General features: G+C 70.9%; 38 protein-coding genes (1 of these 38 only partly in view). 18 read left to right on the forward strand and 20 right to left on the reverse strand.

Annotation, left to right across the window (positions count from 1 at the left end; genetic code table 11):
* Both EMA17_RS38140 and EMA17_RS38145 read left to right on the forward strand, forming a co-directional pair.
* Positions 1-340, forward strand: the 3' end of a protein-coding gene (locus tag EMA17_RS38140; protein ID WP_126641787.1) for a PDDEXK-like endonuclease domain-containing protein. 2,870 nt of this gene lie to the left of the window's left edge; only the last 340 of its 3,210 coding nucleotides appear in the window; its start codon lies off the left edge, out of view; its stop codon occupies positions 338-340.
* A 92-nt stretch (positions 341-432) separates the two neighbouring features.
* The gene (locus EMA17_RS38145) at positions 433-2,070 is read left to right on the forward strand and encodes a BCCT family transporter (protein WP_126641788.1); all 1,638 of its coding nucleotides are present in this window, start codon (positions 433-435) and stop codon (positions 2,068-2,070) included.
* A 257-nt stretch (positions 2,071-2,327) separates the two neighbouring features.
* Here the strand turns inward: EMA17_RS38145 and EMA17_RS38150 are convergent, their stop codons facing one another.
* Positions 2,328-2,828 carry an AMIN-like domain-containing (lipo)protein gene (locus EMA17_RS38150; RefSeq protein ID WP_126641789.1) on the reverse strand — a complete coding sequence of 167 codons (501 nt, stop codon included), beginning with the start codon at positions 2,826-2,828 and terminating at the stop codon, positions 2,328-2,330.
* 194 nt (positions 2,829-3,022) lie between these two features.
* On the opposite strand from EMA17_RS38150, the gene EMA17_RS38155 reads away from it, so the two are divergent.
* A complete protein-coding gene (locus tag EMA17_RS38155; protein WP_126641790.1) occupies positions 3,023-3,409 on the forward strand; it encodes a peptidase inhibitor family I36 protein in 387 nt (128 codons plus the stop codon).
* A 19-nt stretch (positions 3,410-3,428) separates the two neighbouring features.
* On the opposite strand, the gene EMA17_RS54685 is transcribed toward EMA17_RS38155, so the two are convergent.
* Together EMA17_RS54685 and EMA17_RS38165 are read right to left on the reverse strand one after the other, a co-directional pair.
* Complete coding sequence (locus EMA17_RS54685) at positions 3,429-5,312, reverse strand: serine/threonine-protein kinase (RefSeq protein ID WP_246127166.1); 1,884 nt, start codon at positions 5,310-5,312, stop codon at positions 3,429-3,431.
* Positions 5,313-5,390: 78 nt separating this feature from the next.
* Positions 5,391-5,912: a hypothetical protein gene (locus EMA17_RS38165; protein WP_126641791.1), complete on the reverse strand. Its 522-nt coding sequence runs from the start codon at positions 5,910-5,912 to the stop codon at positions 5,391-5,393.
* 69 nt (positions 5,913-5,981) lie between these two features.
* On the opposite strand from EMA17_RS38165, the gene EMA17_RS38170 reads away from it, so the two are divergent.
* Positions 5,982-6,521, forward strand: coding sequence for a hypothetical protein (locus EMA17_RS38170; RefSeq protein ID WP_126641792.1), 540 nt, complete (start codon positions 5,982-5,984; stop codon positions 6,519-6,521).
* Here EMA17_RS38170 and EMA17_RS38175 read toward each other — a convergent pair.
* Positions 6,483-8,045 carry an MDR family MFS transporter gene (locus tag EMA17_RS38175; protein ID WP_126641793.1) on the reverse strand — a complete coding sequence of 521 codons (1,563 nt, stop codon included), beginning with the start codon at positions 8,043-8,045 and terminating at the stop codon, positions 6,483-6,485. The genes EMA17_RS38170 and EMA17_RS38175 overlap by 39 nt on opposite strands.
* Positions 8,046-8,128: 83 nt before the next feature.
* Positions 8,129-8,623 (reverse strand): hypothetical protein, encoded by a 495-nt coding sequence (locus EMA17_RS38180; RefSeq protein ID WP_126641794.1) that lies wholly within the window; start codon positions 8,621-8,623, stop codon positions 8,129-8,131.
* A gap of 242 nt (positions 8,624-8,865) precedes the next feature.
* Here EMA17_RS38180 and EMA17_RS38185 point away from each other — a divergent pair, with 242 nt between their 5' ends.
* From EMA17_RS38185 to EMA17_RS38195, 3 genes are all read left to right on the forward strand, one after another.
* Entirely contained in the window at positions 8,866-9,288 is a 423-nt protein-coding gene (locus EMA17_RS38185; protein WP_078974902.1) for an ATP-binding protein, read from the forward strand.
* A 764-nt stretch (positions 9,289-10,052) separates the two neighbouring features.
* Positions 10,053-11,966 (forward strand): IucA/IucC family protein, encoded by a 1,914-nt coding sequence (locus tag EMA17_RS38190; protein WP_246127167.1) that lies wholly within the window; start codon positions 10,053-10,055, stop codon positions 11,964-11,966.
* Between the two features lie 34 nt (positions 11,967-12,000).
* Positions 12,001-12,942 (forward strand): hypothetical protein, encoded by a 942-nt coding sequence (locus EMA17_RS38195; protein ID WP_126641796.1) that lies wholly within the window; start codon positions 12,001-12,003, stop codon positions 12,940-12,942.
* Positions 12,943-13,081: 139 nt separating this feature from the next.
* On the opposite strand, the gene EMA17_RS38200 is transcribed toward EMA17_RS38195, so the two are convergent.
* Positions 13,082-14,287, reverse strand: coding sequence for a DUF4073 domain-containing protein (locus tag EMA17_RS38200; protein ID WP_246127168.1), 1,206 nt, complete (start codon positions 14,285-14,287; stop codon positions 13,082-13,084).
* Between the two features lie 340 nt (positions 14,288-14,627).
* Here EMA17_RS38200 and EMA17_RS38205 point away from each other — a divergent pair, with 340 nt between their 5' ends.
* Entirely contained in the window at positions 14,628-15,413 is a 786-nt protein-coding gene (locus EMA17_RS38205; protein WP_126641797.1) for a type IV toxin-antitoxin system AbiEi family antitoxin, read from the forward strand.
* A gap of 38 nt (positions 15,414-15,451) precedes the next feature.
* On the opposite strand, the gene EMA17_RS38210 is transcribed toward EMA17_RS38205, so the two are convergent.
* The 5 genes from EMA17_RS38210 to EMA17_RS38230 form a co-directional block, all read right to left on the reverse strand.
* Positions 15,452-16,006 (reverse strand): methylated-DNA--[protein]-cysteine S-methyltransferase, encoded by a 555-nt coding sequence (locus EMA17_RS38210; RefSeq protein ID WP_126641798.1) that lies wholly within the window; start codon positions 16,004-16,006, stop codon positions 15,452-15,454.
* Entirely contained in the window at positions 16,003-17,463 is a 1,461-nt protein-coding gene (locus EMA17_RS38215) for an AlkA N-terminal domain-containing protein (protein WP_126641826.1), read from the reverse strand. Before EMA17_RS38215 ends, EMA17_RS38210 begins: the two co-directional genes overlap by 4 nt.
* An 87-nt stretch (positions 17,464-17,550) precedes the next feature.
* Entirely contained in the window at positions 17,551-18,921 is a 1,371-nt protein-coding gene (locus tag EMA17_RS38220; RefSeq protein WP_246127169.1) for a DUF2252 domain-containing protein, read from the reverse strand.
* A 179-nt stretch (positions 18,922-19,100) separates the two neighbouring features.
* A complete protein-coding gene (locus tag EMA17_RS38225; RefSeq protein ID WP_126641799.1) occupies positions 19,101-20,195 on the reverse strand; it encodes a hypothetical protein in 1,095 nt (364 codons plus the stop codon).
* Between the two features lie 89 nt (positions 20,196-20,284).
* A complete protein-coding gene (locus EMA17_RS38230) occupies positions 20,285-20,794 on the reverse strand; it encodes a SigE family RNA polymerase sigma factor (RefSeq protein ID WP_126641800.1) in 510 nt (169 codons plus the stop codon).
* Between the two features lie 238 nt (positions 20,795-21,032).
* Here EMA17_RS38230 and cds1 point away from each other — a divergent pair, with 238 nt between their 5' ends.
* Both cds1 and EMA17_RS38240 read left to right on the forward strand, forming a co-directional pair.
* Positions 21,033-22,133 (forward strand): L-cysteine desulfhydrase Cds1, encoded by a 1,101-nt coding sequence (cds1, locus tag EMA17_RS38235; RefSeq protein ID WP_126641801.1) that lies wholly within the window; start codon positions 21,033-21,035, stop codon positions 22,131-22,133.
* Positions 22,134-22,182: 49 nt separating this feature from the next.
* Complete coding sequence (locus tag EMA17_RS38240; protein WP_126641802.1) at positions 22,183-22,557, forward strand: PH domain-containing protein; 375 nt, start codon at positions 22,183-22,185, stop codon at positions 22,555-22,557.
* A 9-nt stretch (positions 22,558-22,566) separates the two neighbouring features.
* Here the strand turns inward: EMA17_RS38240 and EMA17_RS38245 are convergent, their stop codons facing one another.
* Positions 22,567-23,592, reverse strand: coding sequence for a Gfo/Idh/MocA family protein (locus EMA17_RS38245; RefSeq protein ID WP_126641803.1), 1,026 nt, complete (start codon positions 23,590-23,592; stop codon positions 22,567-22,569).
* A gap of 353 nt (positions 23,593-23,945) precedes the next feature.
* Between EMA17_RS38245 and acnA the strand changes: the two genes are divergently transcribed.
* On the forward strand, positions 23,946-26,663 hold the full coding sequence (acnA, locus tag EMA17_RS38250; RefSeq protein WP_126641804.1) for an aconitate hydratase AcnA: 2,718 nt from the start codon (positions 23,946-23,948) through the stop codon (positions 26,661-26,663).
* Positions 26,664-27,065: 402 nt separating this feature from the next.
* On the opposite strand, the gene EMA17_RS38255 is transcribed toward acnA, so the two are convergent.
* Positions 27,066-28,064 (reverse strand): asparaginase, encoded by a 999-nt coding sequence (locus tag EMA17_RS38255; RefSeq protein ID WP_126641805.1) that lies wholly within the window; start codon positions 28,062-28,064, stop codon positions 27,066-27,068.
* Between the two features lie 131 nt (positions 28,065-28,195).
* Between EMA17_RS38255 and EMA17_RS38260 the strand changes: the two genes are divergently transcribed.
* The 4 genes from EMA17_RS38260 (at position 28,196) to EMA17_RS38275 (ending at position 33,926) form a co-directional block, all read left to right on the forward strand.
* Positions 28,196-28,663: a hypothetical protein gene (locus tag EMA17_RS38260; protein WP_218043208.1), complete on the forward strand. Its 468-nt coding sequence runs from the start codon at positions 28,196-28,198 to the stop codon at positions 28,661-28,663.
* A gap of 356 nt (positions 28,664-29,019) precedes the next feature.
* On the forward strand, positions 29,020-30,150 hold the full coding sequence (locus tag EMA17_RS38265; protein WP_246127174.1) for an ROK family transcriptional regulator: 1,131 nt from the start codon (positions 29,020-29,022) through the stop codon (positions 30,148-30,150).
* Positions 30,151-30,271: 121 nt separating this feature from the next.
* A complete protein-coding gene (gene dxs, locus EMA17_RS38270) occupies positions 30,272-32,221 on the forward strand; it encodes a 1-deoxy-D-xylulose-5-phosphate synthase (protein ID WP_126641806.1) in 1,950 nt (649 codons plus the stop codon).
* A 235-nt stretch (positions 32,222-32,456) separates the two neighbouring features.
* The gene (locus tag EMA17_RS38275; protein ID WP_126641807.1) at positions 32,457-33,926 is read left to right on the forward strand and encodes an amino acid permease; all 1,470 of its coding nucleotides are present in this window, start codon (positions 32,457-32,459) and stop codon (positions 33,924-33,926) included.
* Between the two features lie 87 nt (positions 33,927-34,013).
* Here EMA17_RS38275 and EMA17_RS38280 read toward each other — a convergent pair whose 3' ends face one another.
* From EMA17_RS38280 to EMA17_RS38290, 3 genes are all read right to left on the reverse strand, one after another.
* Positions 34,014-34,808 carry a hypothetical protein gene (locus EMA17_RS38280; protein WP_126641808.1) on the reverse strand — a complete coding sequence of 265 codons (795 nt, stop codon included), beginning with the start codon at positions 34,806-34,808 and terminating at the stop codon, positions 34,014-34,016.
* A 114-nt stretch (positions 34,809-34,922) separates the two neighbouring features.
* A complete protein-coding gene (locus EMA17_RS38285; RefSeq protein ID WP_126641809.1) occupies positions 34,923-36,041 on the reverse strand; it encodes an LLM class flavin-dependent oxidoreductase in 1,119 nt (372 codons plus the stop codon).
* Between the two features lie 144 nt (positions 36,042-36,185).
* Positions 36,186-36,995, reverse strand: a complete 810-nt coding sequence (locus EMA17_RS38290) for an SDR family NAD(P)-dependent oxidoreductase (RefSeq protein WP_126641810.1) — start codon at positions 36,993-36,995, stop codon at positions 36,186-36,188.
* Positions 36,996-38,271: 1,276 nt separating this feature from the next.
* Here EMA17_RS38290 and EMA17_RS38295 point away from each other — a divergent pair.
* Positions 38,272-41,106, forward strand: a complete 2,835-nt coding sequence (locus tag EMA17_RS38295) for a hypothetical protein (RefSeq protein ID WP_126641811.1) — start codon at positions 38,272-38,274, stop codon at positions 41,104-41,106.
* A 4-nt stretch (positions 41,107-41,110) separates the two neighbouring features.
* On the opposite strand, the gene EMA17_RS38300 is transcribed toward EMA17_RS38295, so the two are convergent.
* The 4 genes from EMA17_RS38300 to EMA17_RS38315 all read right to left on the reverse strand — a co-directional run bounded on the left by EMA17_RS38300 (position 41,111) and on the right by EMA17_RS38315 (position 46,381).
* A complete protein-coding gene (locus EMA17_RS38300; RefSeq protein WP_126641812.1) occupies positions 41,111-42,229 on the reverse strand; it encodes an LCP family protein in 1,119 nt (372 codons plus the stop codon).
* A gap of 49 nt (positions 42,230-42,278) precedes the next feature.
* Positions 42,279-42,782: a GNAT family N-acetyltransferase gene (locus tag EMA17_RS38305; RefSeq protein ID WP_126641813.1), complete on the reverse strand. Its 504-nt coding sequence runs from the start codon at positions 42,780-42,782 to the stop codon at positions 42,279-42,281.
* Positions 42,783-43,019: 237 nt separating this feature from the next.
* The gene (locus EMA17_RS38310) at positions 43,020-45,137 is read right to left on the reverse strand and encodes a 3-hydroxyacyl-CoA dehydrogenase NAD-binding domain-containing protein (protein WP_126641814.1); all 2,118 of its coding nucleotides are present in this window, start codon (positions 45,135-45,137) and stop codon (positions 43,020-43,022) included.
* Entirely contained in the window at positions 45,134-46,381 is a 1,248-nt protein-coding gene (locus EMA17_RS38315) for a thiolase family protein (RefSeq protein WP_126641815.1), read from the reverse strand. Before EMA17_RS38315 ends, EMA17_RS38310 begins: the two co-directional genes overlap by 4 nt.
* Before the next feature lie 619 nt (positions 46,382-47,000).
* Here EMA17_RS38315 and efeO point away from each other — a divergent pair.
* The gene (gene efeO, locus EMA17_RS38320) at positions 47,001-48,140 is read left to right on the forward strand and encodes an iron uptake system protein EfeO (RefSeq protein WP_174861495.1); all 1,140 of its coding nucleotides are present in this window, start codon (positions 47,001-47,003) and stop codon (positions 48,138-48,140) included.
* 116 nt (positions 48,141-48,256) lie between these two features.
* The coding region (gene efeB, locus EMA17_RS38325) for an iron uptake transporter deferrochelatase/peroxidase subunit (RefSeq protein WP_126641816.1) at positions 48,257-49,502 on the forward strand (1,246 nt) is incomplete at its 3' end.

The raw sequence follows: 49,502 nt of genomic DNA on the forward strand, positions 1-49,502 counted from the left end.
CAGCGCACCCATGTCCGCAGGCGCAGGCGCAGGCGCAGGCGCAGGCGCAGGCGCAGGCGCGGACTCGGCGACATCCACGAACGCGACAGCAGGGTGCGGACGGTGCTCGCGACGGATGCTCGTGGCGATCGAGACGGATCGCAGCGCGCCCTACCTCGCGACGCCCTCCGCGCGCGAGCGCGAGTGGCTGCGGGCGGCCCGCCTGGAGCGGCGCGGTTGGGCTGTTTACCGCCTCTGGAGCGGGGACTGGATTCGCGACCCGGACAAGCAGATTCGCCGGATCGTGGCGCTTCACCGGTCGACGGCGGAGGCCGTACACATGGCTGGGACAAAGGAGTGACACCGGCGTCCGACCCGGCGCGCCCCTCTCCTCCCGATCCGCGAGCCCGCACGATGTGATGCGAGGCATACGCGGACGAAAAGGACGACTCAGTGAGCGGATCGAGCCGGGACGCCGCAGCCGCGCCTCGCGTGGACCCGGTCGTCGCGGGCATCGGCTTCGCCGCCGTTCTCGCCGTCGTCCTGTGGGGCGTCTTGGCGAAGGGCTCGCTCGATACGGCCGCATCGACCGGCCTCGACTGGACGATCCGCAACTTCGGCTGGTTGTTCGTCGTCGCCGCCGACCTCTTTCTGGTGCTCGCGGTGTTCATCGCCGTGTCGAAGTACGGCCGGATCCGCCTGGGCCGAGACGACGACGAACCGGAGTTCGGCACGGGCGCCTGGGTCGCGATGATGTTCAGCGCGGGCATGGGCATCGGGCTGATGTTCTACGCCGTGGCCGAGCCCATTCAGCACTTCACCACACCGCCACCGGCCTCCGGAGCGGTCCCGGAGACCCCGGGCGCGGCCGGCGCGGCGCTCGAATGGACGTTGTTCCACTGGACGTTGCACCCGTGGGCCATCTACGCGATCGCCGGCCTCGCCCTCGCGTACGCGACCTTCCGGCGCGGTCGGGGAAATCGGGTCAGCGCGGCCTTCGTACCGCTCCTGGGTCGACACGCTGACGGTGCGGCGGGCCGGGCGATCGACCTGCTCGCCATCTTCGCGACCGTGTTCGGCTCGGCCACGAGCCTCGGCCTCGGTGCCCTCCAGGTGGCCAAGGGTCTCGACCTCACCACTGACATCGAGGACACCTCCACACTGCACGTGGTGATCATCGTGGCCCTGACGGCCGCGTTCGTGGTGTCCGCGTTCAGCGGGATCCATCGCGGTGTCAAGTGGCTCAGTACCGCGAACGTGCTGCTCGCGCTGGTGCTCATGCTCTTCGTCTTCGTGGTCGGCCCGACGGTGTACGTCCTCGGCGTGTTGCCGGCCTCGGTCGGCAGCTACCTCAACAACCTGCTGACCACGGCGACCCGCACCGGAACCTTCGGCGGCGACGCGTGGATGGCCTCCTGGACGATCTTCTACTGGGCATGGTGGCTTTCCTGGGCCCCCTTCGTGGGGACGTTCATCGCACGCATCTCGCGCGGCCGGACGGTCCGTCAGTTCGTGATCGGCGTACTGCTCGTCCCCAGCGGCGCGAGCACCGTGTGGTTCGCGGTGATGGGCGGGACCGCGCTGCGGATGCAGCAGACCGGCACGGCCGACCTGGTGGCCAAGGTCGCCGAGGGGCCGGAGTCGGGGCTGTTCGCGATGCTGGACGCACTGCCCCTGTACGGCGTCACCGCGACCGTGACGATGGTCCTGGTCGCGCTGTACTTCGTCACCGGGGCCGACTCGGCGTCGCTGGTGCTCGGTTCGCTGACCAGCCGGGGCTCGCTCAGGCCGGGTCGCCTGCTGGTGGTCGTATGGGGCACCCTGATCGGCGCGGTCGCCGCAGTACTCCTGGTCGCGGGCGGGCTCAAGTCCCTCCAGCAGGCGACCATCCTGGTCGCGTTGCCGTTCGTGTTGGTGATGATGGCGTTGTGTGTCGCGCTGTTGAAGGACCTGAACAGCGATTCGATGGTCGCCGCGGGGCCGCGGCGGATGCGGGCACGCGGTCTGTCGGACGCGGTACGCACGGCGGTGGGCGTCGAAGACGACGGTGTCGAGGCCGAGGCCTTCCATCGACACCACGGCGGGATCTGAGCGCGCCGATCCGACTCGCGGGCGTCGTCGTGGCGGGCACGCGGGCACCGTTCGCCGAGACGTCCATGCGTCTGGTGCCGGACGCGAAACGCCGAGGCGGATGCACGAGGTCTACATGCGCTCGCTCGCGGTGGATTCGCCGACGGTGTCGACCGCCGCCGAAACCGGCGGCGGTCGAACGGCGGACGACCACGTGATCGAGAGCCGGTCGCGGCGACCGAGCGGTCGACTCCAGATCGGCTCCGGACATCGATCGATCAGCGCTGGACGTCGATCACGATGCGGCTCGGGTTGGTCAGAACGGACGTGACCACCTGGTGCACATTGCTCTTGTAACCGATGCCGACCTTGAGCTTGCCCTCGAAGTCGCAGGTGATCGCGTATCCGGTGAGCGAGGGCAGGTTGGTCGTCACCTGGCGCGGGCCCGTGTAGGTGGGGTTGCCGTTGTCGTCGTGGGCGGCGCTCGCGATGTCCAGTTCGAGGTACTCGGCGCTGTTGGGGAAGCTGATCGGCTTCCCGCTCGCGCACTGGTAGAGCTCGTTGCTCGTGGTGCTCCCGTAGGCGGGAACGCCGGCGGAGAAGTCGAGGACCACGCGGTCGTAGGTGGCGTGTTCCCCGGTGCGGATGTTGGTGAGGTAGGTGGCGCCGGCGGCCTGCGCCGTTCCGGACAACACGGTCGTCGCGGCGATGCCGACGACGGCGGCGACACCGAGCGCGGAGCGGACGAGATGGCGACGAGGGACGGACACAACAGCCATGACAGCCTCCGAGTAAAGCCGATATCTACACCGACGAAACGTTTCGCACCTCGGTTCCCGGATGCTGGATATTGATCTTCAGTGCACTCTTTAGAGCTAATTCACCGCCATTCGCATGCGTTTCCCCCCCTCCACGAGCGACCGTGGAAGCACGTCGGAACCGGGGCACGGATTCGACGAACGGGGAACATCCCATGAACCGCACGCGACGTCGTCTTGTCTGCGCGCTGGCCCTGACCACAAGCCTGTTGACCGCGGTGGGAGCGCCCGGCGCATCCGCCGACACCACCGCGGCATCGGCGTGCGCGCCCGGGCAGGTGTGCTTCTGGCCCTCTCCGGGCTTTGCGGGCGTACCGACGGTGACCTTCGAATTGGCCAATTCCAACGTGGAGCAGTGCGTGTCCCTTCCCGAGGGGGTCGACGCCCTTTCCTTCGCGAACCGCATGGATCGCTACGTGACGATGTATCAGAGCCGGGAGTGCGCCACGGAAGGCGACTTCAGTACCTATCCGGGCGAGGGCGTCTTCGTCCCCGATGTGCCGTTCACGGTACGGGCGTTCGAGGTCTGGGAGAAGCCGTGACCGCAGCTCGCACCGCCGGTCACCCTTGGGTGCCCGAGTAGCCCGAGAAGTCGAAGGACGCGGCGATCCGATCGACCGTCGCGTCCAGCCTCGGCGGCATCGCGAAGGTCTCGATCGAGAGCTTCGTGACCGGCAACCACCACACCCGTGGGTGATAGGAGGAGCCGTTGTCACAACCGGCCGTCCAGCGCCGGTAGTCGGCGGACTTGTTCCCGACCGGGCGCAGGCCTCGTTCCACGATCGTCGAGGACGTGGTCAGCGCGCTGCCGCGAGGGATGGTGCCGCGGCACCACGCGTCGCCCTGCCAGACCCACCCGGAGCCGGATTCGAGGTCCAGCGCCCGCCCCCATTCGTCACCGGGCGGGTCCGGCAGGCGGATCTCCACACCGTCCACCGCGCACCCGTCGTTGGGGCGACCCAGGAGCGCGGTGGGCGGCAACACGCACACCACGTTCGGGCCGTCCGTGCCCTGCTCGACGGTCCAGCCCGCAGGCACGGCGAACGTGATGCCCCGGAGGCTGTGCCGCGTCTCACCGCCGGAGTTCGGCGGTACCGCCGGGGCGCGGGTCCCGGCGGTCGTGGGTACGGCCGCGGTGGTGGGCGCGGTACCGCCGGCGGTATCGCCGCCCGATGACGCGCGTCCTGCGGCGGAGGGAGGGGTCGAGGGGGTGCCCGTGGTCGGTGGGTCGGTCCGATGGGCGGCGGGGGAGGTGTCGTCGACAAGCCTGGGCACGGCCACCGCCGTACCCAGGGCCAGCAGGCAGGCCAGGACGGCGGCCGCGATCGGGCCCGCGCGACCGCGCCCGCGGGGTTCGGCGGAGGGCGCCGCCCAGGGTGAGGACGCGTAGGTCGGTATGTGGCTCGGCGGCGGTGCGGGGGCGGCCGTGTCATGGGGCGGATGCGTGGGCAGCGGGTGGGTGGCCGACGGGCGCGAGTCGCCTGCTGGGGCAGCGGGGTGGGGCGGGGCGGCAGGCGGGGGAGCCGGTGTGGGCGGGCCGGACGCCGCGGGAGCGGGTAAGGAGCCGGCGTCCGCCCGGTGGGCGGGAAGCATCGTGGTGACGGCTTCGGGGAGCCATGTGTCCGGGGCCGAGTGCGCGTCCACGCCGAGTGCTTGGAGGTAGGTCAGTACCTGTGCGGCGGGTGGGCGGTCCTCGGGATCTTTGGCCAGACAGGACCGGATCAGGCCTCGGAGTTCGCGCGGAACACCGTCCAGATCCGGCTCGCCGTGCACGACGCGGTACACCACGGCCTCCACACGGCCGCCTCCGAAGGGTGGCCGGCCGGTCGAGGCGTAGGCCAGGACGCCACCGAGCGCGAACACATCCCCCGCGGGCCCCACTTCGATGTCGAGCGCCTGCTCGGGGGCGAGATAGCCGGGGGAGCCGATGGTGCTGCCGGTGCGCGTCAGCGCGGTCTGCTCGCCGATCCGCGAGATGCCGAAGTCGATCACGCGCGGGCCGTCCTCGGCCAACAGCACGTTGGACGGCTTCAGGTCCCGATGCACCACCCCCGCGGTGTGCAGCGCGGCCAAGGCCTCGGCGAGGCCGCCGGCCAACACCCGTACAGCCTCGAGGGGCAGCGGTCCCTGCTCGGCCACCGCCGCGTGCAACGACGGCCCGGGTATGTAGGCGGTGGACAACCACGGCTCGTCGGCATCGGCGTCGGCGTCCAGCACGGGTGCGGTGAAGAAGCCCTGCACCCGACGAGCGACGTCGATCTCGCGCCGGAACCTGGCCCGGAAGTCGGGGTCCTGGGCCAGATCGGCGTGAATCACCTTCACCGCGACGGGCCGTCCACCGGGCGATCGGCCCAGATAGACCCGTCCCATACCGCCGGCGCCGAGTCGGCCATGGATCGTATAGGGCCCGATCCTCGTCGGATCGCCGGCTTGGAGCTCGCGCATCGATTCCCCCTGAGTCGATGGGTGTCCCTGCCCCCGCGACGCCGACCCCCCGGTCGACCACTTGCCCGGCGACCGCCGTCAGCGCGGCGCGTGCGTCACGAGGTCGAGCAGATCCTGCCGGCGCATGACCGCCCGCGGGTCCCGAATCCGCAACGTGACGGCGGCGCGGGTGAGATGGTCCCGGGCCCGGCCGGGTGCGGACACGGGATGGTCGGCATGCCCGGATCCGGCATCGGCCCCCGACTCCCGCTCTCCGGCGGCGGGTTCGGCGGTGTCCCACGCGGCGCGGAACACGGTCGCGATGGTGTCGGGCTCCAACCAAGAGTCGTCCCGCGACGATTCGCCGACCCGCTGAAACGCGGCGAGGAACGCGGCGGCCGAAGGCTCCGGATCCGCCGACAGCGCCTCGATCAGGTCCGCGGCGTCGGCCGGCGTCGGACAGGTCGGGACGGGTGGCCCGGCCACCCAGTACATCTGCTTGTGCGGCAACCCGGATTCGATCACCAACCGCCCGGCGATCGCGCCGACCCGGTCGGCGTAACCCCGGATTCGGAAACGTGCGCCATTGTCGTCCTGGCGCCACGGCTCCCACTCGTTCATGCGACACAATGTCCCTCGTTCGAGTGATCACCGGGCGCGGCAACGCGACACTCCGCTCCAATACATCGCATGACGACGATGACAGTGACGGTCGCCGAGCAGGCTCGGGACATCGACCGAGTGCCCCCGCCGCATCCCGAGTTGGAGGCCGCGGTCGACGCGGCGCTCGAACGGTGGATGCGCGCCGGATCCGCGCGCTCCATGTCCCCGTCGCCGCGCCGCACCGCCTTCGAGGCCCGTGCGACCACCGAGCCCGAGGCGTGGGCGTGTTGGTGGCGACGGTTCGAACCGGCGCGGGAGCGGTACGACCTACCGGCCATACGCGGCATGATTCTGGGCCTGATGGCCGGCTACGGCCTGTCCCGGCTGATCGAGGGTGTGCCCGAACGCAGTCTCACCCGACGCGTGTGCGACGTGGTGGGGGTGCTGCACCGACTGAACGGGCGGGGCGAACACGAACTGGTGTCGGATCTGGCCGGACTCGCGTTGCGCCGACTGGAGACCGACGGGGCGCTCGCCGCCAACCCCCACCACTGGGCCTGGGACGCGGCGGAGGACCTGCGCGATCTGTCAGCCGGCCTCGGAGAGCTTGCGCTCGGTGTCCGCTGACGCGGCCGTCAGACGCTTCGGTCCCCGGCGCAGCGGGATCTCCCGCAGCAGCAGCGCCAGTACGAAGCCGAGCACCGCGATCGGGATCGCGGCCAGGAACACCGCGTCCAGAGCGTTCGCGAATCCGGCCAGAGTCGCCTCCCGTTGCTCCGCCGGCAACGCGTCGATCGCCTGCCGCGTCACGCCCATGCCGCTCTCGCCGGCCCCACCCGCGACCGCGCCGTCGGCGAGCCCGTGCGCGAACACCGCCCCGAGCACGGCCGCGCCCAGCGCCGAACCGATCGAACGCGCGAACGAGTTGAGGCCGGTGGCCACGCCGATGTCGGCTTGGTCGACCGAGTTCTGCACCGCGAGTGTGGTGACCGGTCCGATCGTGCCGAGGCCGAATCCCAGCACCATCAGCCCGATCAGCAGATGCCAGTACGGGCTGTCGGTGCCGAGCAGTGACAAGACCGCGAGCCCGGCCGCGGCGAGCAGGGTGCCGATCAGGGGAAAACGCTTGTACTTGCCGATGCGCGAGATCAACCGACCCGTCAGTGTCGAACAGACCATCATCGAGAGCATCATCGGCGCGAGCAGCAGCCCCGACTCGGTCGGCCCGTGACCGCGCACGATCTGCTGGTAGATCGGCAGGAAGGTGCTCATCCCCAGGGTCAGGCACCCGGTGACCATGGTCAGTGGACACGCCACGCGCACGATCGTATTGCGCGAGAGAAGTCGCAGAGGGATCAGCGGATCGGCCGCGCGCCGCTCGACCAGCACGAATGCCGCGAGCATGGCGACCGCCGTGCCGGCCAGGGCCAGGCTCGGCGCGGAAATCCAGGCGTACTGCGTTCCGCCCCAACTGGTGAACAGGATCAGGGCGCTGGTTCCGCAGGTGAGCAGCGCGAGCCCGTAATGATCGAACGGGCGTTTGGCATACGCCTTGCGTGGCAGCCTGAGCACCACCGACGTGACCATCAGAGCCACCGCGCCCAGTGGGATGTTCACATAGAACACCCACCGCCACGACAGCGCCTCGGTGAAGAAGCCGCCGATCAGGGGCCCACACACGGTCGAGAAGGCGACCGTGGACGCGATGAACCCCTGGTAGCGACCGCGCTCCGCAGGTGGCACCAGATCGCCGATGATGGCCTGCGCATTGCTCATGAGCCCGCCGGCGCCGAGCCCCTGGATCACCCGGAAGGCGATCAGGGTCCCCATCGACTGGGCGATTCCGCACAACATCGAGCCCGCGAGGAAGACCACGATGGCGAACTGGAAGAGTCGTTTGCGGCCGTGTACGTCACCGAGCTTTCCGTACAGCGGGATCGAGACGGCGGTGGCGAGGGTGTACGCGGTGGTCACCCACGCCAGATGTTCGAGCCCGCCGAGGTCGGCGACTATCGTCGGCATCGCCGTCGAAACGATGGTCGCGTCGAGCGATGCCAACATGACGCCGAGCATCAACCCGCAAAAGACCAGCAAGATCTGGCGATGCGTCAGAGTGGGTGGGGCGGCGGTACCCGCCCCCGAATCCTTCACATCGCTAAAAGCTAGGCTGGGTAATGAACCATGTCAATGATCATCCACGGCCCGGGCCCGCGATGTGCCTCGATGCGGCCCGCCTACGCGGCACCGCTGCGCAGCAGCGCCACCACCCCGTCCACGCCCTCACTGCGCAGCCGCTCCACCACGCGTACGCCCTCGAGGCGGGTCTTCATGTCCTGCGGGGTCAGGCCTCGCTCCAGGCACGCGGCCGCGAGCTTGAACTCGGTGGGCAGGATGCCGGCGGTCAGCCAGGCCAACACCTGGGCCGCCGTCAGGTCCAGCTGGGTCCAACTCGTCGCCATCGCGTGGCGCTGCTCGGGAGTGGTCCGGGGGTCGATCTGCTTGATCACCCGACCGATGTCGAGTACGCGCGTAGCGTCCCGATTGGGAGCCGCCGTGGGCGCCGGCGCCGGGATTACCGCGCGCGGCACCGACTGCGCCTGACGGCGCTGCTGCGGCGGCTGGTGTTGTCGATTGGACCGGGTCGGCGTTTCCGAACTGCGCCGACGAGGCCGCCGACCGTCGAGGAGATTGGCCAGCATGGCCTGTTCGACGGCATCGAGATCTTCCACCACAGGTAGTCACCCTTCTGGAATCCGCACCGTGCACAATCCGGTCATTCGCGAAGGAATGCCGTTGTTCGGCGCTCACAATCACACGCCGGGAGGGACGTGGACTGCGATGGTCTTGCCCATGTCGACCTTCGCTCACACACGCGACCGATCATCGAATCGTAGCGATGTGACGAATCGTCAACCGTGCGCCCGCAAGCGCGCCGGTCAGTACGCTGAGGCGCGGTGCCGAAAGGGGTGACATGGGAACGGGATACGAGCGATCCTGCTGGTTCACCCTGCCCGCCCAACCCGCCTCCGTCGCCCAGGCCCGGCGCGCCCTCGCAGACCATTTGACCTATTGGGGACTGCCCTACGGGCACGACCTGGGCTACGCCCTCAAGTTGGTCGCCTCCGAACTGATCACCAACTCCGTCGAACACGCGGCCGTACTGTCGCCGGAGGTCTCGGTGACGTGCACCGTGCACGACGGCTGGCTGTGGCTGGGTGTTCGCGACCGCCATCCCTACCGTCCGGTCGCCCTGTTGGAAACGGTCGACGACACGTCGGGCCGCGGTCTGCTGATCGTCCGCAACATCGTCACCGAACTCGCCGGTCAGATTCACATCGAGGCCCACCCGGACGGCAAGACGTTGTGGGTGATCCTGCCGTGGCCGGTCGCCTGATCCCTCTCCGCGGCGGTGCGGGCGTACCACGCCCGCGGTGACGCCGTGCGGCCGAACTCGTCGTAGAGACGCGTGAGATCGGCCGAGTCGGACGGGTGATGGAGCGCCCTGCGGGTGCGGGCTCCCGTGCGGACGCGCGGAATGGACGGGTGTTCCCTTGCGCGTGCGACCCTCGGCGCCTGCGGGACAGGGGCGTTCGTATCGTAACCGCATGACGGCGATGCGTGATGGCGATCGACGGATCACGCGATCGTCGCGGGGATATCCTCCACAAGTGCCCCGAGGCGTCCCGAAGTGGTGCAAGCTCCTTGTGGAAGTGAGGGGTGCGCCGCTTGGCTTCCCCTCGTCCGTCCCGATCGCCACGCCGGCGGAGGGGCGGATCCGCCCAGGCCCACGGGCATGTTCGCGGGCCGGCGAGGGCGGACGGAAAACCGGCTCGGAGCCGCCTGTTCCGGCCGTAGACGTCGCTCCTACCGGGAGGTTCGTATCGTGCGGAGGATTCCTCCGGACCGCTCGGTGGCGACGTTTCGGGCGGCGGTTCGCACCCGCGATCGGTGCCGTGCCCGCCGGCGTCGCGGATCATGACGAGGGGTCGCCATCGCGCAAAGCCCGCACACGCGGGCCCGTCGCGGGACATGATTCTGATAACCGACGGATTGCCGTACGGTGAACGTCCCTCGGAGCGGTGGCGAATGGACCGCGTCCACGACCCGAACCGTAGTCCGTCCCACGGCCGTGCAGACCAGGGGAGGTACGTACCGCACATGTCGACATCCGCGGAGGCGCTTCCGGAGCCGGCGCGACCGGGCAGCCCTCGAAAGCCCACCCCGGGGCCCGCCGGCGACGAACCCTCGCCGGCGCGCGACCATCCGGCCCACGTCGAACCCGAACACCCGCGCACCGGCGCGGTACTCGGCGCCGCGCGGCACTCCGGCCCCGGCGACCGGGTCTCGACCGATCCGCTGCTCGATCCCGTGCCGGCGCGCGCCGCCGATCACGCGGCCATCGAAAATCTGCTGCGCTGCCGCATCCGCGAGAGCGGAACGGTGGTACCGGCGGACGGCCCGTTACGGCTTCCGTTGCCCGCGACCGCCAGCACCGTCGTCGCGCCGATCCTGTATCGATCCGAGACGGGCATGCACCGATTCGGACCGGTCCGACTGAGCAGCGGCGTCGCACTGGACGCCACCACGCTGGCGGTCCTGCTCGCGATCGAGGCCGCGCACGGTCGCGTCGGCTCGATCACCGCGATCGCCGACATGACGGATCGGGTCATCGACTCGACCCGGCGGATCGCACACCACCTCTCGGAGCGTCGCAAGTCGCCCGAGAACATCGCCGGAACCACGCCATTCCTGAGCACCGAGCAGTCGATCGTTCTCGGTCACCCGATGCACCCCTCGCCGGCATCCCGGCAGGGCATGTACGGACCCTCCTCGCCGCGCTACTCGCCGGAACTCCGCGGCTCGTTCCCGTTGCACTGGTTCGCCGTCGACCCCTCGGTCGCGGTTCACGACGGCGACCTGGGGCGGCCCGTGCCGGTAGTCCTCGCCGGCCTCGCCGAGGGCGACGTGAACCTGCCTCCGGGCATGGTCGCGTTGCCGGCACACCCGTGGCAGGCCCGGGACGTGCTCGCCCGCCCGGGCGTCGCCGCCCTCCTGGATCGCGGCCTGCTGCGCGACCTGGGACCCGGCGGTCCCGCGTGGTCGGCGACATCGTCGCTGCGCACGGTGTACCGCTCCGGCGCGCCCGTGATGCTCAAGACCTCGCTCGGCGTCGAGATCACCAACTCCCGGCGCGAGAACCACCGCGGTGAACTGCGCCGCGGCCTCGCGGTGCACCGGATGCTCGACGCCGGCCTCAAGCGGGTCATGCATTCCGCCCATCCCGGCTTCGACGTGCTGCGCGACCTGGGCTGGATCGCCGTCGACATCCCGGGTGGGCGCGGCGAGTCGGGGCTCGAACTCGTGGTGCGGGACAACCCGTTCGGCGCACGCGATCGGGTGCACTGCATCGCGGGCCTGGCCGCTCCGCGCCCGGATCTGGGGCGGGGCAGGTCGATGCTCGCCGATGTGCTGTACACGCTCGCCGCGCGCACCGCGACACCGCTTCGAGAGACCGCGGAGTCGTGGTTCCGGCGCTATCTGGACGTGCTGGTCGCGCCGATCCTGTGGCTGCACGGTGAATACGGCCTGGGCCTGGAGGCGCATCAGCAGAACACGATGGTCGTGCTCGACACCGACGGCCGCCCCATCGGCGGTCGCTATCGGGGCAACCAGGGTTACTACTTCTCCGCCGAGCGGGGCGCCCGCCTGGCGCGCTGGCTCCCGGGCGCGGGTCGGGATCTGGGCACGTGGTGCCCCGACCGGGTGATCGACGAACGGCTCGGCTACTACCTGGCGATCAACAACGTGCTCGGCCTCGTGGGCGCGATGGGCGCGCAAGGGCTGGCGGACGAACGGGCGTTGATCGCGATCTTCCGCGACCGACTGGTGCGCACCCGCACCGATCACCCGGCCGGACGCCCGCTGGTGGACCGCCTCCTCGACGGTGCCACACTGCGGTGCAAAGCCAACCTGCTCACCCGCGTCGCGGGTCTCGACGAACTCGAAGTCCCGTTGGAGACCCAGTCCGTCTACGTCGACATCCCCAACCCGATCGCGGACGTACGCGGCTGAGAGGTTCTCGTACCACCACAGAGGAGACGGCACGGTGCGCGCGAACGTCACGGTCCTGGCGCTGCACCGGCACGAAGGCGAACCACTCGAGTACGAGGACGCGGTCTGGATCGGTGACGGCGCCGGCCGGGGGTTCTTGCCCCCGGCCGGGCCCGCCTGCAGAAGAGCCCGGGTGGACCGACCCGGCGCACTGCGCGTCGCGCTCGCGGACGGCGCCGCGGAGAGCCTGCTCGCACGTCGTTGGGCCGAACTCCTGGTCCGCGCCTGCGGGGCGGCGCCCACACCGCTGCTGTGCGGAGGCACGGGCTTCGCGGACGTGTTGGCGCGGGCGGCGGACCGATGGCCCGACCTGACCAGGCGCTACCTGGCCGAACGGGACCGGCGCGGGATGCCGGTACAGCCCTACGAACTACGCAAGTTGACCCGCGGGGCGCACGCGTCCGCGGTCCTCGCCGCGCACCTCGCGCCGCACCCGTGGCTGTCGGGGCGGGGCCAGTGGGCCGCGGCGGTGCTCGGTGACGCGTACCTCTTCCAGGTCCGTGGCGACCGACTCTGGCGCGTGTTCCCGACCTCTCGGCGGATCGATGTCGCGACCAGCAACGGCGCGGATCCCGCGGCGGTCGCCCGACGGGTGCGGTGCGCGCGGGGCACCTGGACCGACCGCGACCTGCTGTACATCGCCAACGACACGGCGGGCGCGTGGTTCCTGCGCACGGCGCTGGCGGGCGGGCGGCCGTGGGAGGAACTGCGGGAACCGGCGGCAAGCGGCCCTTCGGAACTCGCCCGATGGGTGGCCGCGCGCCGCCGGGCGGGTGTGCTCGCCGAAGGCGACCTCACCCTCGTGCGGGTCGATCCCACGATCGGGCCGCCGCGGCTGACCTCGACCTCGACCTCGGACGCGGAGCCGGCTCTCGCGGTGGAAGCCCCGCCCGCGCCCGGACCGACAACGGCCGGACCTCGGGCCTGGGCCCGGTAGCGCCCGCGTGCGCTCGACCCGACCCGCGCGGCACGTGGCCCGCGGCGTCGCCGCGCCGCCGGCCGCGGACTCGGCTGCACGGATGGGGGTGGGACCGCCCACGGCACCGTCCCACCCCCATCGGCTCGGTCGCCGCTGATCAGCAGGCGCCCTGGTCCTCCCACACGCCCCACGAGCCGGTCGTGCCCGGCGTCTCGCCGCGCGTCCACCACTTGGCGCGCCAGGTGCGGTTGTTCCACACCACGGTGTCGCCGTTGTTGTACGTCATCGACTCCGTCCACGGCTTGGCCGCCGCGCACTTGGTGTGGAGCGGGACGTTCAGCTCCTTGATCCACTGGTTGCGCCGGAAATCGCGCGCCTTGATCGTCACCCGGTCGTTCGCGACCTCGACCTGAAGCCCGCTGTTCTCCAACCCGTCCAGCGCGCTCTCGCCGCCGGTGCCGTTGTCGGTCCACTGGGTCTGCACGGCGCCGGTGTTGACGACCGTGAAGCCCTCGAGGTTGCCGGTCCCCGGCACGACCTTGCGCACGGCCCAGTCGGACAGGTTCAGATCCCAGTGTGTGTGGGACGTGAACAGCACGGCGTCCTTGTGGGCGCCCAGGATGTTCATGAGCCGGTCGGCCTGGAGGTAGTCCGACTTGTAGAGCTTGTTGCGCGTGCCGGAGACCGTGTCCGGAAGGACGTGGTGCGAGAACACGAACGTGGGCTTGCCCTGCGCCTCCCAGTACTTCATCCGCTGCTCGAGCCAGGTCAGCTGCTCCTCGCTGAACCAGACCTCGTCCCACTTGGTCGGGTCGCTGTACTTCATGTACTTCTCGGTGCCGAGGAACAACATCGGCACGCCGTCGACGACGCGTTCGTAGTAGACCTTGTCGAGCCCGGTGAAGTCGTAGAAGTTCTGGAACAGCGACTGCTCGGTCGTGCCGTTCGGCCAGGTCTCCTGGCACAACTTGTCCGGGTTGCAGTACTTGGGCACGTAGAACTCGTGGTTGCCGATCGTGAAGTACGTGTTCGCCGGGTGCGGACGCGAGTTCAGGACCTGCTTCACCTGGTCGTACTCGGCCTTGTAGCCGCGCGGCGTGATGTCGCCGTTGACCACGAGCGCGCGGCTGTCGGGGTTGACGACCTTCAACTGATCGAGCGCCCGGCCGAAGTCCGCCAGGTCGCCCTGTACGTCGCTGACGACGTTGAAGGACACCTTCGCGGGTGCGGCGGAGGCCGCGCCTGCGGGGGCGGCCGCGCGGGGAGCGGGGCGGTTCTCGGCGTACGCGGCGCCCGCGCCCGCGGTGAGGGCGAGCGCGGCGCACACGGCGGCGATGCGCCGGTGCTTGCGGATGTCGGGCATGGCGATCCTCGGGACGGGAGGCGGTGGGGACGTGCCCATCACACCGGTTGGGGCCGGCCGTCCGGCGACCCTTGACGATCATGAAGGTGTCGAACAACTGAAGATCATCCGCGAATCCGGCAAAGCACGCCTCAAGTTGTCCACAAGTGCCCGGTTGTCCACAGCTCCCCGTCGCCGGCACCACCCGGTCGGCCGCGCGGACCAGGATCCGGGAATGGAAGAGGCCCTACGAGTCCTGCGGGAGCTGGCATGGCAGTACGACGGAGTGGTGACACGGGAACGAGCGACATCCGCCGGAGTGTCCGGACGGGCGTGGCGAAGGCTCGTGAACGCTGGGAAGGTGCGCGAGATCGCACGCGGCGTGGGGCTCGTCGATGCCGATCGATGTGCGCTCTCCTCGCGCGGGTTGTTGCGCGCCGGGCTCGCGGCCTATGGAGAGCGGGCCGTCGCCGTATTGCACAGTGCGGCCCGTACGCACGGGATGCGTGGTGTGCCACACGAGGAATGTGTGCACGTGGCGACGCCCGACACCGCCTCGCGTCGCGGTGGGCCGGGGATCGTGGCGCATCGCCGCCAGCTGCGAGCCGACGAGATCGTGACGGTGGACGGCCTGCCGGTGACGACGCCGGTACGCACACTCGCCGACCTCGTCCCGAGGCTGTCGCCCGAGGAAGGTCTCGCGGTGCTCGACTCGGCGCTGCACCTGGGGCTGGTGAAGGAGGCGGACCTCGTGGGGATCGAGCGGGCGTCGGCGGGCCGTCCCGGCGCGGGCCGGGTACGACCACTGCTCGCGATCGCGGACGGGCGGGCCGAGAGCCCGTTGGAGTCGCGGGTACGGCTCGACTGCGTGCGCGGCGGGGTCGCACCGGACGAGTTGCAGCACGAGGTCGCCCTGCCCGGCGGCGGTCGGGCCCGGGTGGACCTCGCGTGGCTCACCGGCTTGCGGCCCGTCTTCGCGGAGGCGGACGGCGTGGACGTGCACTCGCGGCCCGACGCGCTGTTTCGCGATCGGGCCAGGGCCAACGAACTCGCCCTCGTGGGCGCCCTGGTGCTGCGTTTCACCTGGCACGACACGCTCCGCCGGGGGCGGGTGGCCGGGCTCGTGCGGCGAGCGTTCCAGTCGTGAGTCCGGTGGCCGCGGTGGTGTCGTCGAAGGCGGCCGCGCTATCCCGTGACGCGGACGTTCTCCAGGGCCAACAGGCGTTGCTTGCGTGGCAGTCCGCCGGCGTATCCGGTCAACGTGCCGTTCGCGCCGATCACCCGGTGGCACGGGATGATGATGCTGATCGGGTTGCGACCGTTGGCGAGCCCGACCGCTCGGGAGGCGGTCGGTTGGCCGAGGAACCTCGTCGCCAGGCCGCCGTAGGACATGGTGTGCCCGAACGGGATGGTGGTCAGGGCCGACCAGACCTTGAGCTGGAAGGCCGTGCCGACCGGCGCCAACGGCAGGTCGAACTCGCGCAGTTCGCCGGCGAAGTAAGCGCTCAACTGCGCCTTCGTCTCACCGAACGCACCGGGATCGTGTACCCAGTCCGCTTCCGGCGTCGCGGCCATGAACAGGGCGGTGAGCGAGCGGCCGTCGCCGATCATGAGCAGCTCGCCGACGGGGGAGTCCATCGTCGCGTACCGACGGGGGCCGTCGAGGGGGGTGTTGAACACGGCGGGAGGCACGTTGGGGTCGGGCGCTTCGACGGCCTCGAACAGGGCGTCCTGGTTCATGCGACTTCCTTCACCGAGACGGCGGACGTTGCGGACAGGCTCGCCCACAGGTGGTGCAGTGCGTACGAGCGCCACGGGGACCACGACTGCGCCGCCGAGATCGAGAGGTTCAAGCCCGCGAGCGCGTGCTTGACGCCCAGATCCGTCGGCAGGAACACGTCCGGATCGCCGAGTGCCCGCAGTCGAATGTACGACGCCGTCCAGGGGCCGATGCCCGGAAGGGCCAACAAAGCCGCCTCCGCGGCTCGACGATCGACCCCCGGGTCCAGGCGAACGACGCCGGACGCGAGCGCGCCGGTGAGCGCGAAGAGTGCCTTCTTGCGCGCGTTGGGCATCGGCAGATCGGCCGGATCCGCGTCCGCCAGCGCGGCGGCCGTCGGGAAGGCGTGGGTGAGCGTGCCCTGAGGTGCGGGGAGCGGCTTGCCGTACAGGGAGGTCAACCGACCCGCGATCGTGCGCGCGCCCGCGACCGAGACCTGCTGGCCGAGCACCGCCCGCACGGCGAGTTCGTCCGGGTCCACATGGCCCGGCGAGCGCAGCCCGGGCGTGACCCGCACCAGGGCGGCCAGGGTGCCGTCGGCGAGTTCGGCGTTGCCCAGTGCCTCGTCCACCGCGAGCGGGTCCGCGTCCAGGTCGAGCAGGCGGCGGCAGCGCTGCACGGCGGCGCCCAGGTCGCGCAGATCGGCCAGGACCAGACGGCACCACACCCAGGACGGACCGGGGGAGAGTTCGACCACTCCGGTGCCGTGCGGGAGCGACAGCACCCTGCGGTACACGCCGTCCGCGTACTCCTCGACGCCGGGCACCGCCCGCAGACCCAGGAAGTCCAGCGCGTGTCCGAGCGCGATCGGCTCCCGGTAGGGCAGGCGCAGCCGGATCTCGCCGGGCTCGACGCTTCGCGCGCCGGCGCGTCCGCGCACCTCCGTCGGAGTGCGCCCGAACACCTCGCGCACCGTGTCGTTGAACTGGCGCACGCTCGCGAACCCTGCCGCGAACGCGACCTGTGCGATCTGGAGATCGGAGGTCTCCAGCAGCACCCGGGCGGTCTGCGCCCGCCGGGCCCTGGCCAGCGCGAGGGGTCCCGCGCCGACCTCGGCCATCAGCAGGCGGTTCAGTTGGCGGTCGCTGTAGCCGAGGCGGCCCGCCAGACCGCCCACGCCCTCGCGGTCCACGACGCCGTCCGCGATCAGGCGCATCGCCCGACCGACCACGTCGGCGCGCACGTCCCACTCCGGCGATCCCGGCGAGGTGTCCGGACGGCAGCGCTTGCACGCCCGGAAACCCGCCGCCTGCGCGGCCGCCGCGGAGGGGTAGAACCGCGCGTTCTCCCGCTTCGGCTTGACCGCGGGGCAACTCGGCCGGCAGTAGATGTCGGTGCTGGTGACCGCCATGTAGAACCAGCCGTCGAACCTACTGTCCCGGCTGCTGCACGCTCGGTAGCACTGCTCGTCGTCCATCACGCCGACCAGTGTCGCCCGTTCCCGACCTGGGGGCCGGCGGGAATCGGACGCCGGCGTGGCGCCCCTTCGGGCCTCGAGCCGGGGCTACAGACCCCGGATCAGTCCGTTGCGGAAGAGGTCCACGAAGATCGCGTGGTCGGCCCGGGCGCGTGCGCCGTAGGCGTGTGCGAAGTCCACCAGCGACGTGATGAAGCCCTCCTCGTCGCGCTCGATCGCTGTGCGGATGGCGTCCTCGGTCGAGAAGGGTACGAGCGTGTGGCCGCTCTCCTCGTCCGCGACGGCGTGCATCGTCGCGGTGGCGCGGCCCAGGTACTCCACGACCTCCGTGATCGTGTCCACCTCGTTGAGGTCGGACCAGTCCAGGTCGTTCGCGTAGGGCGAGACCTCGGCGACCAGTTGCCCGATTCCGTCGATGTCGGTGTAGCCGAGCCACGGGTCCGCGTGCGCCTGCAGGGCGCGTTGGGAGATGACCGTGCGGTGTCCCTCGTGCTCGAAGTAGGAGCGCACCTCGGGGTCGGTGACGTGATGGCTGACCGAAGGCGTCTGGCCCTGCTTCATGTACAGGATCACGTCGTTCTCCAGCGCCTCCGTGTTCCCCTCGATCAGCAGGTTGTACGAGGGCAGACCGGCGCTGCCGATGCCGACTCCGCGCCGACCCACGACGTCCTTGACGTCGTAGGTGTCCGGCCGCTGCCGGGTCGCGGGGGGCAGTGTGTCGAGGTAGCGGCCGAACGCCTCCAGGACCGTCGCCTTGACGTCGTCCGGCAGCTCGAACGCGCCGCCGGACATCGCGAACCGCCGTTCGTGGTCGGCCACGACCGTCTCCGAGCGCAACAAGCCGATGCGGGTCTGCAGGCGGGCCCGGCGCAGGACCTCCAGCAGCGGACCCTCGGTGGTCGCCAGGGTCAGCGCGGCGTCCTGGGGCGTGGTCTTGTCGGTGAGCAGGCGAAGCTGGTCGAGGTAGGCAGCGCCGTAGGCGGCGACGAGGGACGCGATGGCGTCGTCGCTCAGCGCCTTGCCGTGCCCGATCAGCGCGAGACTCGCGGCGAACCGCTTGACGTCCCAGGTCCAGGGGCCGACGTACGCCTCGTCGAAGTCGTTGACGTTGAACACGAGTTTGCCGTCCGCGTTCATGTATGTGCCGAAGTTCTCCGCGTGCAGGTCGCCGTGGATCCACACCCGCGAGGTGCGCTCGTCGAGGAAGGGATCCTCCCGGCCGTCCAGGTCGGCGTAGAACAGGCAGGCCGTGCCCCGGTAGAACGCGAACGCCGAGGCGGCCATCTTGCGGAACTTCACCCGGAACGCCGCCGGGTCGCCGTCGATCAGCGCGCCGAAGGCGCGGTCGAAGACCTGCAGGATGTGCCGGGCACGCTCCTCGGCGTCCGTCGGGCCGTACTGCGCGTAGCCACCCTCGAACCCCACGCCGCCCAGACCGATACCTATGCCCCCGGTCATCGCGACCGCCTCTCTCGAGTATCCGCGGGATCGGCAGGACCCCGCGTCAGGATCCCAGACGCCCGACCGCGGGCGGCATCGAGCCCCCGAAGCGTGAGGGGGAGTCAGAGGCGCTCGGGGGCTCGACGTTCGGCGCCTGCCCGGACGACGCCGGGTCATGCCCGACAGGCGTCGGAGATTCAGTCACGCCTTCCGGAAGTGGGGGTCGACGTGCTGGGGGTCGCGGATCCCGGCACGGTGCCGCGGGTGTATTCCGACCATGTTCCCGCGAACGGTTCCGTGGGCGGCCCGGCTGTCGTACCGCCGCCCGTCGGGCCGGACGGCGTGTTCGCCGGCGGCTGCGGCTCGTACTTCGCGCCCGAGGAGGACGTGCGGACGAATACCGGCAGGGAGCTGTCGGCGATCTTGTTGACCTCGGGTGGGATCCATACCTTCCAGACCGGATCGAGTGCGAACCCGCGCAACGTGTCCATCTGGAAGATCGGCGTCTCCCGGCTGATGGGACCCTTCTCCTCGCGGGAGGTGATCTCCCTGATCTCGATCACGACGCCGTCGGGGCGCTCGACGCGCACGGACCATTCCTTCGGTCCCTTTCCCGACGGGCCGGCCTTGCCGTCGGCACGGTTTTCCGGGGTGTCGGGCGACGCGGGGTAGACCCAGTCCTGGCGTTCGACCACCTGGGTGCCGTTCCCCGTCCTGCGGTCCGTGCACGTGGCCTTGGTGCTGCCGTCCTGTGGCGGGCAATGGACCTCGTCGGATTTCTCGGCGTCCTGCCGTACCGACACCGAGAACAAGGTGGGGCCGGACGAGTCGTCGAGGACCAACGACACCGACGCGCCCGCGCTGTGTACGCCCGCGGAGGTTTTGTCCGTTACATCCGACCCGGTGACCCCGGAGCGCACGAGGCCCTGCGGCACACGCTGCAGGAGGTTTTGCAGCAGTACCGGCGGCAGTACCGGCACCAGTCCGGTCGGTGCGGACAGGGTCGGTCGGGCTTTGGGCGCCGCTGCGGTCGGCGGGGCGGGGATCTCCGTCGTGATACCGGCCGGGCCCGTGACATGCCGGTCGCCGCCGTCGTCCCCGCCGGAGACGGCGAGGACGGTCGTGCCCGCCACGGCGAGCACCGCCGCGGCGGACGCGCCCACCTGGAGACGGCGGACCAGCTTCATCCGTCGGCCTCGGGCGATACCGCCCGCGACCAATCCCGTCGGGGGCACCAGCCCCGACGCCGACGTCCGCATCGCGGCCGCCAGTTCCTTTTCCTCGGACCCCATAGACGTACCGTCTCCTCGCCATCCGGATGAACCCGGGTCGTCTCGCTCACCAGCCGTACGGCCGTGCCGGCGGTGTACTCGTCGACCCCTCATGCGGCGGAAAGCCAGCCGGACTCGTTCCCGAGCAGGCTCCGCAACTTCTCCAGCGCCCGCATGGACCTGCTGCGCACGGCTCCCTCGGACACGCCCATCTGCCGTGCCGTCTGCTCCACGCTCAGGTCCTCCCAGTAGCGCAGGACCAACACCGCCCGGTCCTTGGGCGGCAACTCGGCCAGGCTCTTCAGGAGGGTCAGCCGCAACGCCTGGTCCTCCTCGGGACCGGCGCCCTCCGGCAGGTCCGCGTACGGCTGCTCGGTGCTGCTCAGCCTGCGTCGATGGGACAGATACGTGCGTGTGAGCACGGTGCGCGCGTACGCCTCCGGGCTGTCGGCCCGGCTGACCCGCTTCCAGGCCCGGTACAACTTGCCCAGCGTCGTCTGCACGAGGTCCTCGGCGAGATGCCAATCGCCACACAGGAGCCACGCCGTTCGGAACAGCCGACCGCTGCACGCGTTGGCGAACTCCAGGAAATCGGCCGGCTCAGCGTCGAAGCCCGCCATAGGCCCTCCTCGTCCCTACGCGCCCTCGCGCGTACCCACCCCATAGACGCGGCGGACCCCCCGACACGTCACACGTTCCGGCCGAGAATACGTATGTGCAGCTCATAGGCCTTTCGAGGGGTTGGTCCCGGGGATGGCGGGTCGGCCCGTAGCCTGGGTGGGATCGATCACCATCGATCCCACAGCCCTCGTCATCCACACCCGGCACGGGGGACAGGAACCAGCCAGGGGAGCCGACGTGACGCCGGTGGGCAACGATGTGGACCGTTTCAGCGCGAAGACCCGGGACTGGGTGGACGAGGCGATCCGCAAGGTGAGCGCCGACGCGAACCGCTCCGCCGACACCCACCTGCTCGCCTATCCGCTGCCGACCGAGTGGGGCATCGACCTCTACCTCAAAGACGAGTCCACCCACCCCACGGGCTCGCTCAAGCACCGCCTCGCGCGGTCGTTGTTCCTCTACGCCCTGTGCAACGGGTGGATCGAGGAGGGCACCACCGTAATCGAGGCGTCCTCGGGCTCCACCGCCGTCTCGGAGGCGTACTTCGCCAACCAGATCGGCCTGCCCTTCGTCGCGGTCATGCCCGCCACGACCAGCCCCGAGAAGATCGAACTGATCGAGTTCCACGGCGGGCGATGTCACCTCGTCGACGACGCCGCCACGGTCTACGACGTCTCGCGCTCGCTCGCGGCGGAGACCGGCGGCCACTTCATGGACCAGTTCACCTACGCCGAGCGCGCCACCGACTGGCGGGGCAACAACAACATCGCCGAGTCCGTGTTCGAGCAGATGTCGGAGGAGCGCCACCCCATCCCCGAGTGGATCGTGGTCGGCGCCGGTACCGGCGGCACCAGCGCGACGATGGGCCGCTACGTGCGCTATCGCCGGCACCACTCCAAGATCTGCGTCGTGGACCCCGAGAACTCGGCGTTCTTCGAGGGGTGGCGCACGCACGACCCGGCGTACGCCGAGGCCTGCTCGTCGCGGATCGAGGGCATCGGCAGGCCTCGGGTCGAGGCCAGCTTCATGCCGAACATCGTCGACCGGATGATCAAGATCCCCGACGCCGCGTCGGTGGCGGCGATGCGCGAACTGCACCGCCGCACCGGCCACAAGGCCGGCGGCTCGACCGGCACCAACCTCTGGGGCGCGCTGCGCCTGGTCGCCGAGATGCGCGCCGCGGGGCGTACCGGCTCGATCGTGACGCTGCTGTGCGACGGCGGCGAGCGCTACGCGCACTCGTACTACTCGGACGAGTGGTTGGCCCGCCGGAGGTTGGATCTCACCGCATACGAGGCAACCTTGACCCACTTCCACACCACGGGCGAATGGCGCTGATCGGGCGGCCTTAGGCTGGGTGTCGCGGGTCGACCGGGAGGAGCACGGGTTGAGCGGGGCGGGAAACGTCGTCTTCGACAAGCGCGAGCAGTTGGAGAAGATCCAGAGCGGTCTGCTCCCGGGCGAGCAGATCATCGCGGTCTACGACGCGAAGGGCGTCGGCACCGGGTTCATCGGTCTGACCGATCGGCGCGCGATCATCCAGGACAACAGCTTCGTGGGCAAGAAGGTCGCGATCACCTCGCTGCCCTACTCGAAGATCAGCAGCGTCAGCATGGTCTCCAACAAGAGCTTCACCGGTTCCTACCTGAGCTCCAGCGAGATCGCGATCCACGTCGGCACGCAGACCTACAGCGTGGAGTTCCGCAGTGACGACAAGGGCCGACACGTGCACGACGTCATCCTGCACTACATCATGCGTTGAGCCGCTCGCTCAGCGTGTGGCCGTGGCCTCCCCGCGCAGGGGCAGGCCGGCCGCGCGGTAGATCGCGTCCATGACGCGCAGGGTGGGTACCGCGTCGGCCGCGGGCGTCAGGGGCGGCCGGCCGAGTCGGATCGCGTCCGCGAACGCCTGGAGTTGCAGGCGGTAGGTCGGCGTCCTCGCGGCCTCGCCCAGGTGTTCGTGCCGCCGGCGCTTGCCCACGCTCACGGTGAACCGGTGCGGCAGGTGCGGCATCAGGTAGTTGAATACGCGCATCTCGCCCCGCGTGCCCACCACGTGCGCACGCATGTCGAGCAGGCGCCGCGACCACATCGACGCGTGTACCGTGCCCAGGACACCGCCCGGCAGCCGCAACCGGGCCGACATCGCGCGGTCCACCCGGCGGTCGCGGGGTACGGTGAGCGCCCGCGCGCCCAGGACCTCGATCGGGTCGCCGTCGTCGTCGCCCGCCAGCACCCGCATGAGGTGTACGGCGTAGCATCCGGCGTCCATCAGCGACCCGCCCGCGAGGTCGTAGCGGTAGCGGATGTCGCCCGGCAGCGGCAGCGGGAAGCACATCGAGGTGTCGATCCGGCGGATCTCGCCCAATTCGCCGTCGTCGACGATCTCCCGCATCCGCCCCGCGAGCGGGTGGTAGCGGTAGTGGAAGGCCTCCATCGCGACCAGGCCCGCGCGCTCCGCCGCGTCGGCGATCTCGCGCGCCTCGGCCTCGTTGGCGGCCATCGGCTTCTCGCACAGTACGTGCTTGCCGGCCGCCAGCGCCCGGATCGTCCAGTGCGCGTGCAGTCCGTTGGGCAGCGGGATGTAGACGGCGTCCAGTTCGGGATCCGCGATCAGTTCGGCGTAGGTCGCGTGCACCCGCGGGACGCCCTGGCGTCGGGCGAACGCGTCGGCGCGGGCCGGCTCGCGCGCGGCGATCGCGGCCACCCGTACCTCCGGGATCAGCCGCGCGGGCCTGACCAGCGCGGCCGGCGCGATGCGAGCCGCGCCGAGTATCCCGATCCGGATCCGCTTCATGGCGTCATTCCCCTCGTCGCCATCCCACCCGATGCGCCCATGCCCCGGGAGTGTTCCCGAGGCCACGCTCCGGACCCACCCGGTGGGCCGTACCGGACTCGCTGTCCCGCATGTTAGGGGCGCACGCGCGTGCGTGGGAGAGATCGTCGGGACGAATCCCGACCGACCTTTCGGCGCGCCCAAGACGGGTACCCGCACGGGGGAGTCGGCGCCTGGGCTAGACTTGTCTTGACATCAAGATATCTGCGGGGCGCAGACCCCGGCATCCCCTACTTAGGGTCACCTTGCTTGGCGAAGGTCGAGTGGGTGTCGGCAGGATGCGGGAGAAACGCACAAGATCAAGGGAGACCGTCGTGTCCGCGAACAGCTTCGACGCTCGCTCCACCCTGAACGTGGGTGACGAGTCGTACGAAATCTTCCGGCTGGACAAGGTGGAGGGCAGCAAGCGCCTCCCCTACAGCCTGAAGGTCCTGCTGGAGAACCTGCTCCGCACGGAGGACGGCGCGAACATCACCGCCGATCACATCCGCGCCCTGGGCGGCTGGGACGCGAAGGCCGAGCCGAGCGAGGAGATCCAGTTCACGCCGGCGCGCGTGATCATGCAGGACTTCACCGGCGTGCCGTGCGTGGTGGACCTCGCCACGATGCGCGAGGCCGTGAAGGCCCTCGGCGGCGACGCCTCCCGGATCAACCCGCTCGCGCCCGCCGAGATGGTCATCGACCACTCGGTCATCGCCGACGTGTTCAACCGTCCGGACGCGTTCGAGATCAACACCGACATCGAGTACGGCCGCAACAAGGAGCGCTACCAGTTCCTGCGCTGGGGCCAGACCGCGTTCGACGAGTTCAAGGTCGTACCCCCCGGCACCGGCATCGTGCACCAGGTCAACATCGAGCACCTGGCCCGCACGATCATGGTCCGCAACGGGCAGGCCTACCCCGACACCTGTGTCGGCACCGACTCGCACACCACCATGGTCAACGGCTTGGGCGTGCTCGGCTGGGGCGTCGGCGGCATCGAGGCCGAGGCCGCCATGCTCGGTCAGCCGGTCAGCATGCTGATCCCGCGCGTGGTCGGCTTCAAGCTCTCCGGCAAGGCGCAGCCGGGCGTGACCGCCACCGACGTGGTGCTGACCATCACCGACATGCTGCGCAAGCACGGTGTGGTGGGCAAGTTCGTCGAGTTCTACGGCGAGGGCGTCGGCGCGGTGCCGCTGGCCAACCGCGCCACCATCGGCAACATGTCGCCGGAGTTCGGCTCGACCTGCGCGATCTTCCCGATCGACGCCGAGACGATCACCTACCTGCGCCTGACCGGCCGGGACGACAAGCAGCTCGCGCTGGTCGAGGCGTACGCCAAGGCCCAGGGGCTGTGGCACGACCCGAGCCACGAGCCGGAGTACTCGGAGTACATCGAGCTCGACGTCTCCACCGTGGTGCCCTCCATCTCCGGCCCCAAGCGCCCGCAGGACCGGGTCGTGCTGGCCGAGGCCAAGACCCGCTTCCGCGGCGCGCTGCCGGACTACGTCACCAACGGCGACGAGTCGGGCAAGGAGTCCTTCCCGGCCTCGGACGCCCCCACCGGTTCGAACGGTCGTGTGCACAACCCGACCAAGGTGGTCGGCGAGGACGGCGTCGAGTACGAGATCGACCACGGCGCGGTCGTGATCGCCTCGATCACCTCCTGCACCAACACCTCGAACCCGTCGGTGATGCTCGGCGCCGCGCTGCTCGCCAAGAAGGCCGTCGAGAAGGGCCTCACCCGCAAGCCGTGGGTCAAGACCACGCTCGCGCCCGGGTCCAAGGTCGTCATGGACTACTACGAGAAGGCGGGCCTGATCCCGTACCTGGAGAAGGTCGGCTTCTCGCTGGTCGGCTACGGGTGCGTGACCTGCATCGGCAACTCCGGCCCGCTGCCGGAGGAGGTCTCCAAGGCGGTCAACGAGGCCGACCTCGCGGTCGTCTCGGTGCTCTCGGGCAACCGCAACTTCGAGGGTCGGATCAACCCCGACGTCAAGATGAACTACCTGGCCTCGCCGCCGCTGGTGATCGCGTACGCGCTCGCGGGTTCGATGGACATCGACATCACCACCGAGCCGCTGGGCGTGGACCCCGAGGGCAAGCCGGTCTACCTCGCGGACATCTGGCCGAGCGACGAGGAGATCGCCGAGGTCGTGGCCTCCTCGATCGACCAGGACATGTTCATCGGCCGCTACGCCGACGTCTTCGCCGGCGACTCGCGCTGGCAGTCGCTGGAGATCCCGACGGGCGCCACCTTCGAGTGGGACCCGCAGTCCACCTACGTGCGCAAGCCCCCGTACTTCGAGGGCATGCAGATGCGGCCGGAGCCGGTGGTCGACATCGCGGGCGCGCGCGTGCTGGCCAAGCTCGGCGACTCGGTCACCACCGACCACATCTCGCCCGCGGGCTCGATCAAGGGCGACAGCCCGGCGGGCAAGTACCTGGCCGAGAACGGTGTCGAGCGCAAGGACTTCAACTCGTACGGCTCGCGCCGGGGCAACCACGAGGTGATGATCCGCGGCACGTTCGCGAACATCCGCCTGCGCAACCAGATCGCGCCGGGCACCGAGGGCGGCTTCACGCGTGACTTCACGCAGGCCGACGCCCCGGTCTCGACGATCTACGACGCGTCGGTGAACTACCAGGCCGCCGGCATCCCGCTGGTCGTGCTGGCGGGCAAGGAGTACGGCTCGGGCTCGTCCCGCGACTGGGCCGCCAAGGGCACCTCGCTGCTGGGTGTGCGTGCGGTGATCGCCGAGTCGTACGAGCGCATCCACCGTTCGAACCTGATCGGCATGGGCGTCATCCCGCTGCAGTTCCCGGCGGGCCGGAGCGCCGCGTCGCTGGGGCTCACCGGCGAGGAGACCTTCGCGTTCGAGGGCATCACCGAGTTGAACGAGGGCCGTACGCCCAAGACGGTCAAGGTCACCACCGACACCGGTGTCGCGTTCGACGCGGTCGTGCGCATCGACACTCCCGGTGAGGCGGACTACTACCGCAACGGCGGCATCATGCAGTACGTGCTGCGTTCGCTGGTGAACAAGGGCTGATCGCACACCGATCGGGGGCCGGGTACCGCTTCGCGGTCGCGGCCTCGCGGTGGTCACGCACCGGGCCGGGCTCCCTCGGGAGCCCGGCCCGGTGTTCGTGTTCCGCCGCGGCTATCGCCGGCGCTGTTCGGCGCGTCATCGGGATCGCCCCGCATGCGCCGTCGGCCCTCGCACCCGACCGCTCTCGTCGCCGGCGGGCGGTATCGGCGCGGGCGTCCTGGCGGGTGCGCCCGCGTGAGCCTGCGCCGGCGGGCGCATCGGCTCCGCGAGTGCGGGCGCAGGCGCACGAGCACGAGCGTCAAGCGCGCGGGCGCAGGCGCGGGCGCAGGCGATGGTGCGGCCGGTCGGTTTCCCGACCGGCCGCACGGTCAGTGTTGCGGTTGGCCCATGTGGGCGACAGGGCTACCGCGCCGGTTCACTCAAAAGGGGGAAGGCGCGGATCGCGCCGACGACCTCGCCGGCGCCGTACACCGGCGACTGCGCGAACGTGGCGAGGGTTTGCTCGTCCGCGCCCATGCGCCACAGCAGGGCCGCGATCGCGACGATGTGCGCCCGCGTCGCACCGTCCGCGATCTTGACCGCGGCACCGCGGCCGTCCGGTAGGCCCACCGCGTACACCGCCTCCGCGCCGTCCTTGGCGAGCAGTCCCGGGATCGCCCGCATCAGGTCCGTCACATCGCGACCGGTGCCCGCGACCCACTGCGGGTGCGCCCGCATCGCGTCCGCGATCCGCCGTTCGGGCGCGCCCTCGGCCGCCCCCGCGAAGCGCCCGAACGAGCGGGCCAGGCCGGCGAGCGAGATGGCGAACAGCGGCGCCCCGCATCCGTCCACGCCGACCGCCGCGACGGGCTCGCCGGCGACGTCCTCCACCGCTTGGCGGACGGCCTTTTGCAGCGGGTGCTCCGGCGCCAGGTAGTCCTCGGTCGACCAGCCATTGCGCACGCACGTGAGCAACATCGCCGCGTGCTTGCCCGAGCAGTTCATCGCGATCCGCTCGGGGCCGCGACCGTCCGCCAGCCACGCGTCGCGCTGCGCCGCGCCCAGGGGCAGGTCCGGTACACACCGCAGCGCGCTCTCCGGCAGCCCCGCCCGGGCCAGGATGCGCCGGGTCCCCTCCAGGTGGAACGCCTCGCCGGAATGGCTCGCGCACGCGAGGGCGAGCAGCTCGCCCTCCAGGTCCAGTCCGTTGCGCAGCATCGCGAGGCCCTGGAAGGGCTTGTTGGCCGAGCGCGGGAACATCGGCGCGTCGACCGCGCCGTGGCCCTCGACCACCGACCCGTCGGTGCCGGTCAGTACGGCCGTGCCGTGGTGTACCGATTCCAGGAAGCCGTTGCGCCACACGCCGACCAGCGGTATGTGGGCGAAGGCGGCCTCATCGCCGGAGCGGGCGGCCTGAATCACGGGTCCTCCGTAGGTTGGCGGCGGCCCGAAGGGGCCGGGGTGCGGCGGTGTCGGTCGAACGTGGGTGCGGGGTGTACCCCTCAATGATCCACATGTGCATTCTCGGCCGACCACCGCGCATAATCGAACATATGTACGGCAATGGCGATCGAGACACCCCGGCCTGGGAGCGGCCGGGTCGTTTCGCGCATGCGGCGACGGGGGACGAGGCGCAGGCCAGGCCGCGCGGGAAGGACGGAATCGCGCCGGCGGGTTGGCCGCGGGGTGTTCGACCGCCCGGGGCGCCGGGGTGGGAGGACACCGCCGTCGCATGGTTGTACGACCTGTGTCCGCCCGGTTATCGAAGCCATGAGGTACTGCGCAAATACCCGGTGATCCTGGCCCGGATGGCCCGCCAGCACGTGGCGGCGGCGCTGGCCGCGGCGCGGCACGGCTACGGCACGGCGCGCGTCGACCTCAAGGAGGCGGTGCCCGTGCACGCGCTGGAGGCGACGTTGCGGATGTACGAGTACGAGGGTTCGCGCGCGGCGGCCACCGAGCGCGCGGTCCGCCTCGTCGAGGAGGCGCTGGGCGGCGAGCGGTGGGAACCGCGACTGTGACGCCGGCGACCATCCGGGGCGGCTGTCCGGTTGGTCGGGCGGGGCGGAACGGCCGCCGGGGGCGAAAGGGGTGTTCGCCGCCTTCCCCGCGCCGTGTGCGCGCGGAGTGGCGAATAGAGGCCCGATCGTGACGCCCGCGTTCAGGTTTGACGCTTCTGTGTGAGCAGAGGGCACATTAGAGTTCAGGACTTGCACACGGCACGTGCTTCAGATGCACCGGGGCGAGGGGAACGCAGATGTCCGACGGCATGACGGGGGCCCGCTTTCCGGAGGCCCAGCCGCCGGGGTCGCCCTCGTCGGGGTCCCAGTCCTCGCTGCATCGGGGCAATCTCGACCGGGTCCTGCACGCGGTGCGGATGGCGGGAGCGCTCACCCAGGCCGAGATCGCCAGGGGCACCGGCCTGTCCGCGGCGACGGTGTCGAACATCGTACGGGAGTTGAAGGCCCTCGACATGGTCGAGGTCACCCCCACCTCCTCCGGCGGACGGCGTGCCCGCGCCGTCTCGCTCAGCCGGGCGTCGGGCGTGGTCGTCGGCATCGACTTCGGACACCGCCACCTGCGGGTCGCGATCGGCGACTTCGCGCACCGCGTGCTCGCCGAGGAGCATGTCCCGATCGACGTCGACTCCTCCGCCGACGAGGGCTTCGCCCTCGCCGACCGGCTGCTCGGGGTGCTTCTCGACCGGGCCGGCGTGGTCCGCTCCGAGGTCACCGGGGTCGGCCTCGGCGTGCCCGGCCCGATCGACATCGACACCGGCGCGCTCGGCTCGACCACGATCCTGCCGGGCTGGGTGGGCTGCCACCCGCGCGAGGCGATGGGCGAGCGCCTGGGTCTGCCGGTCCTGGTCGACAACGACGCCAACCTCGGCGCGCTCGGCGAGTTGGTGTGGGGCGCGGGCGTGGGATGTACCGAGATGGCCTACCTCAAGGTGTCCGGCGGCGTGGGCGCGGGTCTGGTGATCGGCGGCCGGCTCTATCGCGGCCCCGGCGGCACGGCGGGCGAGATAGGTCACATAACGCTGGACGAGTCCGGCCCGGTGTGCCGCTGCGGCAACCGGGGCTGCCTGGAGACCTTCACCAACGCCTCCTACCTCCTGGACCTGCTGCGCGGCAGCCACGGCACCGACCTGACCATCCAGCGCATGATCGAACTCGCCGGGGCCGGCGACGCGGGGTGTCGCCGGGTGGTCGCGGACGCCGGCCGGCACGTCGGGGTGGGCGTGGCCAGCCTGACGAACCTGCTCAATCCGCAACGGATCATCCTCGGTGGCGACCTCGCGGGCGCCGGCGACCTGCTGATCGCGCCGATCGTCGAGTCGGTCGGCCGCTACGCCATCCCCAGCGCTTCGCGCCGATTGTCCGTGGTCACCGGCTCGCTCGGCGAGCGCGCCGAGGTGCTGGGCGCGATGGCGATGGTGATGAGCGAGATGGCCCCCTTCGCGATCGAACGCACGCCCGAGCCGCAGATCGCGGGCGCCGCGATGTGAGCCGTGCCGCACGGATGGCGCGGCGTGGTGGGTCGATGCGAACCATCCGTCGGCATCGCCGCGTCTAGACTCGATGGACGCCTCTCCCGCACGCACACCCGTGGGGGCGGTGACGGATCCGATGAAGGAGGAACGGGTGGCCCTGCTGGACGGCATTCGAGGACCCCGTGATCTCAAAGCCCTCTCGCCCGAGCAGCTCGCACGGCTCGCGGACGAGATCCGCACCTTCCTGGTGGAGTCCGTCGCCAAGACCGGCGGACACCTGGGTCCCAACCTCGGTGTGGTCGAGTTGACCATCGCGATGCACCGGGTGTTCGAGTCCCCGCGCGACAAGATCCTCTTCGACACCGGACACCAGAGCTACGTGCACAAGATCGTGACCGGTCGCAAGGACGGGTTCGACCGGCTCCGTCAGGCCGACGGCCTGTCGGGCTACCCCAGCCGCGCCGAGTCCGAGCACGACGTGATCGAGAACTCGCACGCCTCCACGGTGTTGTCCTGGGCCGACGGCCTGGCCAAGGCCTACCAGGTGCGCGGCCAGACCGACCGGCACGTGGTCGCGGTGATCGGCGACGGCGCGCTCACCGGCGGCATGGCCTGGGAGGCGCTGAACAACATCGCCGCGGCCAAGGACCGGCCGGTGATCATCGTCGTCAACGACAACGAGCGCTCCTACGGTCCCACCCAGGGCGGCCTCGCCGACCACCTGGCGACGCTGCGCACCACGCGCGGCTACGAGCGGTTCCTCGAGTGGGGCAAGGGCGTCCTGGGCCGCACCCCGGTCGTCGGCGGCCCGGTCTACGACATGCTGCACGGCGCCAAGAAGGGCCTGAAGGACGCGGTCGCGCCGCAGGGCCTGTTCGAGGACCTGGGCCTGAAGTACGTCGGCCCGATCGACGGGCACGACGTCGAGGCCGTGGAGAACGCGCTGCGCCGGGCCCGCGGCTTCGGCGGGCCGGTGATCGTGCACGCGATCACCCAGAAGGGCAAGGGCTACGCGCACGCGGTCAACGACGCGGCGGACCAGTTCCACGCGGTGGGTGTGATCAACCCCGAGACCGGCCTGCCGGTGAAGAAGTCGGGCGCGTCGTGGACGTCGGTGTTCGCCGACGAGATCGTCGCCGTCGCCGACGAGCGGGAGGACGTCGTGGGCATCACCGCCGCGATGCTGATCCCGGTCGGGCTGCACAAGTTCGCCGCGAAGTATCCCGAGCGGGTGTTCGACGTCGGGATCGCCGAGCAGCACGCGGTCACCTCGGCGGCGGGCCTGGCCACCGGCGGGCTGCACCCGGTGGTCGCGGTGTACGCGACCTTCCTCAACCGCGCCTTCGACCAGGTCCTGATGGACGTCGCGCTGCACAGGTGCGGGGTGACGTTCGTGCTCGACCGGGCCGGGGTGACCGGGCCGGACGGGGCCAGCCACAACGGCATGTGGGACATGTCGATCCTCCAGGTCGTGCCGGGGCTGCGCCTGGCCGCGCCGCGTGATGCCGCGCAGGTGCGTGCGCAGGTGCGCGAGGCGATGGACGTCGACGACGCGCCGACCGTGGTGCGTTTCGGCAAGGGCGCGGTGGGCCCCGACATCGAGGCGGTCGGCCGGATCGACGGCATGGACGTACTGCGCCGCACCGGCCCCGAGCGCAACGGCGGCGGCGAGGGCGGCGACGTGCTGATCGTGACCGTCGGGCAGATGGCCGAGACCGGGATCGAGGTCGCCGACCGGCTCGCCGACCAGGGCATCGCGGCGACCGTGGTCGACCCGCGCTGGGTCAAGCCCGTACCGGCCGGCCTCGCGCCGCTCGCGGCCCGGCACCGGCTCGTGGTCACCATCGAGGACAACGGCCGCGCCGGCGGTGTCGGCGCGGCGATCGCCCAGTCGATGCGCGACGCCCGGGTGGACGTACCGCTGCGCGACTTCGGCATCCCGCAGGAGTTCCTCGACCACGCCGAGCGGAACGAGGTGCTGGCGCGGATCGGGTTGAACGCCCAGGACATCTCGCGCCAGGTGGTCGAGGAGATCGCGTCCAAGACCGCCGAAGCCGACGCCGAGCAGCACGAGACGACGGCCTGACCGAGGGCTCGCGCCACGACGGCCCCGAGGCGCGGGACGGGAGGGGTACACCTTCCCGTTCCGCGCCCCGGGGCCGTTTCGCGTGTCCGGGCGCGGGTGCGGGCGGCGCCTTCGAGGAGCGGGCGCGACGGCGACGAGTATCGGGATCACCCTGACGCGCCGGGGATCGATCCCCCGTAAACAGGAGTGAAAGCCCCGATCATGGCAACGGTCTCCGCCACCAGGAGGTGTTGCCATGGCCAACGTTTTGTTTCGGACCAAGAACATCGAACAGTCCATCCAGGACACCGACGAACCCGAAGGGCACGGCCTGCGCCGGGAGTTGTCCGCCTTGGACCTGATGGTCTTCGGGGTCGGCGTCGTGGTCGGCACGGGCATCTTCGTGCTCACCGGCACGGCGGCGAAGGACTACGCCGGCCCCGCGGTCGCGCTGTCCTTCGTGCTGGCGGGGTTCGTCTGCGGGCTCGCCGCGCTGTGCTACGCCGAGTTCGCGTCGACGGTCCCGGTGGCGGGTTCCGCGTACACGTTCTCCTACACCACGCTCGGCGAATTACCCGCGTGGATCATCGGATGGGACCTGATCCTCGAACTCGCGCTCGGCGTCGGGGTGGTCTCGATCGGCTGGTCGGGGTATCTGAACTCGCTGCTCTCACAGGCGGGTCTCGAACTGCCGGAGGCGATCACGGCCGCGCCGGGCGACGGGGGCAAGGTCAACCTGCCGGCGCTGCTGCTGGTGCTCGGGGTCGCGGTGATCCTGGTTTTCGGGGTCAAGTTGTCGGCGCGGTTCAATCTGGTGATGGTCACCATCAAGATCGCGATCGTGCTGCTCGTGATCTTCGCCGGGCTGTTCTTCGTCAAGTCCGGCAACTACAACCCGTTCGTGCCCGATTCACGGCCGCCGGCGTCCGGTCACGGCGGGCTCAAGGCGCCGCTGGTACAGACCCTGTTCGGGTTCGAGCCGCAGATCTACGGCGCGATGGGGATCTTCTCCGGCGCGGCGCTGGTGTTCTTCGCGTACATCGGCTTCGACGTGGTCGCCACCGCCGCCGAGGAGACCCGCAAACCCCAGCGCGACATGCCGATCGGGATCCTCGGCTCGCTGGTGATCTGCACGATCCTGTACGTCTCGGTGTCGCTGGTCGTGGTCGGGATGCAGCGCTACGACATGTTGTCCTCCGCCGCCCCGCTGGCGGAGGCGTTCCGGTCGGTCGACAAGGGCTGGATCGCGACGATCATCAGCATCGGCGCGGTGGCCGGGCTGACCACCGTGTGCATGATCCTGATGATGGGGCAGAGCCGGGTCTTCTTCGCGATGAGCCGGGACGGGCTGCTGCCGCCGCTGTTCGCCAGGGTGCATCCCAAGTTCGGCACGCCGCACGTCAGTACGATGCTGATCGCGGTGGTGGTCGCGGCGATCGCCGGGTTCACCCCGATCCACGAGATCGACGTGATGGTCAACATCGGGACGCTGTTCGCGTTCCTGGTGGTCGCGGCGAGCGTGTTGATCCTGCGCCGGACCAGGCCGGAGTTGCCGCGGGCGTTCCGGGTGCCGTTCGTGCCGTGGTTGCCGATCCTGTCGATGCTGGCCACGTTGTGGTTGATGATCAACCTCAGTGGCGAGACGTGGCTGCGGTTCCTGGTGTGGATGGTGGCCGGGTTCGCCGTCTACTTCTTCTACGGGACCAGGCACAGCCGACTGCGTTGACGCGTGGGCCGGTTGCCGTGCCGTCGACGGGTCGGGTCCGGGTTCGTTCGGATCCGAGCCCGCCGACGGCGCGGTGGCGGGGGCGGGTCAGTCCCAGAGTCGGTCGGTGTACGTGTCGGTGCCGACCACGGTGGGGATCCACGGGGCGCAGTAGGTGACCCGGCCGATGCCGGAGGCGTCGATGCGCGCGGCCCACTCGCGGAAGGCGTCCCAGCTCTCGCGCGGGTCGCCCTCGAGGAAGTAGAGCTGCATGCTGCGTGTGGCGGCGTTCGGGTCGCGCGGGACGAAGGCGGGCGCGTCGTCCTTGAGCGGGACCGCGGTCCAGGCGGCGACCGAGGCGATCGGGGACTCGCGGAGGAAGTCCGGCAGGTGGGTGGAGAACCACTTCTCCAGGTCCTCCTGCGAGACGCCCTCCTCGCGCTGTACGGCGAGCGAGACCAGGCCCTGGTAGTTGCGGTCGAGCGCGAGTTCCAGCGGGACCGGGTCCTCGTCGCGATACCAGCGGCTGTCGTGCAGGTACATGGCGGTGTGCGCGTGCACCCGGTGCCGGAAGCCGCGGTCGTTGCCGTAGAGCCAGTTGACCTGGTCGACGGCCCACGCGTTCCACTCGTCGAACTGGCCGTCGTTGATCCAGTAGATCGCGACGTAGGAGCCGGCCCCGATGGCGGGTACGACGTCGCTGTCGGCCGGGAAGCGCAGCGCCTTGAGGTCGGCGGTGGCCACCCAGCGGCTGCCGGCGAGCAGGCCGGGGCCGATCATGCAGCCGGCGTAATAGTGGTCGCGCTCGTACCAGCGGTTGTAGCTCACCTCGTGGCCGCGCTCGGGGTCCACGGCGGTGAACAGCATGCTGCCCACCCGGATCGGGTATTCGGCGAAGCTCATGACGTGACTGCCTTTCGGGTCGTGCGGTGACTCGTGTCGGGACGGGGCCGGTCGGGGGACCGGGGCCGGATGGTGGGGCCGGTGGTCGGGGCGGGTGGCCCGGGCCGCCGGCGGTCAGGCTTGCCGGCGGAAGCGGGTGGTGCGGTGTTCGGGGTCGGTGTCGAGCTTGGGGATGACGTGCCGGCCGAACAGTTCGATGGTCTCGAGCGTGTTCTCGCGGTCGTCGCAGCCGAGGCCGAGGACGAGCTGGTCGACGCCGACCGATTCGTAGGCGCGCACCGCGTCCAGGACGCCGTCCGGGTCGCCGCAGATCAGCGCGCCGGCGTCGGCGGCGAACTCGACCAGTTCGGGGGTCAGGTCGGGCATCGTCTCGGGCCAGTAGGGGATGCCCTCGGGGTGCGGGAAGGTGTCGTGGTAGCGGAAGACGTTGCTGGTGAGGTACATCGGCCGGGCGGCGACGGCGTTGGCGATGGCGCGTTCCTTCGTTTCCGCGACGAAGCCGGTGCTGACCGCGAGTACGTTGTCGTTGACGAAGTCGGCGATCGGTTCGGCGTTGACGATCTCGCGCTTGTAGCCGGCGACCAGTTGCTCGGCGCTCGCCGGGTCGCCGATCGAGAAGCCGAGGACGCCCAGGCCCATGCGCGCGGCCATCAGGTAGGAGGGCGGGCTGCCGGCGGCGTACCACATGGCGGGGTGCGACTTGCCGTACGGCTTGGGCAGGATCCGGCGCGGTGGGAGTTGCCAGTAGGTGCCCTGGTAGCCCTCGTAGACGTCCTGGAGGAACATCTTCGGGAACTCGCGGATCACGTCCTCCCAGATCGCCTTCGTCTCGGACATGTCCTCGATGCCGGGGAGGAAGCCGAGGATCTCGTGGCTGCCGGCGCCGCGTCCGGTGCCGAACTCGAAGCGGCCGCGGGTGAGGTGGTCGAGCATCGCGACGCGTTCGGCGACCTTGGCCGGGTGGTTGACCTGGGGGAGCGGGTTGAAGATGCCGGAGCCGATGTGTATGCGCTCGGTCGCGTGTGCGAGGTAGCCGCACATGACGTCGTTGGCGGACAGGTGCGAGTACTCGTCGAGGAAGTGGTGCTCGCTCAGCCACGCGTACTTGAATCCGGCCCGGTCGGCGGCGATCGCGAAGTCCATGTCGTTCATCAGGGCTTCGTGTTCGGCGTTCGGGTTCCCCTCGCGTCGGAACGCCGGGTTGTAGCCCTGAAGAAAGATGCCGAATTCCATTGCACTCTCCCAGTTCCGCGGTCGGGGCGGGTGGTCGGTCGGTGTGCTCGGGTGGTTCGGGGCGGAGCGGGGCGGGGCGGTCGCGAGGGGTCGCCGGCGGGCTCTGGCGGGCGCCGGCGGGTGCGGGCGGCGGGGGCGGCGGGGTCAGGGGGTGAAGGTGCCGTCCGGGCGACGGACCCAGCCGGAGGCGGCCATGGTGCCGCCGTCGACGTGCAGGGTGGTGCCCGTGACGAAGCGGGCGAGGTCGCCGGCGAGGAAGACGATCGGGGCGGCGCAGTCGTCGGCCTCGCCGAGGCCCAGGGGCACCTTGGCGCCGTAGTCGTACGCGCCCTCGGCCGTTTCGAACGTCTCCGCGAGACCGGCGTCGCCGGGGGTGGGGATGGCGTCGGGGGCGACGCAGTTGACCCGGATGCGGCGGTGCGAGAGTTCGAGCGCGAGCGACTTGGTGAGTTGTTCGACGGCGGCCTTCATCGCGGCGTACACCGCGAAGCCGGGCGCGGCGCGGAACGCCTCGATGCTGGTGACGTTGACGATCGAGCCGCCGTCGCGCATGAGCGGGGCGCCGTGTCGGATCACGTGCGTGACCGAGGTGAAGTTCTCGTCGACCAGTGCGCTCTGGCCCTTGGGACGGACATCCAGGAACGGCGACCAGAAGCCGCCGCCGGCGTTGTTGACGAGGACGTCGAGCGGGCCGAGGGCGGTGTGGGCGTCGTGGAGGAAACGTGCGACGCCGTCGCCGTCGCGGACGTCGAGTTCCATCGCGAAGGCCCGCCGGCCGGTGGCCTCGATCGCCTTGGCGGTCTCCCGGAGACCGGTGGGCTCGCGGTCGCAGACGGCGACGTCGGCGCCGAACCTGGCGAGTGCGAGGGCCGTCGCCGCGCCGATGCCCCGGGCCGCGCCGGTGACCACGGCCACTCGATCGGTGAGCAGGGCGGCGGAAGGGTCGAGCAGCACGGGGGCACCTCACTGTGGATCGCGTACGTTGTCGCCTCGGCGCGGGGCCGCCCATCGCGGGCCGTGCTCTGCGCTGGGGTCACCATGCCACCTGACGACCCGTCACCTGAAGGGAGACAGGCGTCTTTTTCCGTTCCGGGGCATCGATGTCGCCGCAGGGGCGCAGGTGATCTGACGGTGTGTCAGTCAAAAGTGGCGGACATCACCGGCGCGAACCACCCCCACGACCGCACCCGCAACGCCCCGACGACCGCCCACGCACCCGCATCCGTATCCGCATCCGTATCCGCGATCGTGCCCGGGGCTGCTGCCACCGGCCCCGCAGGCGTGGGTGACCACAGGCGGCCGCGGTTGCCCTCGCAGCCGCCGAAGCCCGAGGCCACCCTCGCGGTCGCCGGAGTCCGAGGTTGCCCCGCAGTCGCCGGTAGCCGGAGGTCGCCCGTGTGGTCGCCGGAGTCCGAGTTTGCCCTCGCAGCTGCTGGAGTCCGAGGGCGGTCCTGTGGTCGCAGGGGCCCGAGGTCGGCCTTGCAGGCTCCTCCTGCCCGCAAGCGCAGTCGGTGTCCGCCGGAGGGCGCCCGCGTGGGGTCAGGTGTCGCTTGCCGGCGAGCGCGGGTGGTAGCGCCGGCGAGTGCGGTGTCGCTCGGCCGAGGCCGCCCCTGCAGGCGCAGGCGGTCGAGGTCGTCCCCGCACGCGCAGTCGGTGTCCGCCGGAGGGTGCCCGCGTGGGTGTAGGTGTGGCTTGCCGGTGCGTGCGGGTGGTAGCGCCGGCGGGTGCGGTGTCGCTCGGCTGGGGTCGCCCCTGCAGGCGCAGGCGGTCGAGGTTGTTCCCGCAAGTGCGGTCGGTGTCCGCCGGAGGGTGCCCGCGTGGGCGTAGGTGTGGCTTGCCGGCGCGTGCGGGTGGTAGCGCCGGCGGGTGCGGTGTTGCTCGGCCGAGGTTGCCCCTGCAGGTGCCGGCGCCGGCGGTCGAGGTCGTCCCTGCGGGCGCACTCGCCATTCGTCACCCGCCTGAGGCCGCCTCGCGGGTGCATGTGTCTTTCGTTTGGTACGTGCCGGGGCCGGTTCTGGCTGAGGCGTTTCCGCAGGCGTGGGCGGCGGCTGTTCGAGGGTGCTCGGGGTCGTGGCTGCGGGTGTGTGGGTTGTTCGGTTGCGTGTGTACGGGGCCGGAGCATGGGGCGCATGTGGTGCTCGTTCGCCGGCGGGGCAGGGGTCACCGGTGGTTCGCATGGATTGTCCGAAATCCATGCGGGCCGGTGATGGTGCTCACTACGCTCTGCGACGTGGCGCTATCTCCCGATTCCTGCGGCATCGTGGCCGACTTCGGAACGTGGCTCGCGCGGGTCGGTCGGCCTGCCCGGGATGCCGAGCGGATGATCGATGTCCTCGGCACTCTGCTCGATCTGCGGGTCGCGTGCCTGCGGCTCGACGATCACACCCGCTGGCGGGCCGGCGATCTGAACGCGCTGCTCGAGACGCTGGTGCCGGCGCATGTCGCGCTGCCCCGCGAGGACACGGTGGCGCTGGTGGTGCCCGCGCTGCGGTTGTTCCTGGAGTTTCTGCGCGAGCAGGGTCCGCTGCACCCGGACAGCGACCGGCTCGTCCCGTTGTTCGAGGTGCTGGATCGGCACGAGGGCGAATTGCCGGCGAGGATGGCCGACTCGCGGCGGTGGGGCTCGGCGAAGAAGTTGTTCGTGGCGGGCTATGCGACCGGGCCCGGGCGGGGGCGGGCGTTGCCGGCGGTGCGGCTGCCGGACGAGCGGGAGTTGGCTCGGGCCGCCTCGGCCGCGCCGTCGTTCGCCGCCGCCCTCACCCTTGCCCGCTGGGTCGGTCGCGGGCGTCCGGTGACCGCGACCGGGGTTCTGCGACTGGCGCCCGCGGCCGAGGCGGTGCGGCTGCTCGGCATCGACGAACCGGTCGCCGGCGTGCGCAGTGCGCGCGACGTGGAGCCGTTGCACCAGGTGTGGTCGATCGCGTGTACGGCCGGCCTGATCGAGGTCGGGCGTACGGTCGCGACCGCCGGCGAGCTTGCCCGGGCGCTGGCGGTCGGGCGACCCGGGGACGTCCTGCGGGTGTGGTCGAGCCTGTGGGAGGGCGTCGCGGTCGGCGAGGCCACCGGACGACCCGAGGTGCGGCGGGCCGCGCACGTGCTGCGCGGCGGCGATGTGATCCGCGAGTTGTTGCGGGAGTTGTACGACCACGCGGGTCGGTGGGTGCCGATGGGTGGGCTGTTCGAATTGCTCTCGTACACGCCCGACGGGCGGCCCCGGTCGCCCGCGGTCGCCGACCCGGCGCTGTTCACCGGTCTGTCATTGGCGCATCAGATGGACGATCTGCGGGCGTTCGGCGTGCTGGAGATCCGTGAGCTGGTGGGTGGCGGGGCGCCGTTCATGGCGGTGCGGTTGACCCCGTTGGGGATGTACGGGCTGCGCACCCGCTTCCTGGAACTGGGCGTGCCCGCCCCGATCACCGGCCCGGGCGGTTGCGACGAACCCGCGCTGCCGCCGCTGTACGTGCCGCCCCGATCCGAGTGCGCGTTGGCCGCGCGGATGTCGCCGTTGATGGCGCAGGCGGCCGCGCTCGCGGAGTACGTCGAGCGGCACGGGCCGTTGCCGATCACCCACGAGGGGGTACTGGCGACCGCGGTCGCCGACTGCGTCATGGCCGAACTCGGCATCCCCCGGCAGCCGGCGCGGGCCGAGGGGCCGCCCCGTACCGCCCGGGACGAGCATGCGCTGCACCGGCGGTGGACGCTCGCGATCGGCACCGGGCTGCTGGTGCCGAACGACGGCGCGGTGCGGGTCGCGGACGGCCTGCGGGTGTGGCGCGAGGGGGACGACGGCGAGCTGATCGCGCTGGCCGCGCGCGCGATGGTGGTGGTGGCCGAGGACAACGCGACGTTCGGGGAGGCGCACGACGAGCGTTGGGACGTCCCCGAGGGGCTGGCCGCGTCGCTGTTCACCGGGCTGGTGCAACTCGGCGGGCCGCTCCCGGTGTCGCTGTTCGTCGGCCTCGCGGTGCGCCGCGACCTCGACCACGTGGTGCGGATGTTGCCACCCGAGCCGCCCGCCGACGACGAGGCCTTCGCGCTGGGACGGATCCTGGACGCGCCCGACCTGGTCGGCGAGATGGGTCGCCTGTGCGGGACGGATGGCCCCGACACTGCGCCGGCCCCACCGTCACCCCCGCACCCGCCGGCATCCGCGTCGCCCCCGCACCCGCCGGCGACCACGCCTGTGCCCCCGCCGGCTCCACCGTCACCCCCGCACCCGCCGGCGACCGCGCCGGCGACCGCACCTGCGCCCGCGACCGCGTCCCCGCCCCCGTCACCCCCGCACCCGCACCCGCACTCGCCCGCGTCGGGGACGTCCGCCTCCCCCGTCGAGTGGTCCGGCGAGGTGCTGGCCCGGGTCCGGGCGGGGGTGATCCTGCTCGCCGACCGCCTGGCCGCGCTCGGCATCGTCCGGCGCACCGCCGAGGGCATCACCCTCACCGGCCTGGGCGGCACCCTCGTGCACCGGATGTTTCGCGAGCAGGGCCTGCCGGTCGCCACCGTCGACGACTACACCGCCGCCTCGGGCGCCCGCCTGCTCGGCGCGATGGGGGCGTGGCCGCGACCGATCGCCACACGCACGTTCGCGAGTTGGATCGGCTGCCGCCCGATCGACGCCGCGCTGTCCGAGCTGTGCGCGGTCGCGGGGGCCGCCGGACCCACCGAGCGGCTGATGCTCTTCGCTCACGTGGGTGACGCCGACCTGCCCGAGGCCGCCGTCGAACAGGCCCTCGCCGACGCCGGCGCCGACCCCACGCTGGCCCCGCACGTGTGGAACTGGCGGCTGACCCACGACCGCGACGTACCGCCCGCGACGCTGCGCACGCTCGCCTGGCTCACCGCCGACAACGCCGCCGCGGCGCTGCTCGGCCGACACGAGGCGGCGGTCCTGGGCCTGCTCACCGAGGTGACGGGCAGTCAGGGACCGGGCGCGGACGTGGTCTTCGGCGAGCTGGCGACGATGGGCCACCCCTGCGCCGAGGACGTCCTGCGGTTCGCCGAGACCACCCACCCCGACCCCGCGGTCGCCGGCGCCGCCCGCCGCGCCCTGCACCGCCTGCGCTGAGCGGTCACGGTCGCCAGAGTTCGCCGGGGGCCGGCTCCGGCCACGGGATGTCGGCGCGGACGGCGGCGAACAGTACCCGGCATCGCGCCTCGTCGAGCAGGACCACGCTCTGCCCGCCGCCGCGCTCGGCGAAGCCGGACACGGGCGCCGTGCGAAAGGCCAGGTCGGACTCGTCGATGCCCTTGAGATCGGTGGCCAGGTCGAGCAGTGCCTTGAAGTTCAGATTGTCGTCCACCGTCAGCGACTTGGTCAGCGACTGCAGCAGGTTCTCGGTGCGCAGCGGACTGCCGAGCACCCCCTCCGCGGTGATCTGCTTCGCGATCGCGCCCAGGAGTTGTTGCTGGTGTGCCACCCGGTCGAGGTCGCCGCGCTGCAGCCCGTAGCGCTGCCGGACGAACTCCAGCGCCTTGGTGCCGTCCAGCCTGGTCCGGCCCTGGTCGGCGTCCACGGACACCCCGCCGAGCGCGTCGACCATGCCCTTGAACCCGCCGAAGTCCACCGCCGCGTAGTGGTCGATCCGCACACCGGTCAGATTTTCGATCGTGGCCACCAGCAGTGCCGGCCCGCCCCACGAAAAGGCCGCGTTCAGCTTGGCCTCGCCGTGCCCCGGGATGGAAACCCACGCGTCGCGCGGCAGCGAGATCGCCGAGATGGACGCCCGGCCCGCGGGCAGGTGCAGGATCATCATGGTGTCGCTGCGCCGCCCCTGCAGCGCCTCGGGGTCGGCGCCGGCCGCCGCCGCGTCCATGCCCACGAGCAGGATGTTCAGCGCCCGGCCGGCGGCGGGATCGGCCGGCGGACGCGGCCCGGCGGCGGGGATGCCCGACCGGTCGAACACGCCGTCGATGCGCTTGATGTTGGAGTTCAGCGAGTACAGCAGCCAGGCCGTACACCCGCCGACCACCAGCAACGACAGGGTCAGCAGACCGACCAGGGCGACGGCCGCCTTGCGCCGGCGCGACCACGGCTCGCGCGCGGGCGCCGGGGCCGGCTCGAACTGCCCCTCCGCCCCGTCGGCCGAATCGTTCGTTCTGTCCGCCTCGTCGGGGTCGGCCGACTCACTCGCTGTGTCTGCTTCGTCGGCCTCGGCCGACTCGCCCGTCGCATCCGGCGCATCCTTCATGCGCAGAAGTTAGCGGACCAACTGTCGGAAATGGCAGGGGATTCGCGGATCAGTGCTGATCCGAGATCGGACGGCGCATGCACACCCGGGGCCAACGATCGAGTCCGAGCGCCGCCTCGTGTGCTCGGATCGCCGCCAAACCCGGCGTCACTTCGGCCGAGGCGAGCGTGCGGAACCCGATCCGCGCGTAGTAGGGGGCGTTCCAGGCCACATCCCGGAACGTGGTCAACGTCAGCGCGAGCCCGGTATCCGCCTGCACCCGATCGATCATCGCCCGCCCCAGACCGCGCCGCGCGCCGTCGGGATGTACCGAGACCTGCTCGATGTGCGCGGCCCCGTCCACGAGGTCCCAGATCACGTAGGCCAGCGCCGGCTCGCCGACCACCAGGCAGCGCCCGCCGGTGCGATACGCGTCCAACTCCTCGACGGACAACGGCTCGTCCGCCGCGATCTCCGGCATCCCCGCATCCAGGAAACGCGCCCCGGCCGCGACCTCGATCTCCCGCAACCGCTCGAGGTCGCGCACCGAGGCCCCACGCATCGCATCACTCATGATCACCATTGTGGCCGCCGCCGAGACCGCGCCCACCGCGCCCACCGGCGCGACCCCCCGTCCGCGCCCGCGACCCCCCTCCGTGCCCGCCCCCGTACCCGTCCGCGCCCCCCTCCGCGCCCGCGCCCGCGCCCCCGTCCACGCCCACGCCCCTCGCCGGGACCGGGACGGCTCCGGCAGGTACGCCGAAGGGGCGACCCGCCAGGCGGGCCGCCCCTTCGTGAAACACCGTCGCGACTACCGCGGGACCGAAGCCGTGCCCGCCGGCAGGAAGCGCTTGCCGAGGGTCTTCTCGGTGACGCCCGCGCGGTCCAGGTACGGGGTGATGCCGCCCAGGTGGAAGGGCCAGCCGGCGCCGGTGATCATGCACAGGTCGATGTCCTGCGGGGCGGCGACGACGCCCTCCTCGAGCATGCGGTCGATCTCGTCGGCCAGGGCGGCCAGCGCGCGGTCGCGGACCTGCTCCTCCGTGGACGGCGAGTCGCCCACCTCCAGGAGCGCGACCACCTCCGGGTCGACCTCCTGCGCGCCCGAGGCCCAGGTCAGGAACGAGCGCTTGCCCGCCTTGACCACGCGCTCCAGGTTCGGTGACACGCCGAACCGGTCCGGGAAGGCGCCGTGCAGGGTGCCGCCCACGTGGGCCGCGATCGCCGGGCCGACCAGTTCGAGCAGCACCATCGGCGACATCGGCAGGCCCAGCGGGGCCAGCGCGTTGTCGGCGACCTCGATCGGGGTGCCCTCGTCCACCGCGGCCAGCACCTCGCCCAGGAAGCGGGTCAGCACGCGGTTGACCACGAACGCGGGGGCGTCCTTGACCAGGACCGAGGTCTTCTTCAACTGCTTGGAGACGGCGAACGCGGTGGCGAGCGCACCGTCGTCGGTCTGCTCCGCGCGCACGATCTCCAGGAGCGGCAGGACCGCGACCGGGTTGAAGAAGTGGAAGCCGACGACCCGCTCGGGGTGGGCCAGCTTCGAGGCCATCTCGGTGATCGACAACGACGAGGTGTTGGTGGCCAGGACGCAGGTCGGCGAGACCACCGCCTCGACCTCCGCGAACACCTGCTGCTTGACCGCCATCTCCTCGAACACGGCCTCGATCACGAAGTCGGCGTCGGCGAACGCGTCCTTCGTCAGCGAGCCGGTCACCAGCGCCTTGAGCCGGTTCGCGGCGTCCGCCGAGACGCGCCCTCGCAGCAGCAGCTTGTCGACCTCGTCGTGCACGTAGCCGACGCCCTTGTCCACCCGCTCCTGGTCGATGTCGGTCAGCACGACCGGCACCCGCAGGCGGCGCGCGAACAGCAGCGCGAGCTGGGAGGCCATCAGTCCGGCGCCGACCACGCCGACCTTGGTGACCGGGCGGGCGAGCTTCCGGTCGGGGGCACCCGCCGGTCGCTTGGCACGCTTTTGCACCAGGTTGAACGAGTACAGCCCGGCGCGCAGCTCGTCGCCCATGATCAGGTCGGCGAGCGCGTCGTCCTCGGCGTCGAAACCGGCCTGCACGTCACCGTCGCGGGCCGCGTCGATGATCTCCAGCGCGCGGTACGGCGCGGGGGAGGCGCCGTGCACCTTCGAGTCGGCGATCGCCCGGCCCCGCGCGACGGCGGCGTCCCAGCCGGCGCCGCGGTCGATCTCCGGGCGCTCGACCACGATCTCGCCGGAGACGACCTTGCCCGCCCACACCAGCGACCGGGCCAGGAAGTCGGCCGAGTCCACCAGCGCGTCCGCGATCCCCAGCTTGAAGGCCTTGGGGCCGTTGAGCTGACGGTTCTGGTTCAGCGCGTTCTCGATGATCACCGTGACCGCGTTGTCCGGACCGATCAGGTTCGGCAGCAGCACACAGCCGCCCCAGCCCGGGACCAGGCCCAGGAAGCACTCGGGCAGCGAGAAGGCGGGCACCGCGGTGGAGATGGTGCGGTACGTGCAGGCGAGGCCGATTTCGACGCCGCCGCCCATCGCTGCGCCGTTGTAGAACGCGAAGGTGGGCACGGACAGCGCGGTCAGCCGCTTGAACGTGTCGTGACCGGCCTTGCCGATGGCGTGCGCGTGCCCGCGGTCGGTGACCTTCTCGACGCCCTTGAGGTCGGCGCCGACCGCGAAGATGAACGGCTTGCCGGTCACCCCGGCCGCGACGATGTCGCCCGCCGCGGCCAGCGCCTCGATCGTGTCGATCGCGGCGCCGAGCTCGGCCAGGCCGGCCGGGCCGAAGGTGTTCGGCTTGGTGTGGTCGAAGCCGTTGTCGATGGTGATCAGCGCGAACTTTCCGGCGCCGTTCGGGAGGTCGAGCACACGCACCGGGAAGTGCGAGACCAGCTCGTCCGGGAAGACCTCGGCGGCCAGTCGGGTCAGGTCGCTCACTTGTCGTTCCCCTCGGAGTTCGCGCCGGCGGTGGTGGCGTCCGCGTCGGCCCCGGTCCAGTTCGGGTTCTCCCAGATGACGGTCCCGCCCATGCCGAGCCCGATGCACATCGAGGTCAGGCCGTAGCGGACCTCGGGGTGCGCCTCGAACTGGCGCGCGAGCTGGGTCATCAGCCGCACGCCGGAGGAGGCGAGCGGGTGGCCGAAGGCGATCGCGCCGCCGTACTTGTTCACGCGCGGGTCGTCGTCGGCGATCTTGTAGTGGTCCAGGAAGGACAACACCTGGACCGCGAACGCCTCGTTCAGCTCGAACAGGCCGATGTCGTCGATGCTCAGCCCGGCGCGCTCCAGCGCCTTCTCGGTGGCCGGGACCGGGCCGATGCCCATCACCTCGGGCTCGACGCCGGCGAACGCGAACTGCACCAGGCGCATCTTGATCGGCAGGCCCAGCTCGCGCGCGGTGTCCTCGGCGGCGAGCAGACACGCGGTCGCGCCGTCGTTGAGGCCGGCCGCGTTGCCCGCGGTGACCCGGCCGTGCGGGCGGAACGGGGTCTTGAGCGCGGCCAGGCCCTCGAGGGTGGTGCCCGGGCGCATCGGCTCGTCCGCCGTGGCCAGGCCCCAGCCCTGCTCCACCGAACGGGCCGCGACCGGCACCAGGTCGGGCTGGATCAGGTTGTCGGCGTACGCCTTGGCGGCCTTCTCCTGGCTGCCCACGGCGAACCGGTCCGCACGCTCCTTGGTGAGCTGCGGGAAGCGGTCGTGGATGTTCTCCGCGGTGTTGCCCATGACCAGCGCGGAGGGGTCCACCAACTGCTCGGAGATGATCCGCGGGTTCGGGTCGGCGCCCTCGCCCATGGGGTGTCGGCCCATGTGCTCGACACCGCCGGCGACCACCACGTCGTAGGCGCCGAAGGCGATGCCGCCGGCGGCCGTGGTGACCGCGGTCATCGCGCCCGCGCACATGCGGTCGATCGCGTAGCCGGGCACCTCGCGCGGCAGCCCGGCCAGCAGCGCGGCGGTGCGGCCGATGGTCAGGCCCTGGTCGCCGATCTGCGTGGTGGCCGCGATCGCGACCTCGTCCACGCGCGCCGGCGGCAGCGACGGGTTGCGGCGCATCAGCTCACGGATACACGCGATGACGAGGTCGTCGGCTCGCGTCTCGTGGTAGATGCCCTTGGGGCCGGCCTTGCCGAAGGGGGTACGGACGCCGTCTACGAAGACGACGTCCCGGACGTTACGAGGCACGAGCGCACACTCCTCCACCGATGGGTACGGCCCCATGCTACTCATGAGTAACCATGTGGCCTAGCCCGCGGTCCCCATCGGCTCGTCGGCGCGTCCCGACCGCGCCCGCCGGCGGGTCGGCCGCGGGTGCACCGGGCCGCCGGCCGCGAGCGGCGGCGGGATCGCGGTCGGGCGGTAGGGGGCGAGTGGGCCTGAGGCGACGAGGAGGGCGGAAGCGGCGATCGGGGCGGAGGCGGCGATCGGGATGATCCGCTCGAACCGCCCTGCGGACCCTCGCCGGCGGTGGTCGGGATCGGGTCGCGGGCACTCCACGTTGAACGGACTTGGCACGACCTTACGTACATATCGGTCTTGCCATGCTTTGCCGCGCCAAAGGCCCCGAGGCGCACGTGACGTGATCCACGTTCGCCGCCGTGGGCCTTTACTTCGCCTTGACTGTATGGGGTCATTCGGCTGACAAAATAAGCCAAGCCTAGGCTTGGTTAGCCTTGCCTAATAGTTGCCTTTCGTCCGTTTTATACGGCACCACCACGCCCTTCCGTGTGTCCCGCACGTCCTGCTTTTTGCTCGTTTGCCGGGCTTCGACCCGTCTTCGCCTGTCTCGTCCCCGGGAGAGTTCATGTCTGTCGTCCGTCGTCGCCCCGCCGCCACCCGCGCGTTGGGTGTCGGGTTGTTGCTGGCGTTGCCGCTCGCGCTGACCGCGTGCAGCAGCGACGACTCCTCCGGCGACGCGGTCAAGGTGACCGCCAAGGACAAGTCCTGCGACGTCGCCAAGAAGGACTGGCCCGCGGGCAAGAACAGCATCAAGGTGACCAACAAGGGCAACCAGGTCACCGAGCTGTACGTCTACGCGCAGGGCGACCGGATCGTCACCGAGCGGGAGAACATCGGCCCCGGCACCTCGGCCACGCTGAACTTCGAGATCAAGGCCGGCAGCTACGAGGTCGCCTGCAAGCCCGGCATGAAGGGCGACGGCATCCGGCAGAAGGTCACCGTCGCGGGCACCCCCGCCGGGAAGCCGATCGACCCCAGGCTCGCCCAGGCGGTCGCGCACTACCGCACGTACATCGACACCACGGTCGAGCAGATGTTGCCGCTCGCCACGGAGTTCGTGAACGCGGTCAAGGCCGGCGACGTGGCCAAGGCCAAGGAGTTCTACCCGAAGTCGCGCCTGGGCTGGGAGACCATCGAACCGGTCGCGGAGAGCTTCGGCGACCTCGACCCGCAGATGGACGCGCGCGAGGCGGACCTGGAACCGGGGCAGGAGTGGTCCGGCTGGCACCGCATCGAGAAGGCGCTGTGGACGACCGGGCAGATCACCGATGTCGAGAAGGGATACGCCGACCGTCTGATGGCCGACCTGAAGACGCTCCAGTCGAAGGTGGGCACGGTCGACATCACCCCGACCTCGATCGCCAACGGCGCCAAGGGCCTGCTCGACGAGGTCGCGACCGGCAAGGTCACCGGTGAGGAAGAGGCGTTCAGCCACACCGACCTGTGGGACTTCGCGGCCAACGTGGACGGCGCCAAGAAGGCCTTCGAGCTGCTCAAGCCGTACGTGGCGGAGAAGGACGCGGCGCTGGCCGGCACCCTCGACGCCGAGTTCGCCAAGATCCAGGGCCTGCTGTTCAAGTACAAGCAGGGCGAGGGCTACGTCTCCTACGACACGGTCGACGAGGCCAAGCGCAAGGAACTCTCGGACGCGGTCAACGCGCTCGGCGAGCCGCTGTCGAAGCTTGCCGGCGTCGTCGCCCAGTGACGTCGACCCGTGACATCGCCCGCCGTCGCGAACCACGAACCGCGCGAGCCGATCGCACCGCGCGAGCCGATCGAACCGTACGAGCCGACCGCACCGCACGAGCCTAGGGAGGGCCCATGACCGAGACCGAACGTGTCGCCGAGGCGGTCGAACCGTCGTCGGGCGACGGATTCAGTCGGCGGGCGCTGCTGGGCTGGACCGGGGGCGCGCTCGTGGTCGGCGCCGCCGCGGCGGGCGGGGTGGCCACCGCGGTCACCGGGACCGAGGACAAGTCGTCCACGCCGACCCCGGGTGCGGTGGACTTCCACGGCGTGAACCAGGCCGGCATCGCCACCCCGGTCCAGGACCGGCTGCACTTTTGCGTGTTCGACGTGATCACCGACGACCGGGCCAAGCTGGTGCGCATGCTCCGGCAGTGGACCGCCGCCGCGGCCGCGATGACCGCGGGCAGGCAGATCGGGACCGGAGCGGACAGCGGTGTGCCCGAGTCGCCGCCCGACGACACGGGTGAGGCCGTCGGTCTGCCGCCGAACAACCTCACGCTCACCGTCGGGTTCGGGCCCACGCTGTTCACCAAGGACGGCCGGGACCGCTTCGGGATCGCCGCGAAGAAGCCCGAGGCGCTGGCCGAACTGCCCGCGTTCCCCGGGGACAAGCTCGACCCGCAGCGCTCCGGCGGCGACATCGCGGTCCAGGCTTGCTCCGACGACCCCCAGGTCGCGGTACACGCGATCCGCAACCTGGCCCGGATCGGCTTCGGCGTGGTGTCGGTGCGCTGGTCGCAGCTGGGCTTCGGCAAGACGTCGTCGACCACGCCCGAGGCGATGACCCCGCGCAACCTGTTCGGCTTCAAGGACGGCACGCGCAACATCGCCGGCACCGAGACCGACCGGCTGCGCGAGCACGTGTGGGTGCCGGCCGGCGAAGGCCCGGCGTGGATGACCGGTGGCTCCTACCTCGTCGCGCGCCGGATCCGGATGCACGTCGAGACCTGGGACCGCACCTCGCTGCAGGAGCAGGAGGAGGTCATCGGCCGTACCAAGGGTGTGGGCGCGCCGCAGGGCGCGACCGGCGAACACGACGTGGTGCCGCTCAAGGCGCTGCCGGAGAAGTCGCATGTGCGGCTGTCGCACCCCGACACCAACAACGGCGCGACCATCCTGCGTCGCGGCTACTCGTTCGTGGATGGCTCGGACGGCCTCGGCCGGCTGGAGGCGGGCCTGTTCTTCCTGGCCTACCAGCGCGACCCGCGCAAGGGCTTCATCCCGGTCCAGCAGCGGCTGGCCTCGAACGACACGATGAACGAGTACATCCAGCACGTGGGCTCGGCCCTGTTCGCGTGTCCGGGCGGCGTGCGCGGCG

It is taken from the genome of Embleya hyalina, from assembly GCF_003967355.1.
In the GTDB taxonomy this organism is placed as follows: Bacteria; Actinomycetota; Actinomycetes; order Streptomycetales; family Streptomycetaceae; genus Embleya; species Embleya hyalina.

Bases quoted from the DNA above. Each gene is read 5' to 3' on its own strand.
- dxs (WP_126641806.1), top strand. From the start codon at position 30,272: ATGAAGGAGGAACGGGTGGCCCTGCTGGACGGCATTCGAGGACCCCGT.
- EMA17_RS38265 (WP_246127174.1), top strand. From the start codon at position 29,020: ATGGCGGGAGCGCTCACCCAGGCCGAGATCGCCAGGGGCACCGGCCTG.
- EMA17_RS38230 (WP_126641800.1), bottom strand. From the start codon at position 20,794: ATGGCGGGCTTCGACGCTGAGCCGGCCGATTTCCTGGAGTTCGCCAAC.
- efeO (WP_174861495.1), top strand. From the start codon at position 47,001: ATGTCTGTCGTCCGTCGTCGCCCCGCCGCCACCCGCGCGTTGGGTGTC.
- EMA17_RS38285 (WP_126641809.1), bottom strand. From the start codon at position 36,041: ATGGAATTCGGCATCTTTCTTCAGGGCTACAACCCGGCGTTCCGACGC.
- EMA17_RS38260 (WP_218043208.1), top strand. From the start codon at position 28,196: ATGTACGGCAATGGCGATCGAGACACCCCGGCCTGGGAGCGGCCGGGT.
- EMA17_RS38300 (WP_126641812.1), bottom strand. From the start codon at position 42,229: ATGAAGGATGCGCCGGATGCGACGGGCGAGTCGGCCGAGGCCGACGAA.
- EMA17_RS38200 (WP_246127168.1), bottom strand. From the start codon at position 14,287: ATGCCCGACATCCGCAAGCACCGGCGCATCGCCGCCGTGTGCGCCGCG.
- EMA17_RS38275 (WP_126641807.1), top strand. From the start codon at position 32,457: ATGGCCAACGTTTTGTTTCGGACCAAGAACATCGAACAGTCCATCCAG.
- EMA17_RS38155 (WP_126641790.1), top strand. From the start codon at position 3,023: ATGAACCGCACGCGACGTCGTCTTGTCTGCGCGCTGGCCCTGACCACA.
- EMA17_RS38215 (WP_126641826.1), bottom strand. From the start codon at position 17,463: ATGGACGACGAGCAGTGCTACCGAGCGTGCAGCAGCCGGGACAGTAGG.
- EMA17_RS38150 (WP_126641789.1), bottom strand. From the start codon at position 2,828: ATGGCTGTTGTGTCCGTCCCTCGTCGCCATCTCGTCCGCTCCGCGCTC.
- EMA17_RS38225 (WP_126641799.1), bottom strand. From the start codon at position 20,195: ATGGGGTCCGAGGAAAAGGAACTGGCGGCCGCGATGCGGACGTCGGCG.
- EMA17_RS38165 (WP_126641791.1), bottom strand. From the start codon at position 5,912: ATGAACGAGTGGGAGCCGTGGCGCCAGGACGACAATGGCGCACGTTTC.
- EMA17_RS38190 (WP_246127167.1), top strand. From the start codon at position 10,053: ATGTCGACATCCGCGGAGGCGCTTCCGGAGCCGGCGCGACCGGGCAGC.
- EMA17_RS38305 (WP_126641813.1), bottom strand. From the start codon at position 42,782: ATGAGTGATGCGATGCGTGGGGCCTCGGTGCGCGACCTCGAGCGGTTG.
- EMA17_RS38245 (WP_126641803.1), bottom strand. From the start codon at position 23,592: ATGAAGCGGATCCGGATCGGGATACTCGGCGCGGCTCGCATCGCGCCG.
- EMA17_RS38220 (WP_246127169.1), bottom strand. From the start codon at position 18,921: ATGACCGGGGGCATAGGTATCGGTCTGGGCGGCGTGGGGTTCGAGGGT.
- EMA17_RS38185 (WP_078974902.1), top strand. From the start codon at position 8,866: ATGGGAACGGGATACGAGCGATCCTGCTGGTTCACCCTGCCCGCCCAA.
- EMA17_RS54685 (WP_246127166.1), bottom strand. From the start codon at position 5,312: ATGCGCGAGCTCCAAGCCGGCGATCCGACGAGGATCGGGCCCTATACG.
- EMA17_RS38280 (WP_126641808.1), bottom strand. From the start codon at position 34,808: ATGAGCTTCGCCGAATACCCGATCCGGGTGGGCAGCATGCTGTTCACC.
- EMA17_RS38170 (WP_126641792.1), top strand. From the start codon at position 5,982: ATGACGACGATGACAGTGACGGTCGCCGAGCAGGCTCGGGACATCGAC.
- EMA17_RS38210 (WP_126641798.1), bottom strand. From the start codon at position 16,006: ATGAACCAGGACGCCCTGTTCGAGGCCGTCGAAGCGCCCGACCCCAAC.